A 57,671-nucleotide genomic window follows, 5' to 3' on the forward strand; every position below is an offset into this window, starting at 1 on the left:
GAGGCAGGATTGCAGCCTGCGCGCTTCGTGGAGGTGGATGCTCTGAGCTTGATGGTTGAGCTTGCTCATCACGGCGAAGGGTTCAGTGTGCTTCCGATGACCGCCGTCCGACAAGAGCTGATAAGCGGCTACGTGGCGGCGCTAGCTATCGAAAGACCGGCACTGAGTTGGAGTGTTTCTCTCTGCAAGAACGATCTCCGACCACTTAGCCCTGCGAGCGAAGTACTGTTCACTCAGCTCAAAAAAGAAGTTGCGGACCTGGTTCGGACGGGACATTGGGACGCCAGACTCGCTGCCGGGCTGACCTGAGTCGCACCTAGCCAGACATACAGCCCCTGACCTGAGCCCCTGACCTCCTCCGGTCATGGCTGGAGCCCGGGGTTGGTGTGGTCCGCACCCCTTCTTTAGAGCACAGGAAGCTGGAGTTTTCGAGCCTTGTGGTCCGCTCCCCTGCTTTGGAGCACCGGAAGCTAGAGTTTTCGCGCCTTGTCACGGTGGCGGGCTGGCTGCGCCACCGGGATTGTGCAGGGAGATTGGCAGCTTATGGGCGAGGGACACGGTGTGAGCCGAGCGTAGCGGGTCGTAAGGAGGCGAAAATCCGTGAGACGGCAGGACGTGCGCTCGAGGCGTCGTGGCTGCGGTCAAGAGCGCGAGAGAAGCACGCCTTCCCACGGCGACGTCTGGTGACCCTGGACAGGACATTAAGAGCCGCCCCGCTCCCCTCGCCTTCCGACGTATCGCGTCGGTGTTGGTTCCTTATCGGCGTGCAGGATGCTGCAGTCAGGCCGTTGCTCCAGGAGCCGGATGCCTGCCGTGCCATCGGCGACTTGCCCGCCTGTCGCAAGGTATCACCACGACGATGCCGTCAGCATGTGCGCGGACGATCGTGACACGCACGATCTCGCGACCATCCTGATCGCACGCCCGCGGGTTGCGAGCCCATTACGGGATGCGGCCTGCATGCCGGGGTGTCGGCGCGCCCGTCCCGCCCTCAATCAACCTGAGCCTGCGTATGCCAGGGGCAGGTCGGGCATTGGCTGGACCGGACCGCAGTCGGCGAACTTGGCGCGACCGCGGTCGCTCGTACCCTGGGCGTGATCGTACAGAGACGGATCGCGGGCTGGGCAGTCAGCCAATAGAGCTGCCAGCAGTCGAAGCAGCGACCGCTCAGGACCGTACTGCGTCACCATTCCAGCGAGCCTATAGCCTCCCTTCCGCCCTCAGATCTAGCAGCAGAGGCGGACGACACCGCAGGGATATGCGGCAAGCGTCTCGGGCGCGGGCACGCGGAGGCAGGCTCACGACGCCATGTCCCTCCTTTTTACCTCCGGCTCGCTCCAACGTACGAACCCGCGCGAGACGAGCGCAGCCGTGCCGACCAAGCAGAGCACAGATGTGGGATGCTTCATCTCTGAAATCGGAATGCTCGGCTTCCGATCCAGCCCACCTGAAAAAAGGAGAACGCCCGCCAACCGGTTGTACCTTCATCGGCTTTCAGCTTGTCGGCGCAAGGTCTCTCGAGCGGGTCGCTCCAAGCCGGCGTCGAACGATTCTGATGAAGTCGTCCACGTCTCTATTCGTGTTAAACAATCCGAATGAGACCCGGATGCCGTCGCGCTCCGGCGAGACACGGACCTGCTCCTCGGCAAGGTACTCCGCCCATCCGTCACCCGGGAGATCGAGCACGTAGATGTGGGGCGAGCGCAACGCGCGATCTCGCGGACCCACGAGGCTGATCCCGGCCTCGTCCAGATGGTCGATCAAATGGTCGCCGAGGTCGTAGAGATGAGCCTCAATGTTAGGGATCCCGACGCGTTCCAGGAGGTCGAGCGACGCCGACAGCGCATGAATGTCTGGCAGGTTGAAGTTCCCGATCTCGAAGCGGCTGGCATCATCCCGTAGAGCCATGTTCTCGGGGCGAGCGATATAATCGACCGGCGGCTTGGCGAGACTAGACATTGCCATATAGGCCGGACGAAGCTCCTGGTGGCCAGACTGGCAGTAAAGGATCCCGAGCCCCTGGGGGACGAGCAGGCCCTTGTGGCACCCGGAGCCGACGATCGTCGCCCCGAGTTGACTTGGATCCAGCGGGATGACCCCCGTCGACTGCATCGCATCAATAATAAGGTAGATGCCCGCTTCCGCGCAGAACGCGCCGACGGACGCGACATCGAAGCGATGCCCGGAATGGAAGGTCACGTGCGACAGCGAGATCGCTCGCGTGTTACGATCGATGTGGTGCGCAAAGGTAGAGGCGTCGACGGCTCCTTCCCGGAGCTGGACGAAGCGGACCTCCACGCCCCGCCGTTGCAGGTTCAGAAAGGCATATGCGTTGTTCGGGTGGTCACCCTCGACAAGCAGAACGTTGTCGCCCGGCGCGAACGGGATCGCGTTGGCGGCGATGTTCATGGCCTCAGACGTGTTCTTGACGAACGCAATCTCGGACGGCGAGGCGCTAAAGAGCGCAGCAACCCGCTCGCGGATAATATCGACGCGGCGCAGCCACACGGGCTTCGGCCCGGCCAGCTCGTTGCCTTCCTCGTAGAACCGGATCAGCGCCTGCTTGATGCTCGTCGCGAGCGGCGTTTGATGGGCGGAGTCCAGGTAGAGCATGCGGTCCACTACCGGGAACTCCCGGCGGACCGCCGCGACGTCGTAATGCCTGGACATGGATTGCTCCTGGTCTTCTGAGGTTGGAGCCGGCGAGCAGCTCCATTTGACCTCACGTGGCGAGGGTCGCTTCGATCTGAGATGCGGTTTCCAGAAGATCGGGGATGAACTTCCCGACCTCCTCGTAGCGGCATAGGGCGGCGGGCAGCGACACGCCGAGCCCGGCGACGAATTCGCCCTTGGTGTTCCGCAGCGGGACTGCGCAACCAACGACGCCCGGGGTGAATTCCTCGTCGGTCGCGGCCCATCCCCGGGCGCGCACCTGGGCGATGTCGTCGGCCAATCGGGCCGCAGTCACGATGGTCTTCGGCGTGAACGCCTTGAAGTCGATCGCTGCCACGACCTGCTGGAACTCGGCCTGCGGGAGCCCTGCCAGGTAAACCTTGCCTATCGAGGTACAGTAGATCGGGGCACGTCCGCCGGGTTCGAAGAGAAGCCCGGACCGGCGCGCACTGCGGGCCGAGTCGACGTAGCAGACTTCGCCGCCCGAGATCGTCCCGACGTGGCAATGCTCCTGCAGCTTCGATGCCAGCGCGACCAGGAGCGCATGGGTCTCGTCGGCCACGAAGGCGGCGCTCAGGATGCGAGTTCCGAGCGCGACCAGCCGGGCGCCGGGCAGGAGCTTCTTCGAGCCGAGCGCGCGCTTGAGAAGCGACCGGGCTTCGAGTTGCAGGATGATCCGATGCACGGTCGCGGGCGGTAGGCCGGTCGCCTCGGCGACGATGCTGGCAGCTACCGGACCACGCTGATCAAGCACGAATTCAAGGACAGCGAGGGCCCGGTCGAGCGGCTGATCGCCCGCCCGATCCAGCGCTTCGGCAACTGCACGATGTTTCGGCACGGATCCTCTCGGCACTGCCGGAAAAGTAGCTTGACCAAATGGGTTGTATCCTGAAAACTGATAAACGCAATTCCATATTTCGGAAAAAGGGGGATCTGATGAGAGCGCTCCGCGATCTGCTGAAAAGATGGTACCCGGCAGCAATCATTGCCGCGGGTGCCATGGCCGTGGGCGCTCTTGCCGGAACGAATTCGGCGCAGGCCCAGGGGTCCCGGCTCGAGGAGGTGATGCAGCGCGGCAAGCTCATCGTGTCGACGTTTGGGACGTCGCCGCCTCTATGCTTCACGGACGAGAAGGGGCAGCTGGTCGGTTTTGACATCGACATCGCCCGATTGATCGCGAAGAGCATGTTCGGCGATCCTAGCAAGATCGACTTCGTTACCGTCACGAGCGAGGGGCGCTGGCCGAGCGTCCTTTCGGGACGTGCGGACTTCGGGATCGCTTCGACGACGGTCTACCCGGATCGGGCCATGAGGGTCGCATTCACCCGGCCATACATGGATTCCGGCATATCGCTGCTGGTCCGCAAGGATGCGGGCGTCACCTCAATCGCCGACTTGAACAACGCGAAGTTCACGCTCGCCAACCTGAGCAATCCTCAGATGGTGGACCGTCAGAAGCGATTTCTTCCCAACACCAAGACCCTGACCTTCGACACTCCCAGCGCCATGTTTCTGGCGGTAAAGACGGGCCAGGCGCACGCCATGCAGTTCGATAGCCCTGTGGTCGACTGGTACGGGAAGGAGAACGCCCAGGATCTGATCGTACTGCCCGAGATGCTCGGCAACGTGCAGAACAACGCGATCTTCCTGAAGCCCGGCGACTTCGCGTGGTGGCTGTTTCTCGACACCGTGGTCCAGGAACTGACCGCCGGCTCGCGCTACAACGAGTATGTCGAGGTCTACCAGAAGTGGTTCGGCCGCAATCCGCCGCCGCAGCGCTTTTACGGCGCGGCTGCCGCCGCGAAGTAAGCTTTCTCATCGGGCGAGCGGAACAATCCGTCGATGAACTTCGACTTCGGGTTCGTTGTGCGCAACCTGCCCCTCTTCCTGGAGGGACTGGTGGTGACGGTCCAGCTCAGCGCACTGGCATTCGCCCTCTCGCTCCTGTGGGGCCTCATCGTAGTCGGGCTGCGCCGTTCCAGCTCGTCTCCGATCCGTAATCTCGCGGCCGGGTACATCCAGCTCGTCCGCAACACCCCCGTCCTCGTGCAGATGTACTTCATCTTCTTCGGCTCGGGGATGGCCGGGTTTCCACTTAGCGGTTTCGCCGCCGGCCTCCTCGCGCTGACGCTGCAAAACGGCGGCTACGTCGCGGAGATTTACCGCGCGGGGATCGAGTCGGTCACCCGGCGCCAGACTGAGGCGGGTCTAGCGCTCGGCATGCTCCGCCGCCAAGCCTTTTTCATCGTCATCCTGCCGCAGGCGCTTCGGCGCGTGGTCGCCCCGATCTCCAACCAGGGAGTCGCGATCATCAAGGATACCGCACTTGTGTCGACGATTTCGGTTGCCGAGATGACGCACGCCGGCCGGCTCCTCGCGGACCGCACAGCTGCGGTCTATGAAGTCTTCTTCACGCTTGCCCTCCTCTACTTACTCCTCGTCTCGCTCTTCAGCGGCACCATGCGGCTGATCGAGCGCCGCGTGCGCGTTCTGGCCTGAGCCCGGCGATGTTCGACGTTGTCCTCCGCAGCTGGCCGCTTCTCCTCTCGGCAACGGGCGAGACGGTTCTTCTCTCGTTCGCGAGCGGCCTTCTGGCGACCATCCTTGGACTGGTTCTTGCGCTGGGCCAGCTCTTCGCCGTTGCTCCGCTCCGCTACCTCGTCGAGGTCTGGCTCTATGTGATGCGGGGCGTGCCGCTTCTCGTCCTGCTCTTCGCGATGTACTTCGCGCTTCCCTATACGGGGATCGATCTGTCGCCGCGGGTCGGCGGCATTCTCGTCCTCTCCGCGTATTTCTCTGCTTTCATGGCGGAGATCTTCCGCAGCGCAGTCCTGGCCGTGCCGAAGGGGCAATGGGACGCCGCCCGCGGCATCGGCTTCCACGGCTGGCGGCTCATGCGTGAGGTGATCGCGCCGCAAGCAATGCGCCTCGCGGCCGCCTCGTACATCAACACCATGATCATGCTCGTGAAGGGCACCTCGCTCGTGTCAATCATTGGGCTGTGGGAGCTGACCCTGGCGGGACGGCAGATCGTCGAGCGAACGCTTGCTTCCTTCCAGGTCTTCGGCGCGGTTGCCCTGATCTACTTCCTCCTCTGCTACGGGCTGTCCTTGGGCGGACGGTATCTCGAAAAGCGGTTCAGCTATGTCCATTGAGAGCACGCGCCCAGCGATCGAGCTTCGGGGCGTCTCCAAACGCTTCGGCAGCGTCCAGGTGCTGAACCGGGTCGATCTCGATGTACATCGCGGGAAGGCAGTCGTGCTCATCGGCCCGAGCGGTTCGGGCAAGACGACCCTCCTGCGCTGCATGAACTTCCTGGAGCAGTTCGAGGAGGGCGAGATCCGGATCGACGGCGAGCCCCTCGGCTATTCCGATGACGGCAGGAGGCGCCGGAGGCCCGAGCGCGAGATCGCACGCCAGCGCGCCGCGCTCGGCATGGTGTTCCAGAGCTTCAACCTATTTCCGCACATGACTGTGCTCGCGAACGTTACGGTCGGGCCGGTCCGCATCAAGGGCCTGCCGCGATCCGAAGCCGAGGAGATCGCACGCGGGCTGCTCGACAGGGTCGGCCTTGCTCATAAGCTCGATGCCTATCCAGGCCAGCTCTCCGGCGGGCAGCAGCAGCGCGTAGCCATAGCGCGCGCGCTCGCCATGCAGCCCAAGGCGATGCTGTTCGACGAAGTTACCTCCGCTCTCGATCCGGAGCTCGTCGGCGAGGTGCTCGCCGTCATGCGGCAACTTGCCGAGAGCGGCATGACGATGGTCATCGTCACCCACGAGATGGCGTTCGCACGGGACGCCGCGGACGAGGTCGTTTTCATGTCGGGCGGCAGCATCGTCGAGGCAGGGCCGCCGGATCAGGTGTTCCGCGCCCCGCAGACCGAGCGGCTGCAGGCGTTTCTCCGTCACTTCCGTGAGGGTTACCGACTATGACGCCGGCCCAGGCTTTCCTGGTCCCGGCGATAGCTCGTCGTTCGATTTCAACCCGTTCCGATCAGCCGCTTTCCGAGAACCCAGATGTCTCCTGACCTTCTCGAACTCGCCTCTCGAACCTCGGCCGGCGCGGGTCCCGCGAACTTCAACGGACCGCTGCGTGGCCTCAAGGTCATCGACGCTGGAACGATGATCGCGGGGCCGCTCGCGGCGACGCATCTCGCCGATTTCGGAGCCAACGTCACGAAGATCGAGCTTCCAGGTGTCGGGGACTCGATGCGTCACTGGGCGCCGATCAAGGACGATCGATCCTTGTGGTGGAAGGTCATCGGGCGAAACAAGCGCCTTGTCACGCTCACTCTGTCCAAGCCCCGCGGCCAGGAGTTGTTCAAGCAGCTCATTCGTGACGCCGATATCGTCATCGAGAATTACCGTCCCGGCACGTTCGAGCGATGGGGACTGGGTTACGACGTGCTTTCTCGCATCAATCCGCGTCTCGTCTTCGTCCGGGTGTCCGGCTTCGGCCAGACGGGCCCCTACGCTAAGCGCGGAGGGTATGGGACGATCGCGGAGGCGTTCAGCGGCATTCCGTCCTTCACGGGCTTTCCCGATCGTCCGCCGACGCTTCCGGGCTTCCCGATGGCCGATTCGGTCGCCGCGACTTTCTCGGCGATGGCCGCCATGTTTGCCGTCTACAACCGCGACCAGGGCGGATCGGGCCGCGGCCAGGAAATCGACGTCAGCCTCTACGAGCCTCTGTTCAGGCTGGCGGAGGCCCAGGTTATCGGCTTCGACCAGCTTGCGATCGTGAAGGAGCGGCAGGGCAATCGGCTTGCGGAGGATTCCCCGCGCAACACCTACCGTACCCGGGACGGGCGCTGGGTTGGAATCTCGGCCTCGTCCCAGAAGACCTTCGAGCGCCTTGCGCGCGCCATGGAGAAGCCGGAGCTGATCAGCGATCCGCGCTTCCGCGACAACGCTTCGCGCTGCACCTATGCCGATCCGCTCGATGCAGAGATCTCGGGCTGGTTCGCGGATCGCGATTTCGCCGAGATCGCCGAGATCTTCGAGCGCGCCGATGTGGTGGCCGGCCCGGTTCTCGACATCAAGGATATCTTCTCCGACCCCCATTATGCAGCGCGCGAGAACATCGTCCCCGTCCCCGACGAGGATTTCGGCGAGGTGCGGATGCAGAACGTAGCGCCCCGCTTTCTTGGCACGCCCGGCGAGGTGCGCCACTCGGGCCGCGCGCTCGGAGCGGACAATCGGGAGATCTTCATAGGCGAGCTCGGTTTGAACGAGGCCGAATTCTCCTCCCTGAAAGCCGAGGGTGTCATCTGATGCGGGAGAACCCTTTTGATGGCGTCTTCATCGCGGGGGCGGGTCAGACCGTCTACGAGAAGCGCTCCTCTAAGAAGGCGACCCGGCTGCTTTTCGAGGCGAGCGACGCGGCGCTCCGCTCCGCCGGCCTTGGCTGGCAGGAGGTCGACGGCCTCGCGGTGACCTGTTTCAACCTACCGCCCGACAATGCGACGACGCTCGCCGAGCATTTCGGCATCGAGGCGCGGTTTCTCTTCCATGGAGTCTATGGCGGCGCGTCCGGCATCATTGGGATGATGCACGCCGCCCGAGCTATCCGGAACGGCGATGCGGACGTGGTGCTCTGCGTCGCAGCCGACGCCTACGACGTGACCTCGCACAACGAAACCCTCGACCGCTTCAACGGCTCGGTCCAGAACTACATGTCGCCGCACGGCTTTGGTGGCGCGAACGGCATGTTCGCCCTCCAGACCCGGCTTTACATGGAGCGGCACGGGGCGGAACGCGAGGATTTCGGGCGCTTCTGCGTAGCGCTCCGACAGAACGCGCGCAAAAACCCGAACGCGCTTCTCCGGTCAGAGATGACGCTCGAGGACTATCTCAACGCGCGGCCGATCGCAGATCCCCTTCGGCTGTACGACTGCGTTCTGCCCTGCGTGGGCGGAGATTGCGTGGTCCTCGTCAGCGAGCGGATTGCGAGCCGGCTGAAGGTTCCTCTCGTTCGGATCCGCTCCGGCGGCGAGCTCCACAATTACCCGGCCGGCGCTCCCTACTCGTTGACGGCTGGATGGTCCGGCTTCTCCGGGCGCATGTACGAGCGGGCGGGCCTTGGGCCCGAGGACATGGAATTCGCCCAGCTCTACGACGACTACCCGGTCATGTGCTTCATCCAACTCGAAGGTCTCCGGATCGCCGAGCCAGGCCGAGCCTTCGCCTTTGTGCGCGATACAGACATCACCACAGACGGCTCTTTCCCGATCAACACCGGTGGTGGCCAGCTGTCGGCCGGACAGGCGGGCGCAAGCGGGGGCATGATCGGCGTCTACGAGGGCGTGATGCAGCTTCGGGGCGAGGCCGGAGAACGCCAGATCGACTGCCGCCGCGGCCTAGTAAGCGGCTACGGGATGATCGCCTATGGCCGCGGCCTGTCCGCGAGCGCAGCCATCCTCGAGCGTGTGGAATAGGACCGCAACATGGTTACGAAGCCTCTGCCGCGCATCGACGCCGTGAATGCGCCCTTTTTTGCCGCGTGCAACCAAGGCAAAGTGCTCATGCAGCGTTGTGCGGCACCCGAGTGTCGGCACTTCATCTACTATCCTCGCGTCTGCTGCCCCGTCTGCCATAGCGGCGACCTAGACTGGGTTGAGGTCTCCGGACGCGGTCGCATCAAGACCTTCACGGTCGTGCACCGCCCCCACCACGACGGCTTCATGGCGGAGACTCCCTACATCTTCGCAGCGGTGGAGATTGAGGAAGGGCCGGTGCTCTACGGCCGCATCGAGGGAGACCCGTCCCGCCCGCCGAAGATCGGCGACGCCGTCGGACCGGTTTTCGTCCAACATACACCCGAGCAGAAGCTGCTCGCCTTCCGGGCGGAAGCCGCCCGATGAAGCGCGAACCGGCAGAGAGATCCCTCCGCCCCACGTGGCTGGAGATCGATCCCGGAGCGTTCCGCCACAACGTCCAGCGCCTGCGGGAGGCAGTTGGCAGGCAGGTTGTGATCTATGCCTGCCTGAAACGTAACGCGTATGGCTGCGGCGCTGGCCCGATCGCCCGGGCCGCGATCGCGGGCGGCGCCGACGGGCTAGCGGTCGGCAACATCGATGACGCGGTCAGCGTCCGTCGCGCGGGCGTCACCGCGCCCGTGATGCTCTATCCGACCTGCCTGCCGGAGGTCGCCGCTGCCGTGTCCGATCTCGATCTGACACCTACCGTTTCGACCCCGGAAGAGGCCGAATCCTGGGCCGCGGCGTTTGGAAAGCGGCGATCGATCTTCGCCAAGTTCGATGTCGGCCTGATGCGGGGCGGGGCCCAACCCTCGGAGTTGGGCGCTCTCCTGGCAGCGATCGTCGACAGCCCGAACCTGACATTGGCCGGCATCTACACGCATTTTCACACCTATGGCGGTCCGGAGGGAGCAGGGTATCTCGAATGGCAGGTCGCGCGCCTGCGCGAGGCCGCGGCCGCAGCAAAGTCATCCGGAGCCGAGATCCCCTTCGTCATGGGGTCGAACAGCGCGCTCGTCATGCAACGGCCTGATCTCGATCTCTCGGGCGTCGATCCAGGGCGGCTGTTGTTCGGCGTCACCCCCGCTGGGCCACTCGAGCGCCAACTGGATCTGCGGCCGGCGCTCGCGGCGTTCCGATCCCGCATCCTCATCGCGAAGACGATCACGGCCGTGCCCGAGGACCAGCGGCTTTCACCCTTTCCGGCGCAGGTCGGCACCCGGATCGGTGTCCTGCCCGTCGGGTGGGGCGACGGCCTGCCGCGCCGCTTTCGAGACGGAGCACGGGCGCTGGTGCAGGGCCGCCCCGTTCCGATCCTCAACCCTGTCCATCTCGAACATCTGCGGCTGGATCTCACCGGTGTCCCTGAGGCCGGGCCAGGAGACGAGGTCACGCTGATCGGCCGCCAAGGCGCGCAGACGATCACACTTGAGGAGGTCGAGGCCACATGGGGACTGGACGGCCTTTCGCTTCTTGCCGGCCTGCGTGATCACCTCCGGCGTGACTACGGGCATCCTGAATCGTGACCCGGTCCGCCGACATCGTCATCATCGGCGCCGGGATTGTCGGAGCGAGCATCGCCTACGCGCTCGCCCGCCAGGGTGCCGGCAGTGTGGTGTTGCTAGAAGCCGAGACGAGCTTGAACGTCCACAGCACGGGCCGCAACGCCTCCTATTTTCTGCCGATCTACGACACGGCGTGCTTCTCGGCGCTAGCGCAGGCTAGCCTCCCCTTCTTCGAGAATCCTCCTGAGGGCTTCTCCGATGCGCCTCTCCTGACCCGGCGCGGAGCCGTTGTCGCGGCACTCGAGAAGGACGCGGATGCGCTCACCGCAGAGGTTGATTCCGCGCGATCATCTGGAATCGAGGTGCAATCCCTTTCTCCTACCGATGTGGCAGCGCTGGTGCCCATCCTCCGGACGGACTGGTTCGCAGTCGCTGCGCATTACCCCGGTGCAGGCCCGCTGGATGTCCACGCCTTGTCCATGGGGTATTTGGCGGGCGCGCGCCGTGCGGGAGTCGAGTTGCGGCTAGGCGAACGCTGCGAGGCAATCGAGATCTCTGGCGGCAGAGCCGCCGGCGTCAAAACGAACGCGCACCGCTATGTCTGCGGAACCGTCGTCAACGCCGCGGGCGCCTGGGCGTCCGAGGTCGCGGCCCTTTGCGGAGCACGCACGATCGCCTTCGAGCCGAGGCGGCGGCACATTGCGGCCATTCCACTGCCCGCCACCATCGTCCCGTACGAGTGGCCGTTCTTCCGCTGCCCATCGTGGCCCTTCTACATGAAGCCCGAGGCCGGGCAGCTGCTTGCAAGCCTCATGGATGCCGAACCAGACCGTCCAGGAGATTGCATGAGCGACGATCTCCGGATCGCCGAGATCGTCGATGCTGTCGAGCACCTCACGACGGTCGAGGTCCGGCGTGTCACCCGCGGCTGGGCAGGCCACCGAACATTCTCGCCGGACGACGCCCCGGTCATCGGCCCAGATCCGCTGGTCAACGGCTTCTTCTGGGCGGCGGGGCTGGGGGGAGCGGGAGTCATGTCCTCCCCCGCCGTCGGCGAGCTGGTGGCTACAGCCATCACTGGCTCCCGGCAGCACCCGCTACAGGAGCAAGTAGACCCCGCGCGTTGAAAAGAAATACGCCGCTTCGGCGAAATCTGAAGTGGAGCTCTGGTACCAGCCGTCACTTCTCAGGCCGCGAGCTCGCAAGCAGCCGTTCCGCTCCGGCCAACTTCAGTCCTGGTAACCGGCGTGCATTTTCCGAAGAGCGCAAACTCTGACTTCACTGAAGCTTGGCATCAGCTCTTAGGCACTCGTATGAGTTCTTGGAGCAGCTGCACCGGATCAAAGCCAATCGCCTCGGCAAGGTCGAGCAATTCGACAACGTCAAGCCGTCGTTGACCGCTTTCCAGGTTCGAGACGAATGGTTGGTGCCGCCCGAGCGCCTTCGCGACCTCAGCCTGATTGAACCCAGCCTGTTCCCGGTACTGAATCAGGAGCTCTGCCAGGCGCTTCTGCCGGGCTGAGCTGAGGGATCGAGGCATGCCGGGCCGCTTTGGCGAGAACCGGCAGGCGAAGTAGAAGGCGAGCGCCTTTATCCAAAAAGCAGATATTCCGCTGGACTGCGCCGGCCAGCAGAGCGACAGCTCGGGCGGGCGTCTTTGCCCTGGTCGGAGACGGGATAATGAATGCCGGCACAGGTGTCTTCGTGCTGCGCGATGAGGCGACGCTCGTCGCCATGCAGGCGGCGAGCTTTGCGACCGAGGACGACTTTCAGCGCCTGCTCGCGTCATTCCCGGAGCTACTAGCCGGTGACCAGATCGATGCTGCAGCGCCACGCAGGTTTCTGCTCATTGCCCGCGAGCAAGGGATACCGGCCGAAGAGGGAGCGGGGGACCGCTGGTCGCTCGATCATCTCTTCCTGGATCAGGACGGTGTCCCGACACTTGTGGAAGTCAAGCGAGGCACCGACACCCGCATTCGGCGGGAGGTTATCGGACAGATGCTGGACTACGCGGCAAACTCTGTCCTGCACTGGCCCGTCGAAGCGATTCGGGCGCAGCTGTCCTCACGCTGCCAAGCCGAAAAGCGAGACCCAGAGAGCGCCTTGGCCGAACTGATCGGTCAGGACAGCGATCCGGAAGGCTTCTGGGCCCAAGTGCGCACGAACCTGCAAGCCGGGCGCGTCCGCCTCCTGTTCGTGGCCGACCGTATTCCGCCGGAGCTGCGGCGCGTGGTCGAGTTCCTGAACCGACAGATGGATCCTGCTGAGGTCCTCGCCATCGAACTTAGGCAGTACGAAGGCCAGGGACTGAGGACCCTCGTGCCAATCGTGCTTGGGCAGACGCAGGATGCGGCGCAAAAGAAGGGAGGCGGAGCAAGCGGCCCTAAGCAGAGCCGGGCCTGGGACGAAGCCTCCATCATGTCCGAGATTGCGGCCCGCTCAAGTTCAGCTGTCGTCGAAGCCGCGAGCGCGATCGCCAGCTGGACAAGAGCGCGGTCTGATCGGGTCGCGTTCAATGCCAACCCGAGCTGGGGCTCGATGGGGGCGGTGTTCCGCAAGGAGGCGGCTGAGATTACGGCGCTCCGACTGCACTCGGACGCGTCGGTCGTGGTCTATTTCGAGTATATGCTCGGCAAGCCAGTGTTCGACGCCCTCCCTCGCCGACAAGCGCTGCTCGACCGCCTGAACGCCGTACCCGGGATCAGGCTGCCACCCGACGCCGTCTCGAAGCGCAAGACTATCCCGCTCGCGCCGTTCACGCCTGCTTCGACGGCCGCGTTCCTGGCGGTCATGGATTGGTTCGTCGACGAGTTGCGCCACCCCAAGCCGGACGCTTCGGCCGAGCCCGAAGCGTGAGAGCCGCCCTCCCCTGCCTGGCGGTCATCCTGGCCCTCGCAGCGGCCCCAGCAGCCCAGGCTGGCAGCTCCGAATGCGGACTCATCCGCAACCCCGACATCCGCCGCGCCTGCTACGCCCAAGCCGAGCGCCGGCCCAGCGACTGCGGGCTCATTCGCGACAGCGACGAGCGAAGGCTGTGCCGGGTCAGGGCCGAGAAACGCTGAAACCCTCGGCCTATTGCGGCCTGGTCCGACATTGCCTATCGCCGGAAGCTAAGCGGCTTGTCGCCTTGCCGGTCGAGAGCGGCCTCGCGAGGTCCGGATCGCATCGACGGCCATCGCTGCAGCTGCCTCGCGGGCGCGTCGCTGCGTCAGCTCGGCAAAGGTCTCGCCTGTCTCCTCGAGACGAGCTTCCTGCCCCGTTGCAGCATTGTAACGCTGAATGATCACGTCAACATAGCGCGGATCGAGCTCGGTGCCATAGCAGGTCCGCCGACACTCTTCAGCCGCAATGACGCTTGAGCCGGATCCGAGGAATGGGTCGAGAATGATCTCGTCGGGATTGGTGAGATCCAACATTGCCGCCTTCAGCATCGCCACAGGCTTAACGGTTGGGTGCTGCTTCAGGCCAGCTCGGGCGTCCGAGCCCATCGCGGATGCGCCCGGGTAGCGCCAGACGTTCGAGCGCGAACGCCCGTTCTGGCCGAGCTTGATGTTGTTCACATGCCGCTCCGTACCCTTCTTGAACAGCGGGAGAACCTCGTGCTGCGATCGGTACAGGCCACCCATCCCCGCGTTCGACTTGACCCAGACCACGAGGCTCAGCTGCGCGAGCCCGGCCGACAGCGCGCCCATCAGCACGAACGGAAGACCGTCACCGTCAATGAACGTCCCGAGGATGCCGCCATCCATGAGGTGCGGGATAGCGGTTGCCACAAAGGCTTGGTTGAAATCCAGGAACTTGTCGTCGGACATCTCTCCGCTGCCCATGACGAACTCACGATGCGCACCCCGCGTGACGTTGCCCCGGATCTTCTTGTTGTACGGTATGTCGGTCAAAACGAGCCTGGCCTGCGATCCCGCCGTGACGCGGGCGATGTCGAGCGGCTCGATGGCGCTCCCGCACAGCACTCTGTGGCGGCCGAGAAGGAAGAGATCTCCTCGCCTCGAGATCGCAGGCCGATCAGGCGGTTCGAGCGGTCCCTTCTCGACAGCCTTGGGCGATTCTTCCAGCAAGCCGTCCAGGTCGACCTCTTCGAAGCCCGTGATAGTGATGGGAGCATCTTCAACGATGAGCTCAGACACCTCCGCCTTGAGCGGCTCGAGCACCCAATCGCCTTTCTCTCCCAGACGGTTTAACGTCAGGCGCAGGATCCGCTTTTCTGTTGCGGTGTGTGCGGCAGTCAGCTCGCACGGGATCAGCGGCAGCCGGAGCGCTCGCGCGGCCAGGACGCGAATGACTCCGTCAATGACCTCGCCGTTCTGATCGATCAGCACGGGGTCGGAGAAGCCGAGAAACTCGATCGAATTCATCACCTCCTTGACGTGACTCTCCTTGACGCCCCGCACGTTGCGCTTCGGGATCGTCAGCGTGTCTGGATCCCGGTCAACCCGGGTGAGACCGACCAGGAGATCGTTCCGCTGGCGGCGGAGATGATCGCTCCGGCTCAGCTTCTCGGTTTCGGCTCTGCGTTCGACGTCCTTACTGCCCAGTGTGGCCCGTAAGCCCCGTGCAAGGTTTAAGGATCGAGAGGGAATTTTCTGCATCGTTCGCGTCCTCCAGGTGTCGCATCTGGGCGTGAGGAAGGGACCTGCTGTTTCAAGCTCGATCGAATCGACGATCCGGGCGTCCAACCGAAATCACCGCGCGATCTTCCGTGTGCGAGTTCTGCTCCGTTTGACTTTGACCGGCCGCGGCGCTGACACGACCTCCAGATCTGCGGACGCATCCCTCTCCTCGCCGGCAGCCTCCTGCTCCTCTAAAGTGAAGTCATCCGGTTCAGCTCGCGCAGCCTCGACATTCTCGTCCGGCTCACGCGGCCGGTAAGCCCAGCGGCCATCGTTTAGGCTTTCGATTGTCCGGCAGAGATTCTGGAGGCCTGGGGCGAGTGTGGCGAACACAGGGCTCGTTTCGAGCGGCCCCAAACGCCGCTCCAGCGAGGTTGTAAGCGGCTTCAGAGGCCCGTACCGATCAGTGTACGCCTGCATCAAGTCTCTCTTGACGATCGGCATCAGAACGCGCGCGTACATCTGCATGAGGAGCAGGTCTTTTTCCTTCTGGAGCTTGCTCCGTCTTGGCCGCCTTCGGCGGGGCGCAGGTAGCTTTAGGAGGCCGCGACGTTCGAGTTCATATGCTATCTTACGCAGCTCGCGCTGGGCTCCTCGTTTACCACCCATCGCTTGCTCGAATAGCTTGATGCATCCGATCGCGCTGATCGTTAATTTCTTGGTTCCTCCATCCGGTGCTTTGACCGATACAAGCGCGGTTAGTCCTGCTCGCACGACATCGAAGGCGTCGGATCTTGGCTGCTTGCCGGCCGGGTTCCCGCTTTGGCCTGGCTGGAACTGTGTCCGGCTGGGCGGGCTCCGGTAGCCGACACCGGGCTCGGCATCGGCGCGCCGCCGCGCTCCGGCGAGTGCGCGTTCGACGCGCTCCACCGCCGTGTCGGTGAGGTATATCTTCCATCCTGGCCATGTATATTCCTCGACTGAAACGCCAGGAACGCAGCTTTCGACGTGTGATCGAAAGTCTTCCTGCATGGCGTAGGCCAGCATCAAGATCACCGGCGACACCGCCTCCAGCATGGCGGCATGTTTCTCCTCTGCTACGGCAACTGGATTGTCTGCCGGGTCGGCGCCTGCCCGCTCCAGGATGCCGTCGTTTTCTAGCTTCTCCGCCAGATGCCGGAGTTCGGAGATCGCCGAGACGTCACCTTGAGCCGCTCTGGATTGCAGAGTGTGATGATACGCGTGAACGCGCGGCATCTTCCGACGTCTACCGCCGATCGTAATGGACACAGGCTCGAAGAAGGTCGCGCGAAGATGCTGCCAGTAGTCGCTGTCTTGTTGCTGCTTCGCCCGCTCGGCTGCCCCAAACATCCTTGATCTCGCGAGGTGCGCTGTTCGAGCCACGGGTGATCTCCACACTAGGCGCACCCTTATCCACGTAATCGCCTCGATTGAAAAGCAGCACCGTGACAAATCCACAGGCAAGATTGAGACAGACCATAGTCATGATTCTGTGTCAGTCGGGATCTTACCGCGAAGGTCAGTCCTGATTTTTGGTCAACTACTTTCAATGATCAGAACACATTGCTCGACTTGCTCCCATTTCCCTTCGCCTTCTGCGGATGAGCCTTTAGGCGTCCCTGCAGCTCGATAAGAATTCCCTGCATCGCACCTCCGCGATCCCTGTAAAAGCAGGGCCCATGCGGAGACCGTTTCGACCCTGACTGGCCCCACCACCACGCATTCCGCTCGAACCTGCGGTTTTTGGCGGAGCGCCAGAGACGGCGTAGTTCCAAGGACTTAGCGGGAACGCGCGCGGCTCCGACGCCCGATCTGCGTCTCTGAGCCGGACTCGAGGCCGGTTTGGCCGTCCCGTCTCCGATGCTCCGAAAAAGTGATTCCCCGAAGCACGCGAGCATCGCCGACCGGAGCGGGTCCACCTTATCGCTGATGGTCTGAGGTGCATTTCATGCAGCGAAGCGCAGCAAGGTGTAGGCCGGCTCCAGCCATGATGCAGAGCAGAATAAGCCCTAGGGAGATCTCGACGGAAGCGCCGCTCGCGATCGCGACCAGCTGACTGACTGTTCCACCGGAGACGATGCCGCCGGCGATGATGTTAAGCCAGGTTGAGGTGAGCTGTAGCTGGCGTTCGTCGCGCATCCGATCCTCCATCAAGATCGGATGAGCGTATAGGATTATATCCTTGCTGTCAATATTATCCTAGGAGATCCCAAGCCGCCTCCGCTGCTCCGACCAGGCGAGCGGCGGATCAGTAAGGTCGCGCAGCGCGATCCCATGGGGAAGGCGGCCTGCGATGGCGGCCTCGACGATGTCCGGTGCAACGCCCGCGAGCGAGATGGTGGCGTTCACCTGGCGGCGCGAGCAGCCTTCGCGGCTGGCAATGGCGTCGGGGCCATCGGCCCGGCCGCTTGCGATCTCCTCTAACCAGCGCCGCCCTCTGGCGATGGACTGCAGCAGGGTCGCGCGGGTCTCGACCCGCATCGGTCGGAGAGGGCGATCCCGGCCAGGTATCGCGATCACCTCACGGTGCCTGCGTGACGATGATCGCTGCCACGGGATCTCTAGCAAGGAGGGCTGCTCCTCTGAGGTGGCCGGCGGGAGTGTTATGCGAATCGCACTGGCTTCGATGTCGATCCGATCGACCGAGGGGATCAGATCCTGGTCGGGCATTTTGGTAGACACGTGCTGACGGAGCGCATCGAGCACGAGGCGCTCGATCTCGGGCGCGGAGACACGTCGGACCGCTCCTGCATCGGCAGGATGCCCCTCTATCAGGGGCCGGCTCACATAGTATCGGTACCTGAGGCCCCCCTTCCTGGCATGGCTCGGACTCATCAGGTTGCCGCGGTCATCGTAGAGCTTGCCGGTCAGGAGTGAGCCGGAGCGACCGCCGCTGACCGGTTCAGCGTTGCGCTGCTCAGTGAGCTTCCCCTGCACGGCCTCAAACAGCTCCTTCTCCAGGATCGCTGGATGCTCCGCCGCGTGGATGGCACCCTTGAAGACGATCTCGCCGAGGTAGAAGCGGTTGCGGAGCAGATACGCGAGCGGCCCACGGGTGAACGGGATGCCGCCCCGCACCCGAACGCCGTCCCTAATCAGGGCCTTCGTGACGATTCCGCGCTCGCGCAGGTCCGCCAGGAGCTTCCCGATCGAGCCGAGTTCGAGGTAGCGCCGGAAGATGAGCCTGACCTGCTCGGCCTCCTCTGGCACGATCGCAAGCTTCTTGTTCTCGACCCGGTAGCCGAGCGGGACATTGCCGCCGACCCAGAGCCCCCGGCGCTTGGAAGCTGCGATCTTGTCCCGGATGCGCTCACCCGTGACCTCCCGCTCGAACTGGGCGAACGAGAGCAGCACGTTCAGCGTGAGCCGCCCCATGCTGGTCGTCGTGTTGAAGGCCTGGGTGACGGACACGAACGACACCCCGTGTGCATCAAAGAGCTCGACGAGCTTGGCGAAGTCCGCGAGACTTCGCGTGAGGCGGTCAACCTTGTAGACGACCACCACATCGATGCGGCGGGCCTGGATGTCCGCGAGGAGCTGCTTGAGGGCGGGTCGGTCTAGCGACCCGCCCGAGAAGCCGCCATCGTCGTAGCGGTCGCGGATCAGCCGCCAGCCCTCGTGGGCCTGGCTTTTGATGTAGGCCTCGGCAGCCTCCCGCTGGTTGTCGAGCGAGTTGAACTCCTGGTCGAGCCCGTGCTCGGTCGAGACTCGGGTATAAATCGCGCAGCGGAGTTGGGGTCGGGCGCTCAAGCCGCCCTCCCCTGATCCTGTGATCCGGGCTTAAGTCCGAAGAAGCGCGGCCCGGACCACTTGGTCCCGGTAATGGCAAACGCGACCTCCGAGAGGCTGCGATAGGTGCCGCCGTTCCAGGCGAACCCATCCAACATCGTCATGACGTGATGCCGGATGCCGTTCCACTCCCGCACGAGCACGGTCCCGGGCTTCTCCCGCCGCTCAGGCAGAGGGACCGCATCGCCCTCCCTGATCCGATGGAGAGCTCGAACGCTCTTGCGCGAGAGGTCCCCGAAGGCCTCGGCCTGGATGCGATAGGCCAGCATCCTCAGGAGCAGCGCGGCCGAGACCTGCCTCGGCGCCGCCTTGCCCGTGGCCGCGCGCCACCGTACCCGGAGCGCGACAGCGTCGAGATCGCGAAGACTCGCGATCTCAGCTTCGACCTCCTGGACGCTGCGGCGCATCAGGCAGCGTCCTGGACGGCATCGCCGGCCGCCTTCTTACGGCCGCGCGGGGCGGGGCTGGTGCGAGCCTTAGAGGCGGAAGCGACTCCCGATCTCGTCGGCTGCGATCCGGGTTCGGCGGGACCTGCTGCCGCCTCGATCCGATATGCAACCGTTCCGTCAGGCCGCGCAGTCTTGGTGAGCGCCTGGCCGGCGCTCCTGATCCGCGACAATGCCGCCCGCGTGGTATGCGGCAGCCAGTCCGTGACAGCGATCAGCTCGTCGAGGGTCGCGCCCTCGCCGCGCCCGAGCAGGTCCAGGATGATTGCTCGTTTCGTGCCGGTCCGGACGGCGCCCGGCGAGGTCGCCCCGTCCGGAGAAGGCGCCCCCTTTTCGACGCTGGCGCTCCGCTTCTGCCGCGAGGGCCGAAGTCCGATGGCGCGGTAGCCTGCCGGCGTGAGCACGTGTGCATCATCCTCCGGGCGAACGAGCCCATCTCGCTCGAAGCGGCCCAGGAGCCGCTGCCGTGTCGCCGGCTTCGTCGTCCCAGGAATCACAACCATGCCGCCTTGTCCGGCAGCTTCGACCAACAGGGTCGTCTCAGTCTTGGTCAGGGTGATCGTCATCTGTCGCTCCGAACGCCGGGAGCAGCCCCGGCACCAGGCCGACCCCGCAATCGGCCACACAGGCCGGCGGGGCGAGGCGCAGAGCACGCAGAATCTAGTCAGGAGGAAGCCGCACTGCCCGCCTCGCAAGGCGCACGGCTCAGCACGCAGTTCGCGCCACGCAGCGTCCGGGTTTGATGAACAGGCACGTCCAGATCCATGGCCATCCGGACCATCTTACGGCCCCAACCGCAGAGTACGCCATGGTCGCCTTGGACCTCGCGGCCGCACCCACCACCGCGATGCTAATCGTCATGCGCGTGTCTCCCGTCACCCCCGACGGACAGCACACATGCTCCGTTCCCGGCCGTAGTCCAGCGAAACCAACAGACCTCAGCGACAAGGCCGAAGCGGGCGATTGTTGAGCCCCTGAAAGCGCCCGCAACGGGCAAAACTGACCCCAAGCCGACGCTCGGCAGGTCTGCTTCCGGGCCGTTCAGCTGGAATGCGGCCGAACCAGCGTTTCTGACCCAATGGCACGTTGGGAGTGTCCGCTCTAGGGCGGGCTCACTGGCAGCTTCGCCAACCAGCCGACCTGATCCTAAGCTTACCCTCGGCGCGTCCGGTTCCGGCATCTCTAGCGACGGAGGGGCAGGCAGCCGGAGTACGAAACACCGCGTTCCAGGGTCTCTGGACGCAGCAATCGAGGACAGTCGCTTTCGGCTCTCGAGTTACCGTCCGCAAGAAACGTATCTCGGTTTGCGCGCTCCCCTCAAGCACTAAGCAGCCGACCGTCAGGAGATATATGAACGATAAATACTCTCTCGGAAAATTTCTAAGTCTTCGCGCTAAAAACGGTAAGCCTTATCAACCGGTCAGTTGCAAGTCATCTTGCTCAGCTAGCTGCAGCTTCGTCAGCCTGCGTGTCGGCCTCGTTGCACCGGGGAACGTTGGCTTGGAACGCGCGTTGGTCGAGGCCCGAGTTTATCGAGCCAACGATGTTTTGGAACAAGCGCGCCGTTCGACTCACGGTCGGTTTTCTCCTTCTCGGGCTCGCCATCCTCAACCTCCTTCCCTCGCTGACGGGCTTCACGAGTCTCGACGGAACAGTGAATGCGCGTTTCACCGTCGTGACCGCACCAATAGAGGGGACGATTCAGAACACCCCGCCGAAAGTCGGAACGCCTCTCCGCGCAGGGCACCTGCTGCTCTCGATCGGGAATCAGCGCGTCAACCGGGCCGTGGCCGCCTCGCTATCCGCCGAACTGGAAACGACGCGGGAGCGGTTGAAAGCGCTCGATCTTCAGCGCAATCGTCTCGGCCGCCTGCGGGAGGAGCTGGCCACGCGCCTCGGAGATTATCAGCAGGCGTCAATCCGCTCGCTTGAGCAAGAAATCGCAGCCACGGCCCAAAGGGTCGCGATCAACAAGGCCCAGCAGCAAGCAACGTCTGCAGAACTGCAGCGCCGCAGCACCCTCGGGCTGACCGGCTATGTGGCGGGCACCCAGGTCGAGCAAGCGCGCGCCGCGCAGGCGACTTCCGCCGGCGAAGGCCTTGTTGCTGCCGCAGAGGCGAAGCGCCTGCAGGAGCAGCTCGAGGCCCTGCGGAAGGGGATCTATCTCGGCGACGGTCGCAACGATGTGCCCTATTCGCGCCAGCGGCACGACGAGGTCAGCATCCAAATCGCCGATCTGGACACCCGGCTTCGGGAGAACGAGGCGCGTGTCGCACAGATCGAGAAACAACTCGCCGAAGAGGAAGATCGCGTCAGGCGCCTCGAGTCGGCAAACATCAGAATGCCCTTTCCTGGCGTAGTGTGGCGAAATGCCGTTGTTTCTGGCTCAAATGTTGTCGTAGGCAATGAACTCCTGCGTGTTCTCGACTGCCGGGACCTCTTCGTCGACATTCTGGTCTCCGAAGTCGACTACGACGAGATCTATCCAGGCCGGAAAGCCCGGATCAGGCTCGTTGGACGGGCGGACACTCTCGGCGGAGAGGTGGTCTCCGTGCGTGGGTCGCAGGCGGTCGTGGAGGAGGTGATCCTGGCGGCCACCCCGCCGAAGAGCCAGGGGCGGAACGCCCGAATCCGGGTCGCGCTCGAAGAGTCTGAACTCAACGCAGACTATTCGAACTTTTGCCAAGTCGGGCGGACGGTCCAGGTGCGTTTCGACGCCCGCTCCTTGCCGCTGGAGCGCTGGATCAGGGCGATATGGTTCAGCATTACCTAGAGGCGCTCGCCCCGGCATTCCTGGTCGCGGCCTACTTCCTCATCTTCGCGCTGAACTGGCCTCGGCATCGCACGTGGACCCGGACAATCACCTGCGCGGTCGTGCTCGCCGTCGCCGTGCGCTACCTGCATTGGCGCCTGACGGACACCGTCCTGCCGATCGAACCTGACGAGGGCGCCCCCTATTGGTGGGCCTGGCTCCTATTCGTTGTCGAGCTCCTCGCCTTCACCGACATCCTGCTGTTCCTCGTCGCGATGAGCCGCTTCCGCGACCGCACCGCGGAAGCCGACCTCCTCGCGCAGGACTACTTCCGGCAGCCCGAGCGGGAGCTGCCCAGCGTGGACGTGTTCATTCCGACCTATAACGAGCCGATCGACGTGCTCGCGCGGAGCATCGTCGGCGCCCTGGCGCTCGACTACCCGCGGGAGAAGCTCAAGGTCTACGTGCTCGATGACGGCCGCCGGCACTGGCTGCGCGCCTTTTGCGAGGAGAAGGGCGCGATCCACGTCACCCGTCCCGACAATGCCCACGCCAAGGCCGGCAACATGAACAACGGCCTGAAGGTCTCGTCCGGCGACTTCATCGCCATCTTCGATGCCGATTTCGTACCCTATCGCCACTTCCTGCGACGAACTCTCCCCTTCTTCTCCGACCCGCAGACCGGGATCGTCCAGACCCCGCAGCACTTCTTCAACAGCGACCCTGTCCAGTCGAACCTCTCGCTCGAGCACGTCTGGCCCGACGAGCAGCGCCTGTTCTTCGACGAGATGGCAGCAAGCCGCGACGCCTGGGACGTGAGCTTCTGCTGCGGGTCGTGCTCGATCGCCCGGCGCGCGGCCGTGGACGCGATCGGCGGCTTTCCGACCGAGAGCATCACCGAGGACCTGCTGACCACGCTCGCGATGCTGAACAAGGGATACAAGACGCGCTACCTCAACGAGCGGCTCTCGATGGGGCTCGCGGCCGAAAACCTGAAGGGCTACTTCGTCCAGCGTGAGCGCTGGTGCCAGGGCGGGATCCAGACGCTCTTCTTGAGCAATGGCCCGCTGCAGGGCCCCGGCCTCACGCTGTTCCAGCGCATCATGTTCCTGCCGGTCTCATGGCTCGTGCAATACGTGGTCCGTCTCTCGATCCTGATCGTGCCTCCCGTTTATCTCCTCACGGGGATCCCGCCCCTCTACTTCACGAGCATTGAGGACATTCTCTCCTATCAGGTGCCAGTGCTGCTGGCATACTTCCTCCTGATGGCGTGGATCACGCCGACCCGCTACCTGCCCGTTGTCTCGAGCGCAGTCGGAACCTTCTCCACCTTCCGCATGCTGCCCACCGTCATCTCGTCTCTCATCCGCCCGTTCGGGCGGCCCTTCAAGGTGACGCCGAAGGGATCAGGCAACGAAGACAACCGTTTCGACGGCTACACCTTCGCCTGCTGCGCCGTCCTGATCGCGGCGACGGGACTGGGGCTTGTCATGAATATCGTCCCGGAATGGCGACGCATTCCGGAGGGCGAGTTCTCGATCGTGGCCGCCTGGTGGGGGGCCGTGAACATCTCCGTGCTCGTGATCGCATCGCTGATCTGCTTTGAAAAGGCGCGCCCGCTCCTCGACAGTTTTCGGGCCGATGAGCCGGTCGCACTGTCAGGCAACGGCAAGCTCACCACAGGGCGGCTTGTCCGCGCAGGCCTGGAGCGTGCCGTGATCGAGCTTCCGCACGGAACGGACACTGCACCGGAGATGACGGTCCACATGTCGGAGGTGGAGCCGTTCCCGGCAAGACCTCTCGAGACCACGCGCACGGGCCGGCGGCCAATCCTAAGGGTCGAGCTCGCCTTTTCGCTGAAGGGTGCCGCTCGCGACCAGATGATCGTCAAGCTCTACACTGGCGCGTACTCCCAAGACGTCATCGAGCTGGACAAGTCCGCCATCGCAGGCCGCCTGTGGCTGCGGGCATTCGGAGCACCAGGGCACGTTGCTTCGGAATAGTAGCGAGTTGGCATTGGCGCGGCTCGAGACGAGACCCGCACCCGGTCAGCATGGTGCTTCACCGCATCGCGCGCTCGTCACGGTGTAGCGTCAAGGCGCGGCTCGGAGCCGCACGATCACACCGGCGCTCGGAATCGTGCTCTGCGTGCTGTCGGACCGCCACCCAGCCGGTGACGGCCACGTTCAAGCGGACCGACCATTTATCCCTACGTTCTGGCGGGGTTTTTGGTAGCGGAAACCGTGAGCATGGCTTTCTTGTTGGCGACGTAACGGTGAAAGACGGCGCGCATCTTCGGAGACGGAGTAAACGTCGCTGCCAGCTTCGAGGCTTTCGCGCCTCCGGGCGGCATCTGCGTGACACGCAGTGCACGTGATCACAAAAACCAGCTTAGGGCGGCGCGGACCGGTGACTCCGCCAAGAGCCCACCGGCAAACTTCCCTCAAAACGGCCGCCTAAGCTCTCCGAGCGGGCCCGCTGAGGACCAACACTTGCAGGTGTGCCAAGCTTCAGCGTCGTGCGATGCCCCCACTCAAGGTCCGCTTCCAGGCAGGACGTCTAAGTCCGGTCTTGGCGCATCACTCAAATCGGGCAAACCCGGCTTCCCTGACTCCGACCGTGCGTGTTCAAAGCGATGGTCTCCGAACGGCCGTCACCGCACCAGCCAGCGGCTGACGAAGCGTTCAGCTCGCGCGTACTCCGCCAGCCCAGGGCCCGCATCCTCGCAGCGATCGAGGAAAGGCTCGCGATCCATCGAGAATTCCGTGTCCGAGATGAACCCCGTTACAAAGCAATGCTCGGCATATTCGCCGCGAATGCGGTTCCGAAGCTTGATAGCCGTACGAGCGAAGGCTGTCTCGAGCGATCGCCCCTTGAAATCCGCCATCCCGTAGTCGGCCAGATTCGTATCTACCGACACTAGTTCCCAGCGGTTGCCGAGCTGCTCGTCGTACCACGCCGCGAGAGGAGGATATTTCCGCGCCGCCTTGTCGGACCGGCCTTCCAGATAGTCCTTCATCTCCGCCCGGAGTAGGCCCTCGAAGGCTCTGGCCAAGGCACCGTTCTGCTGCTGCAGCTCCGCCTGCTTGCGAGCTCGGACCACCGCATCGTCCTTCTGCTTCTCCTCCTCAACCCGCCGATCATCCTCGACGCGTCTGCGACGGTCGGCTTGCTGCTGGCTTTCTTTTGTCCTCGCGTCCGCAACGGCCTTCTTTGCGCCCGCGATTTCCTCGGGGTCGATCCAGACGGAGAGATAACGGAACCCGATGCCGTCCCTTCGCATGGCCGTGACGAGATCCCGCAAATCACCGCTGCCGGCGTAGATGGCCCCGCACTGTCCACGCTTTGCCGCCAAGAACGCTGCGTCAGCTGACGTGGCCACGAACGTCGGGGGACCGTTCAGTTCGTTCGCCAAGCGCGCCGCTGTCGGTTTCAGAAGCAGCTCGTGAGCGTCCCGTTCGTCTCGGGGGAGAGCTTCGCAGACCACCCGCGACCCGTTCTCGATAACAACGATGGCGAAGCCCGGCCGTCCTTCCTTCTCCACGTCCGCTTCAACTTCGAGAACTTTGACGGCCTGCGCCTGCTCGGCCGCCTTCACCTCATCACCGGTTACCGTGAACATCGGCGCGAGCAGGCCGGAGTCCAAGGCGGACAGAAGCGTGACCACGTCCGCCGAGCGCTCCTTCAGAACCTGACTGCGAGTGACGACGACGAGATCGGTCGAGGCGAGTGCAGCGAGATTGCACCGTCCTAGCGGGAATGCGAGCGACTGCCCCCACTTCTGAAGGCGCACGTTCACGGCGCGCACGAATGGGCCCGACGGCGTGCCTCCGTTCGGCTGACACGCCGCTGTCCGACCCATCTCGAAGACCAGCTCACCCTTTATATTCTTGATGACGGACGGCGCACGGCCGCCATCGTTGTACAGCACGATGATCTCGTCGGGATCACCTTCGATAAGAAAACGGTTCTTCGGGGTTGTCGCTTTCGCAAGGGCAACGGCGTCGTCCAAGCCCGGCTTCAGATTGTCGAAGTCGAGTGCAAGGCGTCCGAGAACCGCCGGGTCCGACCCGCTTCGCCCGCTTCTCAGATCTTGCAGGAGCGTATCGACCCGAGATCGCGTGGACTCGGGCAGTGCCTGAGCGAGAGCAGCCTCGCTCGTCTTCTCGGCGGCGTCCAACTTCGTGTTCAGCTGCTCAAGTCGGACCCGCTGAGCCGCGGCTTCGTCCAGCCGGGCCTCTAGAGCCGAAAACCGATTGTGAAGCGACGCCAACGCCTCGGTCGCCGCTCCGCTCGGCGCCGTATCTACCGGCATGGTTGGTCCGGCAGCCGCACGGATTTTCAAACGCTCCGCCGTCGCGGCGGTCATAAGACCGTCTGCGGGAAGTGCCTCCGATGTTTGAAAGGCAGTGATGGCGGCTCGGGTCTTGGCGCCATAGACGCCGTCCAGAACAGCGTCGGACGTCAAATATCCCGCGGTTTGCAAGGCTTGCTCGAGCTGCAGGTGCTCTGTCCCGGGGCGAACCGCCTCATCACGACCCAGGCCGTGCGTTTCGGCGACCACCCTGGCGCGCCATTTGTCCCGCTGGGCTCGATACGCTCTCGCTACGCATGGCACTGCCGCCTTGACCGCGGCCGGAGTGACGGTCCCTGCGCCAGGCAGTCTGCACTCTCCGAGCACCCGACGAGTGTTCTCGACGGCCTCGCGTTTGAGTTCATCCCGCAGCTCAGGGCGCAGATGACGAAGCACGTAGTAGGGTTGGAAGAGTTCAACATCCAAGCGTGACAGGGCCTGATCCGAGCAGACCGCGATTTCAAGGGGAGCCTTGGCCTTTCCGCAGTCGAACGTGGGCGAGACCTTCTCGACGCGCCGAAGGGTCGAAGGCGGATCAGAAGGGATGACAGGCGGCTTCAACGCAGCCAGATATTGCGCGTTGAGACGCGACAGCTCCTGTTTCAGCTCAGTTGGACCGGCTTCGGCCTTTTTCTCGACGCGGGTTTTCAGGGCGGACAGTTTGTCGACCGCTGCCATACGCGCGAGTTCGAGCTGCTCCAGTTGTGCCAAGCGTTGCTGGTCCTGACGGAGTGCTTCCAGGGCCGCGTCGGACAGTCCGCTCGCATTGTTGGCGGCGAGGACGACGCGCTGAAGCAGACTCTGAGAATGTCCTCGAACTACTTCTGATCCTGAGGAACGATAGATCTCTAGGGAGCTCCGCAATTGCGACAGCTCCGTCTGCCTGACCGCGCCAGCGGCTCTGTCCGCCCTTTCGCGACGACCTTGTTCATTCTCCAAGTCGAACAGGGCAATCACGCCCCCATTGAAATGAACGTCGATCGCCGTCCTGGCATCCAAGTATTGCACTCGACCGTACGAGTCCTGTCGCCCGAACCGCTGATCGCACCAAGTCGGCCCCACGGAACCGGGTTCGTCGGCGGCGGTGCAGCGGTACCCGACCTTTAGAGCGCCCGGCTCGAACCGGCTGCACTCTCCTCGGACGCGCTGAATGCGCGGATCATCCGGCCCGACGCCGCCTTGAATCATTCGGCTGATGCTGTAGCCCTGCCTGCCAAGAGCCCGCTCCAAACAGTATCGTCTGAGTTCGGGCTGCCGGGACCAGGCCTCCTGCGCAGCTTGCGCTTGCGCGGCAGCGATCAGACCGCCGAACGCCCCCAGCAGGTCCCCCGCACCCTGGCCCAACGCTGCTGTGCTCAAACCACAGGCAACTGCCGCAACCGCAAACCTGGAGTAATCCGCCACTATCCGAGCCCCGCCCTTCCAGAGAAGGGAGAGCATTTCGCTTCCTGGTTGTCTACCCGTTCCCGCACCGACGACTAACGAAACTTCGCACGCGCTGACCCGGGTTGGGATTGCTTCTCACGCCGCGACGAGGCGCCGCCGGCGACTCCTCCCGCGGTCAGCGCTCAGGTGCGTCGCGGACGGCTCAGCATGCTAATTCAGGGGGCCTTGAAGGCGTGCTGAGGTCTGCTTTCCGGCATACGCGAAACGTCCGCTTCTGGCGCATCAGGATCTGCTTCCTGGTTCGGCTCCTTGAAGCGGACGCCGCTGCACCCCCACGTCCGCTCCGAGCTGTTCTGGCGACGCCTGTTCAGCACCGAAATCGAAGCGCGCAGCGGGTTAAGGCCCGCAGCGGCTTGGGCGCGGTCCCATCTTCCCGGGCCAGGAACGGATCTTGTTGAGGCACTCCAGCGTGCTTCCCCCATCAGACAAGATCCAGGCCCAGGGAGGGAGCGTCGAGCAAAGCTCAGGAGCCGCGCTACCTTACAACCAAGCGGCATTTCGAGGCCGACAGAGGCTGAAACGCCTCTTCCCCGGGTATCCTCTGCCTCACCTCGAAATAGTCCCACGGCTCCTTGACCTCCTCAGGCGCCTTCACCTGGACGAGATAAATATCGTAGACCATACGCCCGTCCGGGCGGATCTTTCCGTGTTCGGTGTAGATATCATTCACGGTTCCGGCCTTCATGCGGGAAACCACCTCACCAGCGGCATCGGTCTGTGCGGCGTGGACGGCCTTCAAGTAGGTGCTGACGGCCGAGTACGTGCCAGCATGGACGAAGTTCGGCATCTTGCCATGCCTCTCCATGAACCGACGGCTCCAGGCCCGAGTCTTATCGTTGAGGTTCCAGTAGAAGGGTTCGACCATGACCATGCCCTGCGTCGTTGCGGGCCCGAGCGCATGGACATCGGTGATGGTGCCCACGAGTGGAACAAGCGTCTGGCTCTTCGTGATTCCGAAGTCATTTGCGGCCTTGATCGCGTTGTGGAGGTCCGTGCCGGCATTCGCCAGACCGATCGCCCTCGCGCCAGAGCCCTGGGCCTGGAGGATGAATGAGGAGAAGTCGGTCGCGCTGATCGGGTGGTTGACGACGCCGACCACCTTCCCGCCGGACCGGGAAAGCGCTTGGCTCGTGCCTTCAACGAGAGACTTGCCCAGCACATAGTCGACGGCCAGGAAATACCACGTATCTAATCCCAACGTACTCACTATGCGTGCGTGCGCATTGGAATACGCGTAGGTGTCCCACGTGTAGCTGATCGTGTTGGGCGAGCATTGCTCGTTCGTGAGGCGGGTTGAACCTGCACCGGTCACCATGAGGACCTTGTCCTTCGATTCAGTGACCTGCGAAACGGCCAAGGCAACACCGGAATTTATCACGTCGGTTATCATATCGACGCCGGCCGTATCGTACCATTGCCTTGCGATGTTGGCGGCGATGTCGCTCTTGTTCTGATGGTCGGCTGATACGAGCTCAACCTTGAACGATGGCTTGCTCTCGGCGACGAAGTCTTCGATCGCCATCTGCGCGGCAATCACTGACCCCTTCCCGCTCAAATCTGAGAAGACTCCGCTCATGTCGGCCAGCACGCCGACCTTTACCGTCTCGTTGGAGATCTTCGCATCCTGCGCGCCCGCGGCGCTCGACAACACACAGGCCAGGAGCGCGGCGCGGGCGACGGAGCCCTTGTAACGAGTCATGTGGTTCCTCCCTCCGGATTATTGGTTCTACTGACGCCTAAGCTGCGGTCCGGCGTTGCTCGTTCGATTGCAGCCGGAGATCTTCCATCCATTTGCGGACGTCCGTCATCGTGGCCTCCGTCTCCGGCAGGAACGGAAACAAGGTGAAGACGTGGACGGAATCGACGACAATTCTACTTGTCACGCGGACGCCCGCCTTCGTCGCGCGCTCGATCAACCGGGTTGCATCACTCAGGAGCACCTCTCCCTCCGTGGCTGCGACGAACAGCGGCGGGAGGCCGGAGAGGTCGCCGAAAATCGGGGAGACGAGCGGATCGGTGGGTTCGTGGCCTTGGAAGTAGGATGCCCCCATGAAGGTCAGGAGGTCGCGGTGAGCGGCAGGGTCGCTGCCGTTCTCCTTGCGAAGGCTCTCGCCAGAAAGGGTCAGGTCAGCGAAGGGGGCTATTGCGAGGAGGCCGGCAGGTAGAGGATCCCCTGCCCCGCGCAGCGCTAAAGCAAGCCCGATTGCGAGACCGCCTCCCGACGACTCCCCGCTCAGGACGATCCGCTCCGAGGGGATTCCTACCGCGAGCAGCCCCCGATAGGCGTCGACCGCGTCGTCGAGCGCCGCAGGATAGGGGTGCTCAGGGGCAAGCCGGTAGTCGACCGTATAGCACGGCCCCCCAGCGGTTTTGGAAAGCCGGTGCGCATACTCGAGCGAGGACTCGGCGGATCCGATCAGGTAACCGCCTCCGTGAAAATGAAGGACGGTCATCCCTCCGGTTCCAGCAGAGTCTAGTCGGAACGCCGGCACGCCACCGAGTTCGACCCTGGCCGCCGCAACGCTATCGGGCAGCGGGAAGTTTGTTCTCAAAAAGCGGTCATAGGCCTCCCGTAGCCCGTCATGCCCTCTCGCCACATCCTCAGGTGTGAACGCGCGCTTCCACATCAAAAACGCGCGCTGGCTTTCTGGGCGATCGAGGCGCTTGCCCTCCCGGAGGCCGGTTACGCCGAGAACCTCTCCCGGCGGGTTCTCGACGGCTTTGACGACGTTGTAGTCCCAGGCGAGCCCCCAACTCGTCTCGGCAAGTGGGTCGATTCGGGCCATCCCCTTCCAGCGACCATTACGGTTTCGGATACGCTGCGGGTCCGACTCGTGCATCAGCTTCACGACTGCCCGTGCGCCGGCCTGGATGCGCGTTGTCCGGGGGATTCGGCGCTCTTGATACTCGACGAGCGCGCCAGGCACGTCGTCCTGCCGACGCGACAGTACTCTGGCGAGGGTCCATGCATCCTCGATGCTCTGTCCGGCTCCGGCGGCCAGGAACGGCACCATCGGATGCGCGGCATCACCCACCATGGTGATCCGCCCGGACGTCCAGTTATCGACCGGATCGCGGTAGAACATTCCGGTGATGAAGCTCGTTTCAATCTGCTCCATCATCATCCGGGCACGCGGTTCCATGCCGTCGAACGATCGCATGAGATCACCGATGTCGCCGCTGTCTGTCCAGGATTCGCGGTGTACTTCCGTCGCGGGGACGGATGCCAAGATGCTGTACAGCTGTTTCGGCCTCACCCAGTAGGTGATCAGCGTACGCCCTGGCCCGAACCAGTAATTTCCTCGCTCCTCGAGGTTCAGACCTTTCAGCTTCTCAGCCGGGATCAGCGAGCGCCACATCAGGATGTTTGCAAAATGCTTCTCCTCCTGGCCACGCAGGCACTCTCTGACTGCGGAATGGATTCCGTCCGCTCCCACCAGGACATCCGCCCGGAGCCTCTCTCCCGTGCTCAGCGTGACTTCGACCTGCTCGTCGGTCTGGGACAGCCCGACGACCTTTCTCCCGAACCGGATAACCCCTGCCGGCAGAGCTCCGGCCAGAATGTCTACGAGGTCAGCTCGATGAATGTTGTACATCGGCGCTCCGTAGCGCTGCGCCGCTTCCATCCCGAGCGGAGCCTGGTACAGCATGCGACCCGTGTAGAGGTCGCGGTAATCGTACGAGAGCGGCATCACGCCGACTGACCTGACCGCGTCTTCGAGGCCCAGTTCCCGCAGCACCACGCTCGCATTGCTCGCAATCTGAATGCCTGCCCCGATCTCCTTCAGCTCTGCCGCTTGTTCGAGGACAGTGACGTCCAGGCCGAAGTGTCGGCAGGCGATCGCCGCTGTGAGTCCCCCGATGCCCCCTCCTGCTATGAGCACGTGCATTCGTTCCTCCTAGCGCATATTAAGCGAACTGACTTATTAAGTTGCGCGACTTAATCCGTGAGGAGATTGCGATGTCAAGTCCCGTGGAGGCGATCACCAAGGGCGGCGACGACACGAAGAGCCAGCTGAAGGCGGCAGCGCAGGCTCTCTTCGCCAAATCCGGCGTCGATGCCGTAACCGTTCAGCAGATCGTGTCGGCCGCCGGACAGCGGAACAACGCCGCACTCCACTACCATTTCGGAACGAAGGACGAGCTCATCCGCCAGTTGCTTGTCGAGGGAGCACAGGATGTCGATGTTCGACGTCGTGGAATGCTTTCCGAAATGGAGCGACGGGGCGGGCCAGACTCGGTCCGTGAGGTGATGGAGGCCCTCGTGCTGCCAGTGATCGCTCTGGGGGAAGACCCGCGCCGGCGTGGCTATATCCGGCTCGTGGCGAACGTACAGATGACGAACCGCGAGCTCCTGCGTTCGGCTTTGGCTGATCGCTGGAACGAGGGCTATGTCCGGTGCCTGGCGCATCTTCGCCGGATGATCACCTCAGTTCCCCCGATGCTGCTCGAGCAACGCCTGTCTTTCTTGGGTATCTATTCGAATGCTGCGTTGTCAGCCCGTGATGCAGCGCTGGAACAGCAATCGAACGAGCCACATCGCCTTTGGGGGCGATCTTACACCGTCGACAACATGATCGATACTTTGGTCGCGATGCTCGCGGGCGATCCTTCGACGGAAAGCCTGAGGCAAGCAAACGGATCGACAAACACTTGAGTGTTCGATCTTTCTCGACGCCCAGCAGATACCGGATAGGCTTAAATTCTTCCTGCGCCGCTGAGGGTCGTTGCTGTGAATTCACTAACTGTCCGCTAGTCAGGGCCGCGCGCCTGCGGCCCCGCAGCGTGGGGAGCAGTTCGGCTGGCGCTCGTTTTTCTGGGGCGTCACCCCACTTGGCGTTCGTCATCATGGCGGCGCTTCGGCTCACCCTTCCTCACCGACCGGCGCCGGCGGGCGGAAATGCGGTCGCCGAGTTGCGCATCCTGACGCGAGGAAGGGTTCTCGGCGCACTGTCGCTGACCGTGGTTGCGTCGAGCGCAATGTTCACGGTCTTCACCTACACCGCACCGACCCTCCGGGAGGTAACTCACGCCTCCCTTACTTCGTCACGGCCATGCTGGTCACCTACGGCGGCGGCCTCACGTCGGGAACTGGTAGGTAGCAAGTTCGCCGACCGCTCCGTCGAACGCTGATCGTCACCTTTGCATCGCTCACTGCGGTGCTGGTCGCATTTGCGGCGCTCGTGCCGTTCGGGGTCCCCGTCGCGGCGCTAACGTTCCTATGGGGGATCGCGAGCTTCGCGCTTGTCCCACCGGTTCAGGTACGCGTGATGACGGCTGCCGCCGACGCGCCGAACCTTGCCTCGTCGGTCAACATCGGGGCGTTCAATCCCGGCAATGCATTTGGGGGCAGCTCTCGGCGGAGGCTCGATCGCACTGGATTTGGGGTACCTGGCGGTCACCTTGGCGGGAGCAGGCACCTCCGCGGTGGGCCTTACGGCAGTCCTACTCGCGACGCGAACGAACTCCCTACCCGCGAACAGAGCTCTGTCGCGCATGAGAGGTCGGCTTTCGGGAATGGCCTCGCCGTTCGCTCTTGGCGCCCCCCCCAGGTCATCGAGCATCCTCGACGGATCGCGCCCCGTGACATGGGAACCGACCAGCGTAGGCTAATACCCCAGCATTCCGCCTTTAGAGCACTGACCAGGATCCCACCCCATCGATACGGCGAGGACGCTTCTTTTTGCGCGTCTCTTGGAACCCTGGCTATATGATCGTGCTCGCGAGACGCGGCGAGCTGGACCAGACAGATGCGATCCTCCTCAGGGCGGCGGTCAATTGCGCGAAGTCCTCCACTGCCCCGAGGCTCACGCGCACAAAGGCCGGAGCTGACAGCGCAGCATCCACTTGGAAATTGCTCGACGGCGACACGCGCACGTTCTGCGCTTGCAGGTCGGCCACGATCTCGTCGAGCCGCCAGCCCTCCGGCACTGGAAGCCACAGATGGTAGCTCGGCTGCGTCGGGATAGCTGCGGGACCGAGGAGTTCGCGGGCGGCATCGAGTCTTCGACTGATTTCTTGCCGATGCGCCTCGACGCATCCATCCGCCTGTCCGTTCGCGGCCATCCGCGCGAATAGCTCGGCGAAGAAGGACGGGGCGGTCCAGTTCAACGAAACGAGTTTCTCGCGCAAGTCGCCCGACAGATGAGGTGGGCTGGCGAGCAGCCCTAGCCGCAGGCCGGGGCTGATGATTTTCGACACGCTGGTGAGATAGATCACCCTCTCCGGCGCAAGAGCCGCAAGCGTCTCCTCGGCATCGGCCGATAGCCGTCCAAGGATGTCATCCTCGACCAGGATGACATCCTTGGCGCGGCACACGGCGACGATCGCCCGTCGCCGTTCTGCACTCATCGTTGCCGTTGTCGGATTCTGGACGACGGAGGAGCAGATCACGACGCGAGCGCCGGTGCGCTCCAGTCCAGCCTCAAGCGCGTCTGGGCGCATGCCTTCGCAGTCGACATCCACGCCGGCCAGTGTCACGTGCGCCGCCGCCGCGAGCCGCCTAATACCAGTATAGGTCCATTGCTCAGACAGCACGGTGTCGCCCGGTCGGACCAGGGCCGCAAAGCAGGCCGCCAGTCCCTGCTGAGCACCATGCGTCAGAGAAATTTCCGTTGCTCCCGAGGCAGGCAGCCGGTCGCCGAACCATGCCGCCATTGCTCGACGGTGACGGTCGAGGCCGATCACCGGCTGATACCCGAACAGGTCCTCACCCGCGGAAAGGGACAGCTCGCGCAGCGCCGCCTCGATGAAGGGCTTCGCAACCCAGGCCGGAACGGTGTTGAGGCTCAGGTCGAGGCTGTCAGGGGCAACGATTGCCGCCGGCCCGAGAGCGCGCACGAAAGTGCCGCTTCCGGTGCGTGTCGAGATCAGGCCGCGTCGGCCCGCCTCGCCGAAGGCTCGTGTTACGGTTGCGATCGTCACTCCCAGGCGCGAGGCAATCTCCCGCTGCGGAGGAAGGCGGTCTCCCTCGCGCAGACGTCCAGATGCGATGTCCGCCTCCAGTTCGTCCACAAGAGCGAGGTATTTCGGCTTCCCCGACCCTGCGATCTGCGGTGTCCAACTCATGCTCGAATCCCGGTGAGGTCGCGGGCCAAGGGAACGCGTTCCTCTGGACGGATCCTAGCAGCCCAGTACAATCTCGTCTTGTTGGCCCGGCACCTGCATATGCGAAACCGGCTTGACAGCAAATTGTACTGCAATAAGATCTTATTGTAAGGCTACAATGAGCGGCCAAGGAGAGGTTCGATGGTAATGGTCAGCGCTTCGCCGCTGTCGTCGCAGCAGCCGGCCTACAAGCCAGGCCTGCCTCGGGAGCAAGTGGCTGAGCGGTTCGGCATAGAGCCTGCTGAGATCGCAAAGCTCGGCTCCGCCGAGAACCCGTTCGGTCCGTCGCCGAAGGCGCAGGCAGCCATCGAGACCGGCAAGACGAAGATCGACCTCTACCCGGAATGGTCCTCGCGCCTCCTAAGGGAAGCCATCGGTAAGCGTTTTGGCTTCGATCCGGAATGCGTCGCCTGCGGCGCAGGCGAAACGGAGGTCATCTCGCTTGTCATCCGGGCCTTCTCGCGGCCGGGTGATCCGATCCTCATGTATGAGCCCTGCTTTCCGATCTACCATATCTTTGCGGAGAACGAGGGCAGGGTTCCGGTTTATGTTCGGATGGGCCAGGACTTCGACCTGGTCGTGGACCAGTACATTGCGCGCCTGAACGAGACGAAGCCGAAGATCGCCTTCATCACGAACCCGCACAGCCCGAGTGGCAAGCTGATGGCGGAGGCCGACATCCGGCGGATCTGCGAGGCTGCCGGCGACGGCACGCTGATCGTCCTCGACGAAGCCTACATCCACTTCACGGAAACGCCCGGGGGCATCGAGCTCACGCGCGACCATCGCAACCTCATCGTGCTGAGGACCTTCTCTAAGGCCTTTGGTCTCGCGGGGCTTCGCCTCGGCTTCGGCATTGCGGCGAACAAGGATCTCATCACCCCGCTGATGAACCTGAAGCCGACTTGGAACCTCGGAGCGATGCAGACCGCGGGCGGCATCGCTGCAATCGAGGACGACGAACATGTCGCCCGGACCGTCAAGATGATTGTCGAGATGCGCGCCTATGTAACCGAGCAGCTCGCAGGCTTGAACAGCTTCCGGATGGTGCCCGGCTCTCGATCGAACTTCTTCCTCCTGGAGGTGGTGGACCAGTCGCTCAATTCCACGGACGTATTCCAGGGGCTGCTGAAGCGAGGCGTCATCGTGAAGGACGGATCGGATTCCTTCCGCGGGCTGGGAGACCGGTACCTGCGGGTGGATGTCAGCCTCAAGAAGAACATGGATCGGCTGGTCTGGGCCCTGAAAGACCTCTCGGCCGCCCAAGGTTGAGCTCGCCTGTGACAGAAGACGGGCACATCATCGGCATCGATGTCGGCGGCACCTTCACCGATGCCGTCGTCCTCGATGGCCGCGGCGAGCGTCTCCTGGCAGCGTTCAAGTTGCCCTCGACGCCCGACGATCCAGGGCGTGCCGTGATAGAGGCGGTTGATCGGATCGCTGCCGGCCATGCCGTGTCGGGCGCAATTGTCTGCCACGGCACGACCGTTGGAACGAACGCTCTAATCGAGCGCCGCGGGGCCCGAACCGCGCTCGTGGCCACGAAGGGGTTCGCCGACGTCATCGCCCTACGGCGTCAGGCGCGGCCCCGGCTTTATGATCTGGCCGTGGATGTCTCGGAGCCGCTGGTTCCCAAGGAGGCGCGCCTCGAAGCCCCGGAGAGGCTCACGCCGGACGGGACAGTGATCCAGCCGATCTCCGGCCTGGACGAGCTTGTGGCCGAGCTTCGCCGCATCGGTGCAGAATCAGTCGCGGTAAGTTTTCTCCACGCCTACGCGAACGCCGCTCACGAGCAGGCCGTCGTGGAAGCCATCAGCAAAGCGCTTCCGCACATCTACGTCACGCGCTCGAGTGATGTCTGCCCAGAATTTCGGGAGTATGAGCGCACTAGTACGGTTGTCGTGAACGCCTATATTGGACCTGCCGTAAGCCGGTACATGGCTCGGCTGGACAGGGCTCTCTCCACCCGAGGGGTGGAGCGCCTGATGGTGGTGAAGTCGAATGGCGGGCTGACCTCGCCGCAGAATGCGGGCCGCTACCCGGTCCATCTGATCGAATCGGGACCGGCAGCTGGGCTCTCGGCGGCCGCCGCCTATGCCCGTGCGGCAGGACGCCCAAACCTCATCGCCTTCGACATGGGCGGAACGACCGCCAAGGCCGGACTGATCCGGGACGGTGAGCCCGAGACGTCCGCCGAATTCTACGCCGACCGCCTCGTGGATGGACGGGACGTGGGCGGCTATGCGATCCGCTCCCCCATCCTGGATCTGGTCGAGATCGGCGCAGGCGGGGGATCGATCGCCCGCATTGACGAGGCGGGCATCCTGAAGGTCGGGCCGCAAAGCGCCGGCGCGACGCCGGGGCCTGCATGTTACGGCCGCAGCGGCAATCATCCGACCGTGACCGACGCGCACGCCGTCATCGGCACATTGACGGCCGAGCTCTTCGAGGGCACCGGCGTAGCCTTCGACCGCGCCCTCGCCGAGGAGGCGATCCGGCGTCACGTTGCCGAGCCTTATGGCTGGTCGCTCGCGCGCGCGGCCTATGCGATCATTGACATCGCCGTGGCCAACATGGCCGAGATGGTGCGGCTCGCAACGGTCCAGCGGGGCATCGATCCGCGCGGCTTCGCGATGCTGGCCTCCGGGGGCGCCGGCCCACTCCATGCCGCCCTCGTAGCGCGCGAGATCGGCGTCCCCGAGGTGATTGTGCCGCCCTATCCGGGCATGTTCAGCGCCTTGGGCGCGACACTGGGGCAGATCCGGCACGAGGTAGTCCAAACGCATCTCCGCGAGGTCCGCGATCTTGCGGCCGAGGAGGTTGACCGCGCGTTCGGAGAGCTAGTGACCCGCGCCCGCGCGCTCCTCGCAGACGAGCCGCCAGGCCTCGGCGAGCCGCGCTTCGACCGCTTCGTGGACGCCCGTTTCGCAGGCCAGCTGTTCGAGCTGAAGCTCGCCTTCGGCATGAAGACGATTACGCCACAGGCGATCGAGGACGCTTTCCGATCCGCCTACCGGTCAGAATACGGCTTCGATCTGCCCGAGGGCGTCGTTCAGGTCGTGGCGCTTCGGCTGCTCGCGACGCAGAACCTTGGGGCGGGAGCCGCGAGCCTTCTGGCCGAGCGGCTGCCCGTAACGCCCTGCGAGGGTGCGAGCCGGCGTATCGAGATCCTCGGGCGCGAGGGGGAGACCGAGGAGATCGCGTTCGTGGTCGCATCCGCGGCCAGCGGGAGCAGCATCAAGGGCCCGGCCATCGTATCCCACCAGGGATCGACCGTCTGGCTCCAGGCCGGTCAATCCGCAGTCGTCGGGGATGACGGCAGGCTGATCGTTGCGGCAGCAGGTCGAGCATGAACGACCAATCCCGCCTCACCCTGCTGGAGCGCGACCCCGTCACTTTCGAGGTGGTCCGCAGCGCTCTCTACTCTGCATGCGCGGAGATGAAGGCCGTCATCATGCGGACGTCCTTCTCGCCGCTGCTAAGCCTGTCAGCGGACCTTTCGTGCGCGCTGATGGACTATCAGGGCCGGATCGTCGCACAGGGCAACGACATCCCCGTCCACCTCGGCGCGGTCCCGTACACGATCAGGGCGGCCCTCGCACAGTTTCCGCTCGAGTCCTGGCGTGCGAGCGACGGCGTCCTCGTCAACGATCCCTATTCAGGCGGGACGCACCTCCCCGACATGTCGCTGATCTGCCCGATCTTCGCCGGGGGTAGTCGCCTCATGGGCTTCTCGCTCAGCCGGGTGCACTGGCCTGACGTCGGCGGCATTGCGCCGGGCAGCTCGAGCGTGAGTGATCACATCATCAAGGAAGGGTTGCGTGTCCCTCCGCTCCGGATCATCGAGGGCGGGCAGGTGCGGGCAGACATCCTGGCCCTCATCCTGGCAAACGTCAGGGTGCCGGAGGACCGGAAGGGGGATTTCAACGCCCAGATCGCAGGCGCGGAGCGCATGCGCTTGCGGGTGCTGGATCTCGTCGAGCGGTATGGTGCGGACACCGTCGCAGATGCGATGCGGGATACGCAGGCTTATTCCCGCCGCCTGATCGAAAGCCGGCTTGCGGCCGTGCCGGACGGCATTGTCGATCATGCCGAGCCGCTCGACGGCGACGGCGTCGGCGAGGCGACTGCCCCCATGATCCGCGTCCGCATCACGAAGCAGGGGAGCCGGTTCAAGGTCGATTTCAGCGGATCCGACCCCTGCGCCGCCGGTCCAATCAACGCGCCGATCGCCGTAACCGCCTCGGCCGTCTTCTATACGGTCCTCGCCTTCTGCGGGGGTGACATCCTGCCGAACGAGGGGGTTTACCAGCTCGCCGAGGTGGTGGCCCCAGAGGGCACCGTCGTGAATGCGCGCTATCCGGCCCCGGTGGTAGCCGCGAATACGGAAACCTCGAACCGGATTGTGGACGTCCTGCTGGCAGCGCTTGCCAAAGCCTATCCCGACAAAGTGCCGGGGGGCAGCTACGGATCGGCGTGCGTCTACACGCTCGGCGGCACCAACCCTGCATCCGGGCGCCCCTTCGTCCATTACGAGACTGTTGGCGGCGGAAGTGGCGCCCACCCGAGCCTCGATGGCGCCAGCGGCTTCCGGGTTCATATGGGCAATACCATGAACCTGCCGGTGGAGGCGGTCGAGGCGGCGCTGCCGGTGCGCTTCATCGCCTACGAGATCGCCTCCGGAAGCGGCGGCGCAGGCCGGCGGCAAGGCGGGGATGGCGTCCGAAAGGTCGTCGAGATCCTGACCGACGACGTTGCCGCGTCCATCCTCGGCGAAAGAACGAACACGTCCGCCCACGGCGTCGCCGGCGGTGCGCCCGGAGTCACCGCGCGCTTTAGGCTGGTCTCCGCCTCGGGCGAAACGCGTGAGCTTTCCGCCAAGAGCGGACCGCATCGAATGCGGCGTGGCGACAGGCTGGAGATGGTGACGGCAGGAGGCGGCGGCTGGGGCCGCCCCGGAGAAGGAGAAGGATCATGAATGTGATGTCGCCCATCCGGGCCGCCCGCGCCGACACAAGAAACCGGATCGCGCTGATCGTGCCCTCGTCGAACACCGTGATGGAGAATGACCTTCATCGCGGGCTCCCTCGCGACCTCTACACGATCCACACGGACCGGATGTATCTCATCGAGACCACCCGCGAGGCCGAAATCCGAATGATCGAGGATTTCGCGCCGCAGGCGGCGAGCGATCTCGGCACGCTCGGGCCCGACCTGCTTGTGTTCGGCTGCACCTCGGCCGGCTCCCTCTTCGGGCTGGATTACGATGCTTCGGTCTGCGCCAAGCTCGGGGAGCTTGCGGGGTGCGCATCCCAGGGAGTCGTATCGGCCGTCTCCGATGCGCTCGGGCGAGCCGGGGCGAAGCGCATCGCGGTGATCACGCCCTATAACGAGGATCTCACCCGGTCCGTCGCAAAGGCCGTGGAAATCGACGGTCGAGAAATCGTTGCGGCTCACGGGATGGGGATCACCGTCAACCAGGCGCTTGCCGACCCAACGCCCGAGGACATCGTCGCCTTCGCGCGTCGCTCGCTTCAGGGCGTCAGCTTCGACCTGCTGTTCGTGTCCTGCACCAACTACCGCGCGGTCGAGGCGAAGGTGGACCTAGAAACTGTGTTCCAGGTGCCGGTGGTCACGAGCAACAGCGCCGTCATTGAGGCCATCCGGCGGCGGTTCGAACCCATCCACTGAAGCCGCGCATCGCGGAGCCGATCCCTTCCTTGCCCAAGCCCACAGGAGAGAAAACGATGTTCCGCAACACTTCTCCATCCAGACGGCAGGTTCTCGCCGGGGGGGCGGCCGCAATCGGTGCGGGCCTCATCGGTGCCCCGGCTCTCGCCCAGGCGCCCAAGGCCCTGAAGTTCGCGCACGAGGCCCCTCAGACCGCCATCAAGGGCCAAACGGCCATCAAGTTCGCCGAACTCGTCGCACAGCACGGTAACGGTGCCCTCAAGGTCGACGTCTTCCCGGGCGCCCAGCTCGTCCCGACGACGGAGGAGATTCGCGCAGCGGTGCGGGGCCAGGTCGACGTAATCGCTCCGTTCACCAGCTATTTCGCGTCCCTCGATCCGGTCTGGGACATCTTCTACGAGCCCCTTATGCTGCCCTCGGCCGATGCCGCCATGACGGCATTCGGCGGCGATCTCGGTCAGCGCGTCCTAAAGACGCTCGACACCCGCGGCATGAATGGGATGGCGATCTGGTTCGACGGGCCGGTCTACATCTTCACCAACACCGAAGCGCTCACCGGGCCCGACAGCCTGAAGGGAAAGAAGATCCGCGTCTTCCCCTGCCAGCCGCTCGAGTCCTGGCTCAAGAAGGTCGGCGCGATCCCCGTCTCGATGCCGGCCACGGAAGTCTATCTCGCTCTGCAGCAAGGCGCACTGGACGGCGTGGTCAGCACACCGACTTACGCCGCACCGGCCAGGTGGTACGAGGTCCTAAAGAGCCAGACGCGGGTGCTCATGGGCTTCGGCGGCTACGGAGTCGCCATCGGCAAGCGCAGCTGGGACGGGCTCTCCGCCGAGCAGAAGAGCATTGTCGAGCGCGCCATGAAGGACGCGACGGTTTGGAATCACGAGCAGGCCAAAAGCAATCTTGCCGCCAGCGAGAAGATCCTCGCCAGCAACGGCATGAAGCTGAACGACCCGCAGCCCGACCTCCTCGCGGCTTGGGCGAGGGAGGCCGAAAAGGTCTACGAAGAGCAGAACCCGCAATTGCGCGAACTGATCTCGACCTTCCGGAAGGCCTGACGTGACGGCCCCGGCCACCGGCGTGTCGGCGCCCCGCTTGCCCGCTGCGGCGGGCGGGAGCACCTTGTGGCGGCTTCTCGCCGGGATCGGCCGGGTCCGCGACGTTGCCGAGCGTGTCCTTGCGGGCACGCTCATCTTTCTCGCCGTCGCGCTTATGACGGTGGAGATCCTGCTCCGCAACGTCTTCGGGACCTCGATCGTCGGTGTCGAACAGATCGGCGTCTTCCTGATCGCCTGGAGCGTGTTCCTCGGCGCCGCCTTCGGGGTCGCCCGGAACATCCACGTCCGGGTCGACGTGCTCCAGATGATGATGCCGCGCCCGATCCGGCTCGTCTGCGAAATCGTCGGGTGGTCGGGAGCCCTGATCTTCTCGCTCGCTCTCGCCTGGTCCGGATACAAGCTCGTCGAAGAAACGCAGATGCTCGGCGACACGACGGTCGGGCTGATGCGGATTCCGATGTGGATCCCGCAGATGATCATGCCGATCGCGGGCGTCCTGATCTCGCTCAGGATCATCGAGCGGCTGGTGCTGACGATCCGGCGCCGCGAGACCGTCGCGGCCGATCCCAACGAGCTCTCCTTCTGAGACCCCGATGTTCCCACTCGCTTTCACGGCTTTTGGTTTCCTCGCGCTCGGGGCGCCTGTGGCATTCGCGTTGGGTATGGCGGGGCTCGCCTACCTGGTCCTGAGCGCGGCGGACCCCGCAACGCTCGCGTCGCAGATGTTCTCGACCCTGAACACCGCGACGCTGATGACGATCCCGTTCTTCGTCCTCTCGGCGGAGGTGCTGAGCCGCTGCGGCGCGACCCGCCACCTCGTAGATCTTTTCTCGGCCCTGATCGGCCACTATCGCGGCGGCCTTCCCGTCGTGGCGGTGATTTCCTGCGCCTTCTTCTCGGCCATCTGCGGCTCTTCCACGGCGACGGCGGCGGCCGTCGGGGTCGTTCTCATCCCCGAACTCATCAGCCGGGGCTACGACAAGCGCTTCGCCGTGGGGCTGGTCGCCACCGCGGGCGGCCTCGGGATTCTGATCCCGCCCTCCATCCCGCTCATCCTCTACGGCCTTCTCACCGACACCTCCGTGGGCGCACTGTTTCAGGCCGCCATGCTGCCCGGCCTGACCCTGGCGGTGTTGCTGGGCCTCGTGGCCTACGTGATCGGACGCCGGCAATCCGTGCCGCTCCCGCCGAAGGCCAGTGCGGCCGAGAGGCTCGCAGCCCTAAAGAAGGCGTCCGGCATCCTCCTCATGCCCGCCATCGTCCTGGGAGGGCTCTATCTCGGTATCTTCACGCCGACTGAAGCCTCAGCGATCGCCGCCTCATACTCGATCATCCTGGCCGTCACGGTGTACCGGACCAAGCTGTCCGACCTTCTGAACATGCTGATCGCGTCCGCAGCGACGGCCTCCCTGATCATGTTGATCCTGGTGGCCGCCAATCTCGTCGGCTACGCGCTGACCAACGAGCGCGTCCCGCACCTCGCCTTCGAGTGGGTCCGATCGTTCGAGGTCAACAAGTACCTCTTCATGATTGCTTTGATGGGCGTCTACATCGTCGCCGGGATGTTCCTTGAGATCATCTCGATCATCCTGATCACCGTGCCGATCCTCCTGCCGATCCTTGTGGCCATGGACGTGAACCTGATCGGCTTTGCGATCCTGCTCGTCGTGAACATGGAACTGGCGGTGATCTCCCCGCCGATCGGGCTCAACCTGTTCGTGATCAGTGGGATCAGCCGCGTCCCGGTCGTCGACGTGTTTCGCGGCACGCTGCCCTTCGCGTGCGTGCTGCTCGTCATGCTCGTGGCGATGATCTTCATCCCGGGCTTCATTTTTCGATAAAAGCCCTGACCTGGTGCGGCACATGAAGCTCGACATCCGCCGAACGCTGCTCGTCAGCGACGAGCGCCCGCAACTCGCAGGCCGGCCCGCTGAAACGCCGCTTCTCAAGATCGCGATCGTGACCGTCGTCGCCAACCCCTTCGTAGACCGCTACGTGGAGGACCTCTCGCCCTTGATCGTGGCAAGCGTGGAGATCGGGCGGATGATGGCCGAGCGTGCGATCGATGCGCTCGCAGGCGCTCCGGTGCAGAGCTACGGAAAGGCTGGTCTGGTGGGCCTGCGCGGCGAGCAGGAGCACGCGAATGCGCTTCTGACGACCGCCTTCGCGAACCCGATCCGGGATGCGATCGGCGGCGGCAACGCCTGGATATCCTCTATGACGAAGGTGGCACCGCCCGGCGCGTTAATCGACGTTCCCATGAACCACAAGGAAGACGTGTACGTCCGGTCGCACTATGACGGGATGTCTCTCGCCATCCCCGAATTGCCCATGCCGGACGAGATCGCGTTGATCATCTGCCTCGCCAACCGGGGGCGGCTGAATGCTCGCGTCGGCGGGATGACGCACGACGAGGCGACGGCCAAGGTGAGGGCGTGAAGACCGCGATCGTCAATATTGGCACTGTCCTCACCGGAGACCTGGAGAGACCGGTCGCCGATGCCGATTCCGTCCTTATGGCGGACGGGGTGATCCGTGAGATCGGAACGGCCTCGTCCACTGCGGTCGCGGCCTGCGATGTCGTCATCGACGCGGGCGGCGCGACCGTGATGCCGGGCCTGATCGATTCACACGTCCACATCACCTTCGGAGATTTCACGCCGCGGCAGAACACGGTCGGATACCTCGAAAGCTATACGCATGGCGGCGTGACGACGTCCATCACGGCGTCCGAGGTCCATGTCCCGGGACGCCCAAAAGACCCGGCCGGTGTCAAAGCACTCGCGGTCGCGGCGGCCAAGTGCTTCGAGACCTACCGCCCAGGCGGCATGAGGGTGCATGCGGGCGCGATCATCCTGGAGCCCGGTTTGACGCCCGCCGACCTGACCGAGGTGGCGGGCCAGGGCGTGTGGCTTGCCAAAGCCGGCTTCGGAGCGTTTGCGAGCCCCTTCGACTACGCGGAGCTGATCACGGCCGCCAAGGCCGCCGGGATGATTACGCTCGTCCACACGGGCGCCGCCAGCATCCCCGGATCGTCCGGCATCTGGGGCAAGCACCTGAAGGCGTTGCAGCCGCACGTGTCCTTCCACGTCAATGGCGGGCCGGTGGCGATCCCGGACGAGGATTTTCCGATGCTCGTCGGCGAGACGGAGATCGCCCTGCAGCTCTGCACGGCTGGAAACCTCCGCACCGCTCTTCTCGTGGCGCGTCTGGCGGACGATGCGGGCGCGTTCGGCCGCGTGCTCGTCGCCACCGACACCCCGACCGGAAGCGGAATAATGCCGCTGGGCATGCTCTACACGATCTCCCACCTCGCGAGCCTGGGCGGGATCGAGCCGGAGCGTGCAGTCGCGGCCGCGACCGGGAACAACGCCCGGGTATACGGCCTAAACAGTGGCATCGTGCAGGAAGGCCGCGACGCCGACCTCATCATCGTAGACGCTTGCCAGGGCGGCTCCCAGGCCGACGCTTGCTCCGCACTGCGAAACGGCGACATCCCGGGGGTAGGAGCGGTTATCACCGCAGGCGTCCCGCGTTTCGTTGGCCGGAGCCGGAACACGCCACCCACGATCAAGACGATCTCCGTCGCGAGCTCGAATGTTCCCCAGATGTTTTCTGGCGCCGCTCACTGACGGGAATCTGAGAGCACTCTTTTCGGAAGGCAATTTTCTGCCCGCCTCACGATGAAAGCGCGGGCTGGATTCCACTTTGGAAAGCGCGGCGGCGGACCGCAAAAGCAGGCTGAGCACGGAAAATCTAATCACCATCACGTCTGCGCGACCGTAACGTGACAATGCCGTGGCGCGACTACAATGGGCCGCTCTCCCCGCCCGTGTCGGAAGCACACTCCGAGAGCGAGCGGACGAGAGAGGTTTTGACGCTCCCGACATGGTCGCGCATCAGCATCTCGGCGCGCCAAGGCTCGCCCGCGACGATAGCCTCGAAAATGCGGTGGTGATCGTCGTGACGACGGCGCACATCACGCTGCTCGAAGGCGACGACGTTGCGCGGGGATGATATTGGAACCTGCTGGCACAGCCGGATAATGTCGGCGAGGAGCCGCGACCCCGCCTCTGCGTGGATCGTCTCATGGAACGCTGCGTTGATCGCGCCGTAGCTCGACCGGTGCTCCTCGCCGAAGCTCGCCTCTGATACGAGCGCGTCGCCTTCGTGCAACGCGCGCTCGAGTTGCTGCCGAGCCTTCTCGCCAAGACCCTGCTCCGCCACGAGCCGAGCCGCAAGACCCTCCAGGACAGCCCGAACCTCGTAGGCGTTCACGACCTCGGTCACGGGAAAGGCCCGCACCGTGTAGCCGCGGTTCGGCGCGTAATCGAGGAGTCCTTCCGAAGCGAGAGCCTGTAGAGCGGCCCGGATGGGCGTGCGCGAGACGCTTAACCGTTCGGTGAGCCTGATCTCGTGCAAGCGCTGCCCCGGCCGGAACTCACCCCCGAGGACTGCGCTGCGAAGCGTCTCGACGACCGAGGCGCTCCGGGTCGGGGGATGGTTCGGGGCTTCGGCGGGGACGGCACTCATTCGAAGCAACCTAATGGGCCAAAAGTATACATTACCAGCCCGTCGCGCCACTGCGCCCCAATGTTAGCCTAATCTTTTCGAGGCGCTAGCCTGAAATTCCGGCACACCATGCCTGCCCGTTCCGCAAAAATGTATACATTGTGTTTGACACGCACCGGCGTCCCCGACAACACTCTGCCTCGACAACAAAGGGGTTCGGAAACGGCATGCGCGAGGCGGGGCTGGCCGACGACACGATCGAGCAGATCACGCTGGATCGTGGCCCCCATTACGAGCCGTATGGCTGGCATCATTGGCCGGAGCATCCCTGGTTCGCTTATCAATTCCGACGCGGCCTCGGCGAGACGCAGGAGGGCGGGGGCGCCGTCAGCGAGGTTTTCCAGACTGCCTCGCGCATAATCCCCGGCGACCTGGAGAGCTGGCATGCCGAGTGGCTGGAGGTCGGCCACCGGAACTGGAACCGCGGCCTGGCCGAAGAAGCGACCGGCCATGTCCGGACAGCCATGAACTGCTTTCTCCGGGCCGCCGACTATTATCGCCAGGCAGAGTTCTTCCTGGAGCCCGACGATCCGCGGCGCCTGCAAACCTTCGAGCGGATGGAGGCGTGCAGCCATCGCTACCTTGGCTACCTCAACCCTCCGGGTGAAGTCGTCGACATCCCCTACGAAGACGGAAAACCGATCTGCGGCTACTTCGTACGCGCGCCCTTTCCGGGGAACAGGCTGCCCGTCCTCATCTGCATGGGCGGACTGGATTCCATCAAGGACGAAATGTGGTTCATGCAGGCGCGTGGCTGCCTGCAACGGGGCATCTCCGTGCTGATGATCGACGGGCCCGGCCAAGGCGGAACGCTCCGCCGACATAAGGTCGTGTCACGTCCCGACACGGAAGTGCCAGTTGGCGCTTGCATCGACTGGCTCGTCAAGCGGGGAGACGTCGATCCTGAGCGGATCGCCGTCTGCGGCTCCTCCATGGGCGGTTACTACGCGGCCCGCGCTGGCTGCTACGAACATCGCCTTGCCGCTGCGATCTCGCATGGTGCCATCTACGATGTGCACGAGATGTGGGGGCAGAAGGGCGAGGATTTCGGCCTCGCAATGCACATCAAATGGGTCATGGGCGCGTCCTCAATGGCGGAGGCGCACGGAATCATGAAGGCATTTACGCTTGAGGGTCATCTCGACCACATGAAATGTCCCTTCCTGATCGTGCATGGTGGGCACGACGTGCTGACCGTCGCGCAAGCGAGCCGCGCTCATGACTATGCCAAGTCGAAAGGCGTCGACGTGACGCTCCGTATTGTTGAGCCGGAGGAGACCGGCGCGGAGCATTGCCAGCACGACAACCCGACCATCGGCCAGGAGCTCATCGCGGATTGGCTGGCCGACCGGTTCGGCATCGACCAACGAGCGCTCCTGCGCACCGGCTGGAACCCGCTGATCTAGGAGACGACCATGAACCTCGGCGTGGACAAGCCAAAGGCCGCCATCGTGGCGATCGACCTGCATCGCGGCCATCTCGACATGGAGGTCGCGACAATGCCGACCTCGCCGGAGGTGGCCAGCCGGGTCATTGCGGCCAACAAGCGCCTGTTCACTTGGGCACGCTCGGTCGGCATCCCGGTCGTGCACCTGCTGACGCAGTACCGCGATGTGCAGGAGATCGCATCGAACCCATTCTGGCGCACCCGCGCCGAGGATCCCAAAGCCACTCGCAAGAACGTTCTGCGCCACAACATCCAGGGCATGCCGGGCGTCACCATCATGCCCGCGCTCTACGACCCAACCCGTGATCTCGTGGTCGACACCAAGAAGCGCTACGATTGCTTCCTCGGGACGGATCTCGACTTCACGCTGCGTGCGCACGGCATCAACACGCTGCTGATAACAGGCGTAAACACCAATTCCTGCGTGCTCGCGACGACTACCGCCGCCAACGTGCGGGACTACTCGCCGGTCATCGTGGAAGATTGCGTGGAGACGATGGACGGCCCTGCTCTGCATGAGGCGGGGCTTCTCTGCATCAAGACGGCGTTTGGCTTCGTGCTGGACACGGACGCCATCATAAAGCTCGGCGTCTTCGGGACGGCCACCGACGCCCAAGCCGCGTAACCGGTCCACACATGCGCGCCAAAAGCCAGCGATGAACACTCCCATGCAGCCGCGCGAGCGGAGCAGCTACTCCGCCATCGTCGACCGTCCGGCGATGAAGCTGCCTGACGGGGCCAGGCTCATCGTCTGGAGCATCGTGAACCTCGAGGTGTGGGACATCGCCAAGCCGATGGCGCGGCAGGTGATACCGGCCCCGACCGGGGCGGCGCTGCTGCCGGACGTGCCGAACTGGAGCTGGCACGAATACGGGATGCGAGTGGGCGTGTGGCGCCTCTTCGACCTCTACAAGACGCGCCACATCACGCCCACGCTGTCGCTCAATGCACGCGTCTGCGAGGATTATCCGCGGGTCGCTCAGCAGGCGAAGGATGCAGGCTGGGAGTTCATGGGCCACGCCTATGAGCAGGGGCCGATCCACAAAGAGCCCGACCAGGAGGCCATGATCAAGCGGTCCCTGGACGTGATCGAGAACTTCACCGGCGAGAGGCCGGTCGGCTGGCTTGGCCCCGGCCTGACGCAGACGCTCGATACGCCGGACCATCTTGCCGCGGCCGGCATCCGATATATCGGCGACTGGGTCTACGACGACGAGCCGACCAGAATTCGTACCGCGAACGGACCGCTCGTGATGCTCCCCTACACGGTCGAGCTCAACGACATCCCCATGATGATGGTGCAGCATCACGAAAGCGACCACTTCAAGAAGCGCGCGATCGATCAGTTCGACCGGCTTTATCAGGAGAGCTCCGATCGTCCGAAGATCTTGTCGCTTGCCGTCCACCCCTACATCTCGGGCCAGCCGTTCCGCATCAAGTATCTCGAGCAGCTCTACGACTACCTTTCAGAGCACGAGGGTGTCGTGCATTGGACCGGCCAGCAGATACTCAAGTGGTACAACGACCAGACAGCCGAGATGCAGGGCGCATGAACACGTTGTCCGCTCTCCCAGTCGTGCCGGCGCCGACGCTCGCAATCGCGGGATCGGCCGAGCGATTTCCCGTGCGTCGCATCTATTGCGTCGGCCGCAACTACGTCGAGCACATCCGCGAGATGAAGGAGGGAGAGGAACGCGATCCACCGTTCTTCTTCCAGAAGCCCAGCGATGCCGTCGTGCCCGGCGGCGCGACGATCCCCTATCCTCCTGACACCGACGACTTCCAGTTCGAGATCGAGCTGGTCGTCGCGATCGGCACCAGGGGACGCAATATCGCCAAAACGGCGGCGCTCGGGCATGTCTTCGGCTACGCGGTCGGCATCGACCTCACGCGGCGCGACCAGCAGCGCGACATGCGATCCAAGATGCTCCCCTGGGAGCGCGGCAAGGCCTTCGACGCATCCGCTCCCTGCGGGCCGATCCATCTCGTCTCCGCCATCGGCCACCCTGCTTCGGGCGCCATTACGCTCGCCGTGAACGGCACCGAGAAGCAGCGCGGCGACATCGCGGAGATGATCTGGAACGTCCCGGAGATCATCGCGAACCTCTCGACATCCTATGCGCTGGCCCCGGGCGACCTCATCATGACCGGAACGCCCGCCGGCGTCGGGCCTGTCCTGCCGGGCGACCGCATTCACGGCCGCGTCGAAGGCGTCGGCGAACTCACCATCACCATCGGACCACGCGAGTCCTGACATGTTGCCCACCGAACGCCTTGCCTATTCCGCGATAACCGAGCGCCCTCCCCTCAAGCTCCCGAACGGCGCTCGCACGGTCGTCTGGGTCATCGTCAATATCGAGGAATGGGACCCGAAGGAGACGATGCCGCGCACGGTGCTAACGCCCCCGGCCGGCGGCTCGCCCATGCCGGACATCCCGAACTGGGCCTGGCACGAATACGGCAACCGCGTCGGCTTCTGGCGCATGCTCGACGTCTTCGACCGGCACGCGATCCCGGCCGCTTTGGCGATCAACGGCAAGGCGATCCAGACCTACGAGCCCATCGCGCGTGCCGCGCTGGACCGCAACTGGGAGTTCATCGGTCACGGCTTCGGCCAGAAGAACATGCAGAAGGTGCCGGACGAGCGCGAGGATATCCGCAAGACCAAGGATGCCATCCGGGCCTTCACGGGCCGCGATCCTCGCGGCTGGCTTGGGCCCGGCCTAACCGAGACCTGGGAGACACCGGACATCCTGGTCGAGGAAGGCTTCGAGTATGTCTGCGATTGGGTGCTGGACGACGAGCCGGTGGTCCTCAAGACGCGCACGAAGCCGATCGTGAACGTTCCCTACACGCAGGAGTGCAATGACGTCGCCATGATGCTGATCCAGCATCACAAGGCGACCGAATACTACGATCGCGCCATCGACCAGTTCGACCAGCTCTATGCCGATTCCGAGCGCTCGGCGCGCGTAATGGCACTCGTCGTGCATCCCTACATCATGGGCGCGCCTCACCGGCTGAAGCATTTCGGTAGGATCTTCGATCACATCAGGAAGCACGACGATGTGGTCTTCTGGACGGGCGAGACGATCCTCGACTGGTACCTCTCCGAGCGCCCGAACGCGCTCGCGGGCGCCTGACGGCCGTCCGGTCATGCCTCGCTGGATCATCAACGGCATTAGCGCTGCGGGCGTAGTTCGCGATCTGGCGCAGGCGGCTTCTGGTGTCGGGATTGCCGCAAGAGGCAGCATCTGATGGGCGTCAACCTGTTTCAGATCCTGAACGGGCTGACCTTCGCGGCGCTCCTGTTCATCGTGGCCTCGGGGTTCACGCTGATCTTTGGCCTCCTACGCATCGTCAACTTGGCCCATGGTGCGCTCTACCTGTTCGGCGGCCTGGTCGGCTACACGATCGCAAGCCGCACAGGCAGCTTCGTCCTCGGCGCCCTCTCGGCGATGGTCTTCGTGGCGGCGCTCGGCGTCGTGCTCGACCAGGGACTTCTCCGCTTCGTGCGAGGCGTCGAGCTCAGGCAGGTGCTGCTGACCCTCGGCGTCGCCTTTGTGCTGAACGACATCGGGCTCGTGATCTGGGGCGGCGACACTTACACGATGCCCGTCCCGGAGGTTCTGCGCGGGGCAACACGGCTCGGGACGATCTTTTACCCGAAGTACCGCCTCTTCGTGCTCGCCCTCGGCGTCGTCATCTTCATCTTACTCTGGCTTCTTCTCAACAAGACGCGCCTCGGCGCCCTCATCCGCGCCGGCGTGGATGACCCCGAGATGGTCGAGGCAATGGGAATCAACATCCGCCGCGTTTTCCTCGGCACCTTCATGCTCGGCTCGGCGCTGGCTGGTCTTGGCGGTGCGGTGGGCGGCGCCTTCCTCACGTTGTATCCGAGCGCAGATGCCGAGATCCTCGTGTTCTCGCTTGCGGTCGTGATCATTGGGGGGCGGGGCAGCCTCGCCGGAGCCGCCGTCGGCGCGCTCCTCGTCGGCCTCCTCAACTCGATCGGGCAGGTGCTCTTCCCTGAACTCGCCTATTTCGTGATCTTCGGCCCCATGGCGCTCATCCTGGCATTCCGTCCTCTTGGCCTCTTTGGGAAGACCGCCTGATGTCCGCCCCCCTCGCCTCGGCGCTCCCGCCGCTGGAGCGCTCGGTATCCCTCTCGCGGCTGGTCCCCCTGCTTGCTATAGCCGCGGCGTGCCTCGTGGCCCTGCCGCTCGTTCTGCCGGGCTACCAGGTCTCCATCGCGACGCAGATCCTGATCTTCAGCGTGCTGGCGATGGCGATCGACATCCTGGCCGGCTTCGCGGGCCGCACGCCGCTCGGACATGGGGCGATCTTCGGGATCTCCACGTATGTCGTTATCTACTGGACGGCCAATCTCGGTGGCCCGCTCTGGGCGGGGGTGCTCCTCGGATTAGCAGCGGCAACCTTTCTCGCGGCCGTCTTTGCCCTGCTCGCGATCCGGACATCGGGAGTCTACTTCCTCCTGCTCACGCTCGCGCTCGGAATGATCGTCTGGGGCGTATGCCTGCGCTGGACGAGCGTGACCGGCGGTGAGAACGGGCTGCGCGGGATCGGGCGCCCCGCAATCTTCGCCGACCACGTGAGCTTCTACTACGTCGTCCTCGCGGTCGTAGGCGTCGCGACGATAGCGCTCTGGCGTTTCGTGCACTCACCCTTCGGGCTCACGTTGCGCGGCATCCGCGACAGCGAAAGCCGCATGAGGTCGCTCGGGTACAATGTGCCGCTGCACCTCTTCATCGCCTTCGTGGTGTCAGGGTTTTTCGCCGGCATCGCGGGTGCGCTCTACGCCTTGTTCAACGACTTCGTGAGCCCCTCGACGGTGCAACTCTCGCAGTCGGTAGCCGGGCTCTTGATGGCGATCACCGGCGGCGTCGGGACCCTGCTCGGCTCGTTTGTCGGCGCGACCGCCATCATTCTCCTTGAGAATGTCGTCAGCATCTTCACGTCCCGTTGGCAGACCGTCCTCGGCCTGACCTTCATCGTGATCATGATCTTCGCGCCGGAAGGGATCGTCGGGCGCGCGCGGATCCTGCTCGCGCGGCGTCGCCGCTCCACCAACCCTTGAAGGAGAGAGTTCACATGGACCGCAGAGGCTTTCTCAAGACCGGCCTGACATTGGCTGCCGGCGCCACGACGCTCTCGACACCATGGGTTGCGCGCGCGCAATCCGCCCCGATCCGTATCGGCCTGATGGCGCCGCTCACGGGCGTAGTCGCCGCTGGGGGACGGGAGATCGTGGACGGCTTCACGATGTTCTGGGAGAGCGTCGGCATGGAGGTGGGCGGCCGGAAGGTCGAGCTCACGGTCGAGGACGACGCTTCGAACCCCGATACCGCACTCCAGAAGGCACGCCGCCTCGTCGAGCAGGCCAAGGCCGATATGCTCTTCGGAAACCTGCTTGCGAATACCGGCCTTGCTGTCGCGAATTACGTCAAGGGCAATGGCACGCCTTATTTCATTCCGGTGATCGCAGCGGACGATCTCACGCAGCGCTCTCGCCTGAAGAATGTGATCCGCGCCGGTGGTTACTCGGCAAGCCAGTTCTCGCGCCCGCTCGCCGATTGGGCGTTGAAGCAGGGCTACAAGAAAGTGGCGATGATCAGCCAGGACTACACGTTCGGGCATGAGCAGTGCGGCGGTTTTGCCCAGACATTCACCGAAGGTGGCGGAAGCATCATCGGCCAGTTCTGGCACCCGCTGAACACCTCCGATTTCAGCCCTTATCTAGGCCAAGTCGCCAGCCTCAATCCGGATGCCGTCTTCGCGATGGAAACGGGCGCGGATTCGACGCGTCTCATCCAGCAATATGCGAGCTTCGGCCTGAAGGGTCAGATCCCGCTCCTCGGCTCGCAGAACGCGGCCGACCAGTCGGTCATTCGGACCATGGGGGCGGAATGCGAGGGCATGGTCACCACCGCTCATTTCTGCGAGGGCGCAGACCTTCCCGCCACCCAGGCCTTCGTGAAGGCCTACTCCGCGAAGTACAACAAGATCCCGTCGCTCTACGCCTTCTCGCATTATGTGGGCGCGATGTGGGTCGCCAAGGCGATGGCCGCCGTGGGTGGCAAGGTCGAGGAACGCGATGCCTTTCTGGACACGGTGCTGAAGACCGACCTGCCGGAGAGCCCGCTCGGCAAGCCGGTGCGCTTCGACGAGTTCGGCAACCCGATCTACGACGTCTTCGTCCGCAAAGTCGTCAAGAATGCCGAGGGCAAGTTCTGGAACGTGCCTGTCGAGACCTATTCGCAGGTCTCGCAGTTCTGGAAATACGACCCGGCGACCTACATGAAGCAGCCGCCCTACTCGCGTGACTTCCAGGGCGTCAAGAAGGGCTGATCCGATACGGCCAGGATAGGAACCGACGCGGTGGCGGACGCGCTTCTCAGGCTGGACGATGTCGGCGTGCGCTTCGGCGGCCTCCGGGCCGTCGACGGCATCTCCCTCGACGTCAAGCGCGGCGAGCGCCGCGCTGTCATCGGACCGAACGGTGCCGGCAAGACGACCCTCTTCAACGCCGTGACAGGCGTCGTGAAGGCAACGTCCGGCCGGATCACCTTCGAAGGCCGTGACGTGACGCGCCTGCCGCCGCATCGCCGGGCCGGACTCGGGATGAGCCGTACCTTCCAGATCACGAACCTGTTCCCGAGCCTCACGGTTCGGCAGAACATGGAGATCGCGATCCGTGGCCTTGGGCCCCGGAAGTTCTCGCTGTTCGGCTCGACGGCGTTCACGCCGGAGGAACGGGAGCGGGCGGAGCGCTCGCTGGGGTTGTCGCGGCTCGTCGGCCGCGCCGAGACACTCGTCCGCGAGTTGTCCTACGGGGAGCAGCGGCAGCTCGAAATGGCGATGACGCTTGCCACCAACCCCCGGCTCCTCCTCCTTGACGAGCCGGCGGCGGGTCTGTCGCCCTCCGAGCGGGTGATCGTCGCAGACGTGATCCGCTCGCTCCCATCCGACATCACCATCGTGCTGATCGAGCACGACATGGACCTTGTCCTATCGCTCGTCGATTGGGTCACCTGCCTGAACAACGGCCGCTTCCTGGCCGAGGGCGCGCCCGCGGACATCCGAGCCAACACCGACATCCAGGACGTCTATCTCGGACGGGCTCGCCACCATGCTTGAGGTCCGCGACATCCATAGCTTCTACGGCGATGCGCATGTGCTGCACGGCGCATCGGTGACCGTTCAGGACGGCGAAGTTGTCGCCCTCCTCGGTCGTAATGGCATGGGCAAGACGAGCCTCATACGCTCGATCATGGGGTTGAGTACGCCGCAGGTTCGGAAGGGCAACGTCACCTGGCGCGGCGAGACCCTGACGGGTCTGAAGCCGCACGAGATCGCCAAGCGGAAGATCGCCCTCGTTCCGCAAGGGCGGCGCCTCTTTTCGTCGCTCACCGTGACCGAGCACCTGACGATGCTGAAGCCCGCCAGCGCGAAGCATGGCTGGACCGTGGAACGCGCCTTTGGCCTGTTTCCCCGGCTGGCCGAGCGCAGGGCAAACCGCGGAAACGAGTTGTCGGGCGGCGAACGGCAGATGCTTGCGGTCGCCCGCGCGCTGATGATCGATCCCGAACTCGTGCTGATGGACGAGCCCTCGGAGGGCCTCGCCCCGGTGATGGTGCAGCATCTGGAGAAGATTATCGCGGAGCTGAAGAAGGAAGGCCTGGCGATCCTCCTGGTGGAACAGAACCTGTACAGCGCATTAGCCGTCGCCGACCGGGTTTATGTGCTGGAAACCGGCAAGGTCGTGTTCGAGGCGGAGGCGGCGTCGATCGAACAGCAGCCTGAGGCGCTCACTCGCTTCCTTGGGGTGCATTGAGAAAAGCCCGCCGTTCCGGGTGAAAGCGGCTGCGATGCGAGCGGCCAGGTAAGGGAGCCTTCATGGCCGAGGATATCGGCGCCAGCATCCGCCGGCGCGTCGACTACACGCCGATCCACAAGCGCGCGCCGCTGAAGCTCCCCGGCGAGGCCCGCGTCGCGGTCTGGACGATCGTCAACGTCGAGAACTGGAGCCCGAACGGCCCCATGCCGCGCGCGGTGCTGCCGCCCCCCATGGGGCAGCCGCTCCTGCCGGATGTTCCGAACTGGGCCTGGCACGAATACGGAATGCGCGTCGGCTTCTGGCGTTTCTTGGAGACGCTGTCCTCGCGCGGGCTCCGGGCGTCCTTCGCCGTTAACGGCACTGCCTGCGAGGTCTACCGGGAGGCGTGCGAGGCGGCCCGCGACGCCGGCTGGGACTTCATGGGGCACGGCTTCATCCAGCGCCCGATGCATCGGGTGGAGGACCAGAAGGCCGCGATCGCCGATACCGTCGCCGCAATTCGTGAGTGCACCGGCAGGCCGCCGCGCGGCTGGGAGAGCCCGGGCCTGACCGAGACGGACGAAACCCTCGACCTCCTGGCCGAGGCAGGGATCGAATATGTCGCCGACTGGGTACTGGACGACCAGCCTGTGCCGCTTCAGACCCGCGCGGGCGAGATCGTGTCGGTGCCCTACACCGTCGAGATCAACGACGTGGTTATCTCGGCCGTGCAGCAGCAGCCGTCCGACGAAATCCTGCGACGCGGCCGCGACCAGTTCGACCGCCTCTATCTCGAGGGCGCGAAGACGCCGCGCGTGATGGCGATCTCGATCCACCCCTATCTCACGGGCGTGCCGCACCGGATCAAGTACCTGGAACAACTCTATGACTACATTCTCGGACACGAGGGTGTCGTCATGTGGACGGGAGCGGAGATCCTGGACTGGTACCGTTCGCAGGTACCGGCAAAGGGATGACAAGCGCCCCGGGACACTCGGTGCTCGAGGGCTGGCAGCTTTTCCACGTTGCGCGGCGCCCGCATCACGATACCAGGCACGGGAAGATCACCGGCCGCGGCCGGTCGTCGAAGTGAGAACAGGGAGAGCGGCTTGAAAGCTGCGGTTGTCACTGGATCCGGACTCGTCGTGCAGGACGCGCCGGAGCCCAAGCCGAAACCGAACGAAATTCTCGTCAGGGTGAAGGCCGCCTCGCTGAACCGGGCGGATCTCGCGGTGGCGTCGGGCCATGCGCATGGCGCGATCGGTGGCCCGGGCACCATTCCGGGCCTCGAATGGGCGGGCGAGATCGTCGAGGCTGGCGCGGAGGTGCGGGGCTTCAAGGTGGGTGACCGCGTCATGTGCTCGGGCTCGGGCGGCTACGCGGAATATGCCGCGACCGATTTCGGCCGCTGCTCGCCGGTGCCGGCTGGCATGTCCTTCGAGACCGCGACGACGCTGCCGATGGCGCTCCAGACCATGCACGACGCCGTGGTGACGAACGGCCGCCTCCAGCCGGGCGAAACCATCATGGTCCAGGGCGCGAGCTCCGGCGTCGGGCTCATGGCGCTCCAGATCGCCAGGCGGCGAGGCGCCTCGATCGTGATCGGCACCTCGACCAACGCGGACCGGCGGGCACGGCTGGCCGAGTTCGGGGCGACCCACACGCTCGACACGAGCGATCCCGCTTGGCCGGACCGGGTGCTGGAGATCACTGGCGGCAAGGGCGTCAATGTCATCATCGACCAGGTCTCGGCCTCGGTCGCGAACGGCAACATGCGGGCCGCGGCCGTGCTCGGCCGCGTCGTCAATGTCGGCCGGCTCGGCGGCGCCACGGGCGAGTTCGACTACGACCTGCATGCCCTGAAGCGCATCAGCTATATCGGCGTCACCTTCCGGACCCGCTCGGTCGAGGAAGTCCGCGAGATCA

49 protein-coding genes (1 of these 49 running past the window's edge) are annotated in these 57,671 nt (G+C 64.3%); 35 read left to right on the forward strand and 14 right to left on the reverse strand.

Annotated elements, in window-relative coordinates; genetic code table 11:
- The coding region (locus ACO2SS_RS25400; protein WP_423280651.1) for a LysR substrate-binding domain-containing protein at positions 1-309 on the forward strand (309 nt) is incomplete at its 5' end.
- A gap of 1,185 nt (positions 310-1,494) precedes the next feature.
- Here ACO2SS_RS25400 and ACO2SS_RS25405 read toward each other — a convergent pair.
- Both ACO2SS_RS25405 and ACO2SS_RS25410 read right to left on the reverse strand, forming a co-directional pair.
- Positions 1,495-2,670, reverse strand: coding sequence for an aminotransferase class V-fold PLP-dependent enzyme (locus ACO2SS_RS25405; protein ID WP_423280652.1), 1,176 nt, complete (start codon positions 2,668-2,670; stop codon positions 1,495-1,497).
- A gap of 52 nt (positions 2,671-2,722) precedes the next feature.
- Complete coding sequence (locus tag ACO2SS_RS25410) at positions 2,723-3,511, reverse strand: IclR family transcriptional regulator (protein ID WP_423280653.1); 789 nt, start codon at positions 3,509-3,511, stop codon at positions 2,723-2,725.
- Positions 3,512-3,549: 38 nt separating this feature from the next.
- Between ACO2SS_RS25410 and ACO2SS_RS25415 the strand changes: the two genes are divergently transcribed.
- The 9 genes from ACO2SS_RS25415 to ACO2SS_RS25455 all read left to right on the forward strand — a co-directional run bounded on the left by ACO2SS_RS25415 (position 3,550) and on the right by ACO2SS_RS25455 (position 11,784).
- Entirely contained in the window at positions 3,550-4,482 is a 933-nt protein-coding gene (locus ACO2SS_RS25415) for a transporter substrate-binding domain-containing protein (protein ID WP_423280654.1), read from the forward strand.
- A gap of 33 nt (positions 4,483-4,515) precedes the next feature.
- Positions 4,516-5,172: an amino acid ABC transporter permease gene (locus ACO2SS_RS25420; RefSeq protein WP_423280655.1), complete on the forward strand. Its 657-nt coding sequence runs from the start codon at positions 4,516-4,518 to the stop codon at positions 5,170-5,172.
- Between the two features lie 8 nt (positions 5,173-5,180).
- On the forward strand, positions 5,181-5,828 hold the full coding sequence (locus ACO2SS_RS25425; RefSeq protein WP_423280656.1) for an amino acid ABC transporter permease: 648 nt from the start codon (positions 5,181-5,183) through the stop codon (positions 5,826-5,828).
- Positions 5,818-6,606 (forward strand): amino acid ABC transporter ATP-binding protein, encoded by a 789-nt coding sequence (locus ACO2SS_RS25430; protein WP_423280657.1) that lies wholly within the window; start codon positions 5,818-5,820, stop codon positions 6,604-6,606. Before ACO2SS_RS25425 ends, ACO2SS_RS25430 begins: the two co-directional genes overlap by 11 nt.
- Before the next feature lie 84 nt (positions 6,607-6,690).
- Complete coding sequence (locus tag ACO2SS_RS25435; protein WP_423280658.1) at positions 6,691-7,947, forward strand: CaiB/BaiF CoA transferase family protein; 1,257 nt, start codon at positions 6,691-6,693, stop codon at positions 7,945-7,947.
- On the forward strand, positions 7,947-9,110 hold the full coding sequence (locus tag ACO2SS_RS25440) for a thiolase family protein (protein ID WP_423280659.1): 1,164 nt from the start codon (positions 7,947-7,949) through the stop codon (positions 9,108-9,110). The genes ACO2SS_RS25435 and ACO2SS_RS25440 overlap by 1 nt, the downstream gene beginning before the upstream one ends.
- Positions 9,111-9,119: 9 nt before the next feature.
- Positions 9,120-9,536, forward strand: a complete 417-nt coding sequence (locus ACO2SS_RS25445) for a Zn-ribbon domain-containing OB-fold protein (protein ID WP_423280660.1) — start codon at positions 9,120-9,122, stop codon at positions 9,534-9,536.
- Complete coding sequence (alr, locus tag ACO2SS_RS25450; RefSeq protein ID WP_423280661.1) at positions 9,533-10,678, forward strand: alanine racemase; 1,146 nt, start codon at positions 9,533-9,535, stop codon at positions 10,676-10,678. Before ACO2SS_RS25445 ends, alr begins: the two co-directional genes overlap by 4 nt.
- Entirely contained in the window at positions 10,675-11,784 is a 1,110-nt protein-coding gene (locus tag ACO2SS_RS25455) for an NAD(P)/FAD-dependent oxidoreductase (protein WP_423280662.1), read from the forward strand. Before alr ends, ACO2SS_RS25455 begins: the two co-directional genes overlap by 4 nt.
- Positions 11,785-11,951: 167 nt before the next feature.
- Here ACO2SS_RS25455 and ACO2SS_RS25460 read toward each other — a convergent pair whose 3' ends face one another.
- A complete protein-coding gene (locus tag ACO2SS_RS25460; protein ID WP_423280663.1) occupies positions 11,952-12,446 on the reverse strand; it encodes a helix-turn-helix domain-containing protein in 495 nt (164 codons plus the stop codon).
- Between ACO2SS_RS25460 and ACO2SS_RS25465 the strand changes: the two genes are divergently transcribed.
- Positions 12,338-13,513: a hypothetical protein gene (locus ACO2SS_RS25465; protein WP_423280715.1), complete on the forward strand. Its 1,176-nt coding sequence runs from the start codon at positions 12,338-12,340 to the stop codon at positions 13,511-13,513. The two genes, ACO2SS_RS25460 and ACO2SS_RS25465, sit on opposite strands and share 109 nt — an antisense overlap.
- A gap of 254 nt (positions 13,514-13,767) precedes the next feature.
- On the opposite strand, the gene ACO2SS_RS25470 is transcribed toward ACO2SS_RS25465, so the two are convergent.
- The 6 genes from ACO2SS_RS25470 to ACO2SS_RS25495 form a co-directional block, all read right to left on the reverse strand.
- Positions 13,768-15,348 carry a DNA modification methylase gene (locus ACO2SS_RS25470; protein WP_423280664.1) on the reverse strand — a complete coding sequence of 527 codons (1,581 nt, stop codon included), beginning with the start codon at positions 15,346-15,348 and terminating at the stop codon, positions 13,768-13,770.
- 6 nt (positions 15,349-15,354) lie between these two features.
- A complete protein-coding gene (locus tag ACO2SS_RS25475) occupies positions 15,355-16,593 on the reverse strand; it encodes a DUF5681 domain-containing protein (RefSeq protein ID WP_423280665.1) in 1,239 nt (412 codons plus the stop codon).
- 570 nt (positions 16,594-17,163) lie between these two features.
- A complete protein-coding gene (locus tag ACO2SS_RS25480; protein ID WP_423280666.1) occupies positions 17,164-17,382 on the reverse strand; it encodes a hypothetical protein in 219 nt (72 codons plus the stop codon).
- Between the two features lie 60 nt (positions 17,383-17,442).
- Positions 17,443-18,993 (reverse strand): recombinase family protein, encoded by a 1,551-nt coding sequence (locus tag ACO2SS_RS25485; RefSeq protein ID WP_423280667.1) that lies wholly within the window; start codon positions 18,991-18,993, stop codon positions 17,443-17,445.
- Positions 18,990-19,439, reverse strand: coding sequence for a DUF2924 domain-containing protein (locus tag ACO2SS_RS25490; RefSeq protein WP_423280668.1), 450 nt, complete (start codon positions 19,437-19,439; stop codon positions 18,990-18,992). The genes ACO2SS_RS25485 and ACO2SS_RS25490 overlap by 4 nt, the downstream gene beginning before the upstream one ends.
- The gene (locus ACO2SS_RS25495) at positions 19,439-20,044 is read right to left on the reverse strand and encodes a DUF3489 domain-containing protein (protein ID WP_423280669.1); all 606 of its coding nucleotides are present in this window, start codon (positions 20,042-20,044) and stop codon (positions 19,439-19,441) included. Before ACO2SS_RS25495 ends, ACO2SS_RS25490 begins: the two co-directional genes overlap by 1 nt.
- A 977-nt stretch (positions 20,045-21,021) precedes the next feature.
- Here ACO2SS_RS25495 and ACO2SS_RS25500 point away from each other — a divergent pair.
- Both ACO2SS_RS25500 and ACO2SS_RS25505 read left to right on the forward strand, forming a co-directional pair.
- Positions 21,022-22,251, forward strand: coding sequence for an HlyD family secretion protein (locus ACO2SS_RS25500; RefSeq protein WP_423280714.1), 1,230 nt, complete (start codon positions 21,022-21,024; stop codon positions 22,249-22,251).
- Positions 22,233-24,233 carry a glycosyltransferase gene (locus tag ACO2SS_RS25505; protein ID WP_423280670.1) on the forward strand — a complete coding sequence of 667 codons (2,001 nt, stop codon included), beginning with the start codon at positions 22,233-22,235 and terminating at the stop codon, positions 24,231-24,233. Before ACO2SS_RS25500 ends, ACO2SS_RS25505 begins: the two co-directional genes overlap by 19 nt.
- A gap of 650 nt (positions 24,234-24,883) precedes the next feature.
- Here the strand turns inward: ACO2SS_RS25505 and ACO2SS_RS25510 are convergent.
- The 3 genes from ACO2SS_RS25510 to ACO2SS_RS25520 form a co-directional block, all read right to left on the reverse strand.
- Positions 24,884-28,024, reverse strand: coding sequence for a peptidoglycan-binding protein (locus ACO2SS_RS25510; RefSeq protein WP_423280671.1), 3,141 nt, complete (start codon positions 28,022-28,024; stop codon positions 24,884-24,886).
- 481 nt (positions 28,025-28,505) lie between these two features.
- Positions 28,506-29,729 carry an ABC transporter substrate-binding protein gene (locus ACO2SS_RS25515; protein WP_423280672.1) on the reverse strand — a complete coding sequence of 408 codons (1,224 nt, stop codon included), beginning with the start codon at positions 29,727-29,729 and terminating at the stop codon, positions 28,506-28,508.
- A gap of 37 nt (positions 29,730-29,766) precedes the next feature.
- The gene (locus tag ACO2SS_RS25520) at positions 29,767-31,920 is read right to left on the reverse strand and encodes an alpha/beta hydrolase fold domain-containing protein (protein WP_423280673.1); all 2,154 of its coding nucleotides are present in this window, start codon (positions 31,918-31,920) and stop codon (positions 29,767-29,769) included.
- A gap of 71 nt (positions 31,921-31,991) precedes the next feature.
- On the opposite strand from ACO2SS_RS25520, the gene ACO2SS_RS25525 reads away from it, so the two are divergent.
- Complete coding sequence (locus ACO2SS_RS25525) at positions 31,992-32,687, forward strand: TetR/AcrR family transcriptional regulator (RefSeq protein ID WP_423280674.1); 696 nt, start codon at positions 31,992-31,994, stop codon at positions 32,685-32,687.
- 1,049 nt (positions 32,688-33,736) lie between these two features.
- On the opposite strand, the gene ACO2SS_RS25530 is transcribed toward ACO2SS_RS25525, so the two are convergent.
- Positions 33,737-35,098 (reverse strand): PLP-dependent aminotransferase family protein, encoded by a 1,362-nt coding sequence (locus tag ACO2SS_RS25530; RefSeq protein ID WP_423280675.1) that lies wholly within the window; start codon positions 35,096-35,098, stop codon positions 33,737-33,739.
- Between the two features lie 180 nt (positions 35,099-35,278).
- Here ACO2SS_RS25530 and ACO2SS_RS25535 point away from each other — a divergent pair, with 180 nt between their 5' ends.
- Genes ACO2SS_RS25535 through ACO2SS_RS25575 form a run of 9 tightly spaced genes read left to right on the forward strand, consistent with a single transcriptional unit; the run spans position 35,279 to position 45,521 of the window.
- Entirely contained in the window at positions 35,279-36,409 is a 1,131-nt protein-coding gene (locus tag ACO2SS_RS25535; protein WP_423280676.1) for a pyridoxal phosphate-dependent aminotransferase, read from the forward strand.
- Positions 36,410-36,417: 8 nt separating this feature from the next.
- Complete coding sequence (locus ACO2SS_RS25540; protein WP_423280677.1) at positions 36,418-38,490, forward strand: hydantoinase/oxoprolinase family protein; 2,073 nt, start codon at positions 36,418-36,420, stop codon at positions 38,488-38,490.
- Positions 38,487-40,115 carry a hydantoinase B/oxoprolinase family protein gene (locus ACO2SS_RS25545; RefSeq protein ID WP_423280678.1) on the forward strand — a complete coding sequence of 543 codons (1,629 nt, stop codon included), beginning with the start codon at positions 38,487-38,489 and terminating at the stop codon, positions 40,113-40,115. The genes ACO2SS_RS25540 and ACO2SS_RS25545 overlap by 4 nt, the downstream gene beginning before the upstream one ends.
- Complete coding sequence (locus ACO2SS_RS25550; protein WP_423280679.1) at positions 40,112-40,828, forward strand: maleate cis-trans isomerase family protein; 717 nt, start codon at positions 40,112-40,114, stop codon at positions 40,826-40,828. The genes ACO2SS_RS25545 and ACO2SS_RS25550 overlap by 4 nt, the downstream gene beginning before the upstream one ends.
- A 56-nt stretch (positions 40,829-40,884) precedes the next feature.
- A complete protein-coding gene (locus ACO2SS_RS25555) occupies positions 40,885-41,889 on the forward strand; it encodes a TRAP transporter substrate-binding protein (protein ID WP_423280680.1) in 1,005 nt (334 codons plus the stop codon).
- 1 nt (position 41,890) lies between these two features.
- Complete coding sequence (locus ACO2SS_RS25560) at positions 41,891-42,475, forward strand: TRAP transporter small permease (protein ID WP_423280681.1); 585 nt, start codon at positions 41,891-41,893, stop codon at positions 42,473-42,475.
- A gap of 7 nt (positions 42,476-42,482) precedes the next feature.
- Positions 42,483-43,730: a TRAP transporter large permease gene (locus tag ACO2SS_RS25565; RefSeq protein ID WP_423280682.1), complete on the forward strand. Its 1,248-nt coding sequence runs from the start codon at positions 42,483-42,485 to the stop codon at positions 43,728-43,730.
- Positions 43,731-43,752: 22 nt separating this feature from the next.
- Entirely contained in the window at positions 43,753-44,328 is a 576-nt protein-coding gene (locus tag ACO2SS_RS25570) for an amino acid synthesis family protein (RefSeq protein ID WP_423280683.1), read from the forward strand.
- A complete protein-coding gene (locus tag ACO2SS_RS25575; RefSeq protein WP_423280684.1) occupies positions 44,325-45,521 on the forward strand; it encodes an amidohydrolase family protein in 1,197 nt (398 codons plus the stop codon). Before ACO2SS_RS25570 ends, ACO2SS_RS25575 begins: the two co-directional genes overlap by 4 nt.
- A gap of 175 nt (positions 45,522-45,696) precedes the next feature.
- Here ACO2SS_RS25575 and ACO2SS_RS25580 read toward each other — a convergent pair whose 3' ends face one another.
- Positions 45,697-46,422: a GntR family transcriptional regulator gene (locus ACO2SS_RS25580; protein ID WP_423280685.1), complete on the reverse strand. Its 726-nt coding sequence runs from the start codon at positions 46,420-46,422 to the stop codon at positions 45,697-45,699.
- A 206-nt stretch (positions 46,423-46,628) separates the two neighbouring features.
- On the opposite strand from ACO2SS_RS25580, the gene ACO2SS_RS25585 reads away from it, so the two are divergent.
- From ACO2SS_RS25585 to ACO2SS_RS25640, 12 genes are all read left to right on the forward strand, one after another.
- On the forward strand, positions 46,629-47,867 hold the full coding sequence (locus ACO2SS_RS25585) for an alpha/beta hydrolase family protein (RefSeq protein WP_423280686.1): 1,239 nt from the start codon (positions 46,629-46,631) through the stop codon (positions 47,865-47,867).
- 9 nt (positions 47,868-47,876) lie between these two features.
- Entirely contained in the window at positions 47,877-48,533 is a 657-nt protein-coding gene (locus ACO2SS_RS25590) for a cysteine hydrolase family protein (RefSeq protein WP_423280687.1), read from the forward strand.
- A gap of 31 nt (positions 48,534-48,564) precedes the next feature.
- Positions 48,565-49,461, forward strand: coding sequence for a polysaccharide deacetylase family protein (locus ACO2SS_RS25595; protein WP_423280688.1), 897 nt, complete (start codon positions 48,565-48,567; stop codon positions 49,459-49,461).
- Entirely contained in the window at positions 49,458-50,162 is a 705-nt protein-coding gene (locus ACO2SS_RS25600; RefSeq protein ID WP_423280689.1) for a fumarylacetoacetate hydrolase family protein, read from the forward strand. Before ACO2SS_RS25595 ends, ACO2SS_RS25600 begins: the two co-directional genes overlap by 4 nt.
- A 1-nt stretch (position 50,163) precedes the next feature.
- Positions 50,164-51,051 carry a polysaccharide deacetylase family protein gene (locus ACO2SS_RS25605; RefSeq protein WP_423280690.1) on the forward strand — a complete coding sequence of 296 codons (888 nt, stop codon included), beginning with the start codon at positions 50,164-50,166 and terminating at the stop codon, positions 51,049-51,051.
- A 114-nt stretch (positions 51,052-51,165) separates the two neighbouring features.
- A complete protein-coding gene (locus ACO2SS_RS25610) occupies positions 51,166-52,023 on the forward strand; it encodes a branched-chain amino acid ABC transporter permease (RefSeq protein ID WP_423280691.1) in 858 nt (285 codons plus the stop codon).
- Positions 52,023-53,006 carry a branched-chain amino acid ABC transporter permease gene (locus ACO2SS_RS25615; RefSeq protein WP_423280692.1) on the forward strand — a complete coding sequence of 328 codons (984 nt, stop codon included), beginning with the start codon at positions 52,023-52,025 and terminating at the stop codon, positions 53,004-53,006. The genes ACO2SS_RS25610 and ACO2SS_RS25615 overlap by 1 nt, the downstream gene beginning before the upstream one ends.
- A 14-nt stretch (positions 53,007-53,020) precedes the next feature.
- Entirely contained in the window at positions 53,021-54,277 is a 1,257-nt protein-coding gene (locus ACO2SS_RS25620) for an ABC transporter substrate-binding protein (RefSeq protein WP_423280693.1), read from the forward strand.
- A 30-nt stretch (positions 54,278-54,307) separates the two neighbouring features.
- Positions 54,308-55,066, forward strand: coding sequence for an ABC transporter ATP-binding protein (locus tag ACO2SS_RS25625; RefSeq protein WP_423280694.1), 759 nt, complete (start codon positions 54,308-54,310; stop codon positions 55,064-55,066).
- Positions 55,059-55,763, forward strand: coding sequence for an ABC transporter ATP-binding protein (locus tag ACO2SS_RS25630; protein ID WP_423280695.1), 705 nt, complete (start codon positions 55,059-55,061; stop codon positions 55,761-55,763). The genes ACO2SS_RS25625 and ACO2SS_RS25630 overlap by 8 nt, the downstream gene beginning before the upstream one ends.
- Positions 55,764-55,825: 62 nt before the next feature.
- Positions 55,826-56,722 carry a polysaccharide deacetylase family protein gene (locus ACO2SS_RS25635; protein ID WP_423280696.1) on the forward strand — a complete coding sequence of 299 codons (897 nt, stop codon included), beginning with the start codon at positions 55,826-55,828 and terminating at the stop codon, positions 56,720-56,722.
- 132 nt (positions 56,723-56,854) lie between these two features.
- Positions 56,855-57,671, forward strand: the 5' portion of a protein-coding gene (locus ACO2SS_RS25640; protein ID WP_423280697.1) for a quinone oxidoreductase family protein. 152 nt of this gene lie beyond the right edge of the window; only the first 817 of its 969 coding nucleotides appear in the window; it begins with the start codon at positions 56,855-56,857; the stop codon falls past the right edge of the window.

The organism is Enterovirga sp. CN4-39, assembly GCF_049446235.1.
Classification (GTDB): domain Bacteria; phylum Pseudomonadota; class Alphaproteobacteria; order Rhizobiales; family Beijerinckiaceae; genus Enterovirga.

What these genes read in the sequence shown, in the direction of transcription:
- ACO2SS_RS25405 (WP_423280652.1), bottom strand. Translation starts at nt 2,670, where the DNA reads ATGTCCAGGCATTACGACGTCGCGGCGGTCCGCCGGGAGTTCCCGGTA.
- ACO2SS_RS25415 (WP_423280654.1), top strand. Translation starts at nt 3,550, where the DNA reads ATGGGTTGTATCCTGAAAACTGATAAACGCAATTCCATATTTCGGAAA.
- ACO2SS_RS25420 (WP_423280655.1), top strand. Translation starts at nt 4,516, where the DNA reads ATGAACTTCGACTTCGGGTTCGTTGTGCGCAACCTGCCCCTCTTCCTG.
- ACO2SS_RS25425 (WP_423280656.1), top strand. Translation starts at nt 5,181, where the DNA reads ATGTTCGACGTTGTCCTCCGCAGCTGGCCGCTTCTCCTCTCGGCAACG.
- ACO2SS_RS25430 (WP_423280657.1), top strand. Translation starts at nt 5,818, where the DNA reads ATGTCCATTGAGAGCACGCGCCCAGCGATCGAGCTTCGGGGCGTCTCC.
- ACO2SS_RS25435 (WP_423280658.1), top strand. Translation starts at nt 6,691, where the DNA reads ATGTCTCCTGACCTTCTCGAACTCGCCTCTCGAACCTCGGCCGGCGCG.
- ACO2SS_RS25440 (WP_423280659.1), top strand. Translation starts at nt 7,947, where the DNA reads ATGCGGGAGAACCCTTTTGATGGCGTCTTCATCGCGGGGGCGGGTCAG.
- ACO2SS_RS25445 (WP_423280660.1), top strand. Translation starts at nt 9,120, where the DNA reads ATGGTTACGAAGCCTCTGCCGCGCATCGACGCCGTGAATGCGCCCTTT.
- alr (WP_423280661.1), top strand. Translation starts at nt 9,533, where the DNA reads ATGAAGCGCGAACCGGCAGAGAGATCCCTCCGCCCCACGTGGCTGGAG.
- ACO2SS_RS25465 (WP_423280715.1), top strand. Translation starts at nt 12,338, where the DNA reads ATGAATGCCGGCACAGGTGTCTTCGTGCTGCGCGATGAGGCGACGCTC.
- ACO2SS_RS25460 (WP_423280663.1), bottom strand. Translation starts at nt 12,446, where the DNA reads ATGACGCGAGCAGGCGCTGAAAGTCGTCCTCGGTCGCAAAGCTCGCCG.
- ACO2SS_RS25475 (WP_423280665.1), bottom strand. Translation starts at nt 16,593, where the DNA reads ATGTTTGGGGCAGCCGAGCGGGCGAAGCAGCAACAAGACAGCGACTAC.
- ACO2SS_RS25480 (WP_423280666.1), bottom strand. Translation starts at nt 17,382, where the DNA reads ATGCGCGACGAACGCCAGCTACAGCTCACCTCAACCTGGCTTAACATC.
- ACO2SS_RS25490 (WP_423280668.1), bottom strand. Translation starts at nt 19,439, where the DNA reads ATGCGCCGCAGCGTCCAGGAGGTCGAAGCTGAGATCGCGAGTCTTCGC.
- ACO2SS_RS25495 (WP_423280669.1), bottom strand. Translation starts at nt 20,044, where the DNA reads ATGACGATCACCCTGACCAAGACTGAGACGACCCTGTTGGTCGAAGCT.
- ACO2SS_RS25500 (WP_423280714.1), top strand. Translation starts at nt 21,022, where the DNA reads ATGTTTTGGAACAAGCGCGCCGTTCGACTCACGGTCGGTTTTCTCCTT.
- ACO2SS_RS25505 (WP_423280670.1), top strand. Translation starts at nt 22,233, where the DNA reads ATGGTTCAGCATTACCTAGAGGCGCTCGCCCCGGCATTCCTGGTCGCG.
- ACO2SS_RS25510 (WP_423280671.1), bottom strand. Translation starts at nt 28,024, where the DNA reads ATGCTCTCCCTTCTCTGGAAGGGCGGGGCTCGGATAGTGGCGGATTAC.
- ACO2SS_RS25515 (WP_423280672.1), bottom strand. Translation starts at nt 29,729, where the DNA reads ATGACTCGTTACAAGGGCTCCGTCGCCCGCGCCGCGCTCCTGGCCTGT.
- ACO2SS_RS25520 (WP_423280673.1), bottom strand. Translation starts at nt 31,920, where the DNA reads ATGCACGTGCTCATAGCAGGAGGGGGCATCGGGGGACTCACAGCGGCG.
- ACO2SS_RS25525 (WP_423280674.1), top strand. Translation starts at nt 31,992, where the DNA reads ATGTCAAGTCCCGTGGAGGCGATCACCAAGGGCGGCGACGACACGAAG.
- ACO2SS_RS25530 (WP_423280675.1), bottom strand. Translation starts at nt 35,098, where the DNA reads ATGAGTTGGACACCGCAGATCGCAGGGTCGGGGAAGCCGAAATACCTC.
- ACO2SS_RS25535 (WP_423280676.1), top strand. Translation starts at nt 35,279, where the DNA reads ATGGTAATGGTCAGCGCTTCGCCGCTGTCGTCGCAGCAGCCGGCCTAC.
- ACO2SS_RS25545 (WP_423280678.1), top strand. Translation starts at nt 38,487, where the DNA reads ATGAACGACCAATCCCGCCTCACCCTGCTGGAGCGCGACCCCGTCACT.
- ACO2SS_RS25550 (WP_423280679.1), top strand. Translation starts at nt 40,112, where the DNA reads ATGAATGTGATGTCGCCCATCCGGGCCGCCCGCGCCGACACAAGAAAC.
- ACO2SS_RS25555 (WP_423280680.1), top strand. Translation starts at nt 40,885, where the DNA reads ATGTTCCGCAACACTTCTCCATCCAGACGGCAGGTTCTCGCCGGGGGG.
- ACO2SS_RS25565 (WP_423280682.1), top strand. Translation starts at nt 42,483, where the DNA reads ATGTTCCCACTCGCTTTCACGGCTTTTGGTTTCCTCGCGCTCGGGGCG.
- ACO2SS_RS25570 (WP_423280683.1), top strand. Translation starts at nt 43,753, where the DNA reads ATGAAGCTCGACATCCGCCGAACGCTGCTCGTCAGCGACGAGCGCCCG.
- ACO2SS_RS25580 (WP_423280685.1), bottom strand. Translation starts at nt 46,422, where the DNA reads ATGAGTGCCGTCCCCGCCGAAGCCCCGAACCATCCCCCGACCCGGAGC.
- ACO2SS_RS25585 (WP_423280686.1), top strand. Translation starts at nt 46,629, where the DNA reads ATGCGCGAGGCGGGGCTGGCCGACGACACGATCGAGCAGATCACGCTG.
- ACO2SS_RS25590 (WP_423280687.1), top strand. Translation starts at nt 47,877, where the DNA reads ATGAACCTCGGCGTGGACAAGCCAAAGGCCGCCATCGTGGCGATCGAC.
- ACO2SS_RS25595 (WP_423280688.1), top strand. Translation starts at nt 48,565, where the DNA reads ATGAACACTCCCATGCAGCCGCGCGAGCGGAGCAGCTACTCCGCCATC.
- ACO2SS_RS25600 (WP_423280689.1), top strand. Translation starts at nt 49,458, where the DNA reads ATGAACACGTTGTCCGCTCTCCCAGTCGTGCCGGCGCCGACGCTCGCA.
- ACO2SS_RS25605 (WP_423280690.1), top strand. Translation starts at nt 50,164, where the DNA reads ATGTTGCCCACCGAACGCCTTGCCTATTCCGCGATAACCGAGCGCCCT.
- ACO2SS_RS25610 (WP_423280691.1), top strand. Translation starts at nt 51,166, where the DNA reads ATGGGCGTCAACCTGTTTCAGATCCTGAACGGGCTGACCTTCGCGGCG.
- ACO2SS_RS25615 (WP_423280692.1), top strand. Translation starts at nt 52,023, where the DNA reads ATGTCCGCCCCCCTCGCCTCGGCGCTCCCGCCGCTGGAGCGCTCGGTA.
- ACO2SS_RS25620 (WP_423280693.1), top strand. Translation starts at nt 53,021, where the DNA reads ATGGACCGCAGAGGCTTTCTCAAGACCGGCCTGACATTGGCTGCCGGC.
- ACO2SS_RS25630 (WP_423280695.1), top strand. Translation starts at nt 55,059, where the DNA reads ATGCTTGAGGTCCGCGACATCCATAGCTTCTACGGCGATGCGCATGTG.
- ACO2SS_RS25635 (WP_423280696.1), top strand. Translation starts at nt 55,826, where the DNA reads ATGGCCGAGGATATCGGCGCCAGCATCCGCCGGCGCGTCGACTACACG.